Genomic DNA, 54,149 nt, shown 5'->3' with positions numbered 1-54,149 from the left:
CGTCGGCGAGCGGCGCGAGCAGCCGGAGCACCAGGTCGCGGATGCGCGGCCGCCAGTGTGCGAGGGCGCGGGCCGACATCGCCTTGCTCAGCGGTTCGCGCAGCGCGGTGTGCGCGGGCGGGTCGCTGGCGGCCATCATCAGGCCGCCGGCCGGGTCGGCGGAGCCGAGGACGGAGAGCAGCGTGCCGCGCTCCGAGGTGTAGCGGGTGTGGTCGCGCAGCACGTCGTTGACGTCGCGGTAGGTGGTCACGGACCAGAAGGAGCGGCCGTCGGGCAGGGTCTGCCGGTGGACGGGGGCCCGCTCGCGCATGGCGTGCCAGACGGTGTGCGGGTCCCCCGAGGCGTACAGCTCGGGATCGGCGAGGTCGACGGTGTCCAGCGCGATGTCCGCGGGGTCCGCGGGGCGGCCGGTCCTCATGACGTCATCTGTCCCAACTCCTCTATCACTTCGGCGAGTTCGGCGACGGTGGGGTTCTCGTAGAAGGACCGTGCGGTGACGAACACGCGGTGGACCCGGCCGATCTCCTCGGTGATCGCGGCGGCGACCAGGGAGTGCCCTCCCAGGTCGAAGAAGTCGTCGTCCACCCCGACGGTGTCGATCTCCAGCAGGTCGCCCCACAGCTGGGCCAGCCACTGCTCCAGTTCGCTGCCGGGCAGCCGCAGCGGCGCGTCGACCGCGGGTCTGGAGCGCTCCTCGCGCGCGGCGAGGGCACGCCGGTCGACCTTGCCGGACGGGCCGAGCGGCAGCTCGTCCAGCTGGACGAGGGCACCGGGCACCAGGTGGGCGGGCAGCCGTTCGGCGAGCTCCCTGCGCAGGCCCGGCAGGTAGAGCGGCTGGTCCGCCGTCAGATGGGCGACCAGGGCGCGCTCCCCGGTCGGACGGGTCCGGGCGACGACCGCGGCGTCCCCGACGCCGGGCAGTGCGCGCAGCGCCGCCTCCACCTCGCCGGGCTCCACCCGGAATCCGCGGATCTTGACCTGGTCGTCCACGCGTCCGTGGAACTCCAGGAGCCCGTCCGGGCGCCGCAGGGCCAGGTCGCCGGTGCGGTACAGGCGGGCGCCCGGGGCGGGCGAGAAGGGGTCGGGGACGAACCGCTCGGCCGTGGCGGCCGGCCGGCCGAGGTAGCCGTGGGCGACACGGGTGCCGCCCGCGTACAGCTCCCCCACGGTGCCGTCGGGCACCGGTCGCAGCCGCTCGTCGAGCAGGTGCACCTCGGTCCCGGGGACCGGGCGACCGATCGGGACGGGGCCGGGAGAGACCGGTCCGGTCACGGCGTGGCAGCAGGTGAAGGTGGTGTTCTCGGTCGGGCCGTACCCGTTCACCAGCGTCATCCCGGGGAAGGCCGCGAGCATCGCGTCCAGGTGCCGGGCGGAGAGGACGTCGCCGCCCGCGAGCAGCCTGCGGACCGACGCCAGCCGGGGGTCGGGCCGCTGCGCGACGAGGTGGAACAGGCCGGCGGTCAGCCACATGGCGGTGACCCCCTCCGCCTCGACCACCTCGGCGAGCCGTTCCGGGGTCACCTCCCCGTCCGGGAAGACCGCCAGCCGCGCGCCGTTGAGCAGGGGCGCCCACAGTTCCAGCGTCGAGGCGTCGAAGGCGGCGGGTGCCAGGTGCAGCACGACGTCCCCGGGGCCGACCGGCAGCACGTCGCTGTCCCGCACCAGGCGCAGCACCGCGGCGTGCGGCACCAGCACGCCCTTGGGCTCGCCGGTGCTGCCCGAGGTGTAGGCGAGGTAGGCCGGGTCCCGGCCGTCGCCCGGTGGGGGCGGCGGCGACGCGGGGGCGGTGCCGAGCGGGTCGGGGGCGTCGGAGGCGTCGTCGGTGTCGACGGTGTCGACGGTGTCGACGGTGTCGACGGTGTCGGGAGTATCGGGGGCACCGGGAACGTCGAGGGTGTCGACGTACACCGGCTTGACCTCGGCGAGGAGTTCGGCGGGTGCCTCGGGCCGGGTGACCAGCAGCGCGGCGCCGCAGTCCCGCAGCAGCGCGGCCGCCCGGGCGGCGGGTTCGCCCGGGTCCAGTGCCACGTGGAAGCCGCCGGTCTTCAGCACCGCGAGCAGGGCGACGACCAGCGCCGTCGAGCGTTCCAGCCGGACGGCCACCGGCCGGCCCGGCCCGGCGCCGAGGTCGCGGAGCCGGGCGGCGAGCGCGTCGGCCGCGGCGTCCAGCCGGGCGTACGTCAGGACGGTGCCGGCGCAGCTGAGCGCCGGTGCCCGGGGGGTCGCGCGGGCCTGGGCCGTGAAGCGGGCGTGCACGGTGGCCGGGTGGTCGCCACGGGTCGTGGAGGCCTGGTGCCGGTTCATGCGCTGTCCCTTCCTCGTGGGTCGGAGACGGGGGTGCCGGGGTGGGTGAGCGCGGTCCAGGTGGCGGTCGCGCTGGCGAGGAGTCGCGCCGAGGTGTCGTAGAGGGCGCTGTCGACGCGGAGCAGCCGGCCGCCGACGGTGCCGCGGCGGGCGACCACGACGCACGGTTCGCCGGTGCGCGGCGCGCGCAGGACGACGGCGGTCATCCGGGTGAGCAGCCGGGGCCGGGCGACCGGGTCGTCGGTCCAGCCGCCGGGGCAGTCGAGTGCGCTCCACAGGAGTTCGGCGGGGACCGGGGCGCCGTCGACCGCGTCCTCGGCGGCCGGTCGCCAGGGGCTGGCCACGGTGCCGGGCCGTCCCTCCACCGGTCCGGGGGCCAGTCCCAGACCGTCCCGGGCGGGTCGGCGGTCCCCGCAGGCGAAGCAGGTGGGGAACGGGTGGCCGGTACCTCCCGGGAAGCGGTCGGCGGCGGCGCGGGCGGCGGCCGGGTCCACGGCGGGTGGCGGATCGGCGGGGGTGCTGCCGGGTGCCACGGTGGCCAGCAGCCGGGTGCCGTGGGTCACCGTCGAACGCCGGGGTCCGGGGACGAAGGTGAGCGGCTCGTCCAGCGGGACGGGTGCGGCGAGGGTGACGGTGGCGACGGCGCCCTGGTGGGCGGCCGCGAGTGCGGCGAAGCGGCCGCAGACGTACCCGCCGTGCCCGCTGGCCGCCGGCCCGTTGTACCGGGGCGGTATCCGCAGGGTCCGTCGCTCAGCCAACGCCGGACCCCTCCCGCTCGGCGACGGCCGCGTCCACGGCGGCGGCGAAGCCCGCCAGGGTCGGCGCGTCGAAGATCGTCCGGGTCGGCAGCCGGACCCGGAACCCGGCCCGGACGCGGGCGATGAGTCTCATGGCGAGCAGGGACTGCCCGCCGAGTGACAGGAAGTCGGAGTCGCGCCCGACGCGTTCGACCCGGAGCAGGTCCTGCCAGATCAGGGCGACGGCCCGTTCGGTCTCGGTGTGCGGGGCCCGGTGCGGCGGTCCGCCGGGGGCGGTGGCGCCGTCCCGGGCGGACCGCCGGGCCAGTTCCAGGCGGTCGATCTTGCCGCTGGTCAGCCGGGGCAGGGCCGGGTGGCGCCGGTAGCCGTCGGGGAGGGCGGCGGAGACCAGGCGGTCGGCGAGGAAGCGGCGCAGCGCGGCGTCGTCGGGCGACCGGTCGCCGGTCACCAGGTGGGCCACGAGCCGCACGCCGCCGTGCGGCCGGTCCTGGACGGCGACCACGGCGGCCTGGTCGACGTCGGGGTGCAGCAGCAGGGCGTGTTCGACGTCGGAGGGTTCCACCCGGACGCCGCGGATCTTCACCTGCTGGTCGACCCGTCCGAGGAATTCGAACACCCCGTCCGGCCGTCGGCGCACCAGGTCGCCGGTCCGGTAGAGCCTGCCGCCGGGGGCGCCGTGCGGGTCGGGGACGAACCGGGTGGCGGTCGCGGCGGCGGCCCCCGCGTACCCCCAGCCGACACTGGTGCCGCCGATCAGCAGTTCGCCCGGGGTGCCGGGCGGGACGGGCGCTCCGGCGTCGTCGGCGATCACGGCGTGCACGCCGTCGATGGGGCGGCCGATGGGGACGGCGTCCAGTGTCTCGTCCCCGGGGCCGATCTCGTGGGTGAGGACGTCGATGCAGGTCTCGGTGGGACCGTACTGGTTGAAGATCCGCGCGCCCGTCAGGTCCAGGACGTGGCGGACCAGGTCCCCGGGCAGCCGCTCGCCCCCGATCAGCAGGTAGCGCAGTGCCGCCAGGGCGGGGCCGCCGCCCTCGGCGGTGAACTCCCGCAGCAGGGAGGGGACGGAGTGCATCACGGTGACCCGGTGACGGTCGAACCGGGCCGCCAGTTCACGGGGTTCGGCTTCGGTGCCGTCGGGGGCGACGTACAGGGTGGCGCCGAAGCAGAGGGGCGCGAGCAGGAGCCAGAACGAGCAGTCGAAGACGAGCGACCCCCAGTGGGCCACGGTGTCGCCGGGGCCGATGGGATAGCAGCTCTGTGCCCAGAGGAAACGATTCTGCAAAGCGCTGTGCGGCACTTGGACCGGCTTCGGCCGCCCCGAGGAGCCGGAGGTGTGGAGCACGTAGGCGAGGTCCGCCGGCCCCGGACCGGGCGGCGGTGGCGGTGGCGGACCGGACGGCACCCCGTCCGCCGACAGCAGGTCGTCCAGACGCAGCGCGCCGGGGACGAGCTCGGCTCCCGCGGTGTCGGCGAGGACGGCGGCGGGCGCCAGCCGCGCCACGTTCTCGCGGACGGCCGCGGCGGCCTGGCGCACGTCGAAGGGCGCCACGGCGGCCCCCGCGCCGAGGATGCCGACCAGGGCCAGCACCTGCTCCACCGACCGGGTGGAGCACAGCGCCACGGTGTCCCCCGGCCGCACGCCCGCGGCGTGCAGCGCCCGCGCGAAGCGGGCGGCCGCAGTGGCCACCTCCGCGCGGGTGAACCGACGGATCCCGTCGGTCAGGGCCACCTCGTCGGGCCGGTCCGCATTCGCCCCGGCCATCAGGTCCCACACCGTCGTGTCAGGTCTCACGCTGTTGCCTGCGCAGGACGACGAGAACTCCGTGAAATCACCATGACCCCCGTTTCGGGAAGGTGCGGCGGAAAGGAGGAGAAGGAATGTGTCAGGTTGCCGACGCGGTGGATCCGGCGGAATGCGCCGGATCTGTCGCAGTGCTCTCGGTGGGGCCGGAATTCGGCGCACGCAGGTTCCGCACGGCCGGGGACATCAGGACGAGGAAATTGGCGGCGATCTGCCAGCCGACACCGACGGCCAGCACCAGACCGATGCTGGTCGCCTCGGCCAGCGGACCGGCGAGGGCGAGCCCGACCGGTCCGATCGAATAGGCACCGAGGGTCACGTACGACATCACCCTGGACAGGCTGTCCGCCGGGACGTGCTGCTGGATCGTCGTCATCCAGAGGCTGTTGAACACCGCGCTCGACACACCGGCGGCGAGGGCCGCGGCGCACACCGCCCACAGCGGCGCCCGGACCGCCAGGGCCGCCGACGGCGCCGCCCACAGGAAGGTGACCAGGGTGGTCACCACCAGCGGACGGGACGGCCGCCGGCCGAGCAGCACCAGGCCGCCGAGCAGGGAGCCCCCGCCGAACGTGCCGACGATCAGGCCCCAGGCCTCGGGCCCGCCGTAGCTGCGGTCAGCCGAGACGGGGCCGAGCACCAGGTAGGGCGCCCACACGATCAGGTTGAACAGGGTGAACTGGAGCGTGACGGTCCACAGCCAGGTGTGGGCCGAGAAGGTCCGCCAGCCGGCCCGCAGTTCGGCCGGCAGGGAACGTCCGCCGAGGCCCGGCGCCCGGTCGCCGATCCGCAGCAGGAGCAGGGCGCCGATGCTGACCAGGTAGCTGAGGGCGTCCACCAGCAGCACGGCGGCCGCCGAGGTGACCGCGACCATCACGCCCGCGACGGCCGGCCCGCCCACCGCCGCCGCGGACTGGGCCATCCCCAGCAGCGCGTTGGCCTCGGGCAGCCGGTCCTTCGAGGCGATCTGCGGGACCAGACCGTCGAACGAGGGCCGGAACAGGGCCTCGCCCAGCCCGCCGCAGGCGGCGAGGGCGAGCACCGTCCACAGCGGCACCGGGCCGGCCAGGAACAGCACCGCCAGCGTGCCCTGGCTGAGGGCGCGGACGGCGTCGGCGGTCAGCATCACCAGCCGCCGCGGCAGCCGGTCACCGAGGACGCCGCCACCCAGCAGGAACAGCACCATCGGAACGATGCGGGCGGCGAGCACGAGGCTCAGGTCGGTGGGGGACCCACCGTTGTGCAGAACTGCGAAGGAGAGCGCGACGGACGCCATGGACGTGCCGAGGTTGGACGTGACGTGACCGACGAAGAAGACCGAGAAATCACGTTCACGGAAAACCGCGAAACGCTCCCGTGATCTCATCACCGACCGGTCCCGGCCACCACGGGAAATGAATTCTCCGGCGCAGCTGCACGCGCTGACACGAAATCCCCCTTCGCGCGACGGACAAGCAACTTCCGGAACATCGTGAGCTTAGGCACCGCCGGCAACCGAAGTCAATCATGATCAGCGCGGCGGGCAGAGTCGGAATGGGCTGTTCTTCGCATCTTCCTTGGAATCAGGGGGAAGGTCCCGCCTTCTTTCGGCCACGGCGGTTCCCGCCATTCCGTTTTCCGCCGGCCGGCCCGCCGTCCCCGGGGCCGTTCTGAGCTGGCCGGGAACCATCGGGCCGGTGCGATCCATGGGACGGAAGGGGCCGGGCGGGCGCATCGGCACCGACGAGGCCCCGGGGCGGCGAGGCGAGAGTGTCCGGATCGCGCCCCTCGTCGGCAGCCGGGGCCGCCGGCGCGGCCGCCGAGAGCGGGTGCCCGGGACTCGGCGCCCTACCCGGAGGACCGTCCGACGAGCCGTCAATCCGTCCGCGCGCAGGACGGATCCGCAACCCGGGCACGACTCCGCGTCGGGGCGGTGCACAGGACCGTGCTCCCGGGGCCGTACGGCTCTCCCTCCGCGTGCACGTCAAGCAGCGGCCCGCCCCGGGGTCCCAACTTCCCCGGCGGACAGCGGCGTTAACGGCCGGCGCGGCCGTCGGACGGTGGGTGGCAGCTCTTGAGCGGACGTGGTGGTGGTGCTTCACTGTGCGGATGAGCGGCGAGGCGGAGATGACGGAGCGGTTCGGTGCGAGGCTCAGCAGGCACCGGGTGGACACCGGGGCGCGCTGGCAGAACACCGGGTGGGCACTGGTCGTGGCCGTGCCCACCGGCTGGCTCGGGCTGTGGGCCCTGCTCAGCGCGGACGACGGCCGCCCGGGCGGCGGACGGGCGATCGGCGTGGTGATCGGCCTGTCCCTGGGCGCGCTGTACGTCGCCGTGACGCAGGCGTGGCGCGCGGTGCGGGGCGGGTCGGACGAGTACTTCGAGGTCCGCGAGCACGGCCTCGTCCACGGCTCACGCCGGGGCGCGACGGGCTGGGAGTGGAGCCGGGTGGTGTCGATCACGATGCCCGGCAGCCCGAGGATCCACGGCCTCGCCCGCCGGCTGGGAAACGACTACCGCTGCCGCCTCGCCCTCGACGACGGCACCCGCCTGCACATCGACGGGCACGCCGCGGGGGCCTCCGGCCTGGGCCGCGCGGTGGTGGAGCACTGTCCCGGCGCGCGCCGGCTGCAGGGGGACGAGTGGCAGGAACGGGCGGGCGGCTGGTTCCTCGCCGGGGCGGCGGTGTTCCTGGCGGTGGGCGTCGCACTGGTCGCCTACTTCGTGGGCCACGCCGACGAGGACGCACAGAACGTCAGTGAGGGCATGACCATCGCAGTCGGGCTGGGCCTGCCCGTGTGCCTGATCGGCGTTATCACCTGCGTCGTGCTGTACGCCCGCTACCGGATGTACCGTCCGCGCTGACCCCCGACCCGCAGCCTGACCATCCCGACCCGCGCTCCTGACCGCCGCCCGGCCCGCCTGCCGCCCGTCGCCGGCCCGCAAGCGCCGGTCCGTCAGGAGCGAGTACGGCCCTCGGCGCCGGCGGTGTCCCGCTCACGGGTGACCGCCCTGCGGGCCAGCAGGAGGGACAGCGCCGTGACGCCGGCCCACAGCGGTCCCATGAGGACATGCAGGAGCCCCAGCCAGGCGACATCGCTCCAGCGGTACAGCGCCACCTGCCCGGCCAGGCTCGCGGAGCTCACCAGCGCGATCACCACGGTCGACACCGCGTAGAAGCGGTGCAGTACGCGGTGGGAGCGCCATCCGGGCGGGCCGCCCACCACCCTGTTCGCGACCAGGCCGGCCAGGGGGCGGTCGGCCGCGAGGGACAGCAGGCAGGCCGCCGTCGCCGCGGCCGGGACGGCCATCGGGAGCAGGAAGAACCCCCGTGCCTGACCCGTCCAGAGGGCCACGCCGGCGCACGCCGTGGCCAGCAGGGCGCCGAGGACCGCGTGCGGCACGTACTGCCGGGCCCGCAGCCGCCACCCGAGGAGCACGACGGCGGTCACCGCCGCGGCGACGGAAGCGGCGCGCGGGCCGCCGGTCCCGTTCGCGGCCAGGAACACCAGGGTGGGGCTTCCCGCCACCGCCGCGGCCGTGGCCGCCGTCCTGGCACGCGGTGGGGTCGTCACGCCGGCCCGGCTTCGTCGTCGCGGCGGCGTCGGCCGGTGACTTTCGAGGACGGCAGGCGACCTGCCCTGGAGGTCCCGGTGAGCGTGTCACCGTCGACGGTGACGCTGAAGGTCAGGTCGAGACGAACGGGCCGGGTGACGGACTGCTTCCAGGTCAGCCGGTCACCGTCGAGGACGATGTCCCGGAGCGGCAGGACCTCGCCCCCACCTCGGGCGGTGCCGACCAACTCCCCCTCGTGCGAGCGAAGTTCGACGACGGGTCGGACGCGCCCGATGGGCGTGGCGATGGTCAGCTCCCAAACGCCCTGGACTCGGGTGGACATGGAATGCCCCTTTCTCACTGGTCGGGTGCGCACAGCTGCGGAGCGTTCAGAGGACGGCGGGCGCGGGACCGCCGGGGCGCCAGGTGGTGCCGCGCCGCTCGTGGGCGAACAACTCCTCGACGGCGTGGGCGATCCGCGGGCCCACCTCGCGTTCCAGCAGGTACAGGCCGAGGTCGAGTCCGGAGGTGACCCCGGCGGCCGTGACCAGGTCGCCGTCGTCGACCACGCGGGCGCGCACGGCGTGGACACCGGTCGCGTCGAGGAGGTCCAGGCCCAGGTGGTGGGTGGTCGCGTGGCGGTCCTGGAGCAGGCCGGCCATGGCCAGGACGAGCGCGCCGCCGCAGACCGTCGCCACGGTGACCCGCGCGTCCTCCATGGCGGCCTTGAGCAGCGCCGGCAGTTCGGTGTCCAGCGTACGTGCCAGCCGGGCCACAACGGTGTCCTGCCGCTGCGCGTCGTCATCGGGGTCCGCGCCGTCGTCGGGATCGCCGAGGCGCCCGGAAGCGCCGGGCACGAGGACGACACCGGGACGACACGGGTCGAGGAGGCCCGTGGTGCGCAGCGACAGGCCGCCGGTTCCGCTGACCACCTCCCGCGGGCCCTCCGCGCTGACCAGCTCCACGCCGACCGCGCCCCCGGAGGCGGTTGCGCCGGCGTGGAGGACTTCGAACGGTGCGATGGCGTCGAGCGGGTCGAATCCGTCGAACAGCACGATCTGGACGTGCACCTGAGCGCCTTTCATCGGGCGGGAAGCCGGTGGTCACCGGCTTCGCCTCGATGCTAGGAGCGGGTGAACACGGCGCAGAGGGGCCCGAGTGACACATTCCGACGGGATCTCGCCAGGGGCGCGCGCCGCCGCCCGGAGCTGCTCCCCGACCGCGCCCGGGCACCGCGTCGGTGCGGCGGCCGCGTGCCCGTCAGCCGCGCTCGCGGCTGCGGAAGGCGGCGCGGTAGCTGTGGGGAGTGGTCCCGGCAACCCGCTTGAAGCGCTCGCGGAAGGCGGTCGGGGAACCGAACCCGGCCTGGCCCGCTATCCGCTCGACGGTGTGGTCGGTGTTCTCCAGCAGGAACTGCGCCCGCCGGATCCGCGCCCGCAGCAGCCACTGCAGCGGCGTGGTGCCGGTCTGTTCCCGGAACCTCCGGCTGAAGGTGCGCCCGCTCATGCCGCTGCGCCGGGCCATGAGGTCGAGCGTCAGCTCCTCGTCGAGGTGGTCCTCCAGCCAGGCGAGCACCGGTTCGAGCGTGGAGCCGCGCGGGACCGGCGGCTGGGGATGGACGATGAACTGTGCCTGGCCCCCTTCGCGTTCCAGTGGGGCGACGGCCAGCCGGGCCGCATCGGCGGCCACCGCGGAGCCGAAGTCGCGGCGGACCATGTGCAGGCACAGGTCGAGACCTGCCGAGGCGCCTGCGGAGGTGAGCAGTTGCCCGTTGTCGACGTAGAGGACGTCGGGGCGCACCTCGACGGCAGGGAAGCGCCGGGCCAGTTCGGCGGCGGCGACCCAGTGGGTGGTCGCCGTCAGTCCGTCGAGCAGTCCGGTCAGGGCGAGGTCGAAGGCGCCGGCGCAGATCGAGGCGATCCTGGTGCCCCGGGCCGCCGCTGCGCGCAGCGCCTCCAGCACCTCCCCGTCCGGCGCGGGCGCGTCCTGGGCACGGCCGGGAACGATCACGGTGTCGGCGTCGGCCAGCCCCTCCAGACCCCAGGGGGCGGTGATCACGAATCCCGCGGCCGGGATCTGCGCCCCGGGTCCGCACACGCGGACCCGGTAGGGGTGGCGGCCGTCCGGCAGCCGGGCCCGGGTGAACACCTCCAGGGGCGTGGCGAGGTCGAACGGGATGACCTGGTCGAGTGCCAGGACCGCGACGGTGTGCACGACGACTCCTCAACTACGGACGGGGCCACGACGGTTCCCCTTGTTCTGCGGTGCGCGACGGCGTGGTCAAAGGATCGGCCGGATCAGGGCCGAGGGGAACCGGATAATCATTGGATCTGCGCGAGCGGTCCATGTTTTCGTGGCGGAGCGCCGGAACTCCCGGCATTTCCCCGACTTCTGAGAGACAGTCCCATGCGCTCCACCACCAACGCCCGCGTCGCCGTCGTCGGCGCCGGCCTCGGGGGCCTCACCTGTGCCCGCGTGCTGCACCGTCACGGCCGGTCGGTCACCGTCTTCGAACGCGAGGACTCCCCCGACGCCCGCCCCCAGGGCGGTAGCCTCGACATCCATTCCGCCACCGGGCAGGCGGCCCTGCGAGCGGCGGGTCTGCTCGACGGGTTCCGTGCTCTGGCCCGCCCGGAAAGCCAGGAGTGGCGCATCCTCGACCCCGCCACCGCCGCTGTCCTCCCCGTCCCGGGACCGCCCCGCCACGACGACGACAGCCCCGAGATCGACCGGGGCCGACTGCGCTCCCTCCTCCTGGACTCCCTCCCGGAGGGCACCGTCCGCTGGGGCCGCGCCGTGACCGCCGTCAGCCCGCTCGGGGACGGCACCTGGCGACTGCGGTTCGAGGACGGGAGCACGGAGGAGGCCGACCTGGTGATCGGCGCCGACGGTGCCTGGTCACGCGTCCGCCCGTCGGTGTCCGGGGCCACGCCCGCCTACAGCGGCGTCACCTTCATCGAGACCGGCTTCGCCGACTGCGACACCCGCCACCCGGAGCTGGCCGCGCTGGTCGGCGACGGCACCATGCTGGCGACCGCCGGCGGCCGGGCCCTGCTGGCCCAGCGCAACGGCGAAGGCCACGTCCGCGTCTACATCGCCTTCCGCGCCCCGCAGGACTGGCAGGTGGCGGCGGGTGTGTCGCTCGACGACGTCGAAGCCGTACGCGCGTACCTGGTGGACCTGCTCGACGGCTGGGCCGGGAGCCTGCTCGACTTCGTACGCCACAGCGAGGGCGGATTCATCGCCCGGCCCGTGTTCGTCCTGCCCGTCCCGCACACCTGGGAGCAGGTGCCCGGCATCACCCTGCTGGGCGACGCCGCGCACCTGATGCCGCCCGTGGGCCTCGGCGCGAACCTCGCGATGCTGGACGGCAGCGACCTGGCCCACGCCCTCCTCGCCGGGACGAGTGTCGAGGACGCGGTCCGGGCCTACGAGAGCACCATGCTTCCCCGCTCGGCCCAGGCCGCCCAGGACTGCGCCGAGGCACTGGAGGACATCCTCGCGCCGGGGGCTGCCTGATCGGTCGGCGGTACACGGCCATGCCACCGGACGACGATCGGCCGAGGTGAACCGGCGGAACCGCGCACGGGTGTCCAGACGGCGGTCGGCGGGATGATCGATCCGGGACGGAGCGGAGGGCTGACGGCGCACCGTGCGTGCTAGAACCTTCGACGGCGGTGAACGCTCACCCGCGGCCACCGCCGTCAGCACCGTGCATCCACCGGCCGCTCCTCCACCGAAGGGGAACCATGTCCGTCGCACGAACCGCACGTTCCGTCAGGTCCGCCCTGCTCGCGGCCCTCGCCGCGCTGGCGCTGCTGCTCCCGGGCGCGGCCGCCACCACGCCGGCCTCCGCCGCCACGGCCACCATCACCGGTCTGGACGGCGTCTGGGCCTGTGACGTCCCGGCCGGCTACGTCTACGACCAGGTGTCCATGAACCGCAGCTGCAGCGGCGGCGGCTCGTGGAACTCGCCGCAGTTCCACCTGCGCACGCCCGTCGACGGGCTGACCGCGTGCACCAGCACGCCGGCCTTCGTCTACGACTCCATCTCCTGGGGCTACGCGTGCAGCCAGCAGTCCGGCGTGATCTCCAACGCCTACCACCTGCGCACCCCGTACGACGGCCTGACCGCCTGTGTGGGCACGCCCGCCTTCACCTACGACTTCGTCGGCCGCAGCACCTCCTGCAGCCTGTCGTACGGAAGCGGCGTACCCTCCACCACCTTCCACCTCCGCACGCCGGTCAACGGCATGTGGGCGTGCGACGTCCCCCGCGGCTGGACCTACAGCGCCACCACCTCGAACCTGGACTGCGCCTCCGTCCAAGGCGTGCCGACCACCAAGTTCCTCCTGGTCGGCTGAGTCCGCGCGGAACCCCGTGGAACGGGTGGGCGCCCCGGCTGCGGCCGGGGCGCCCACCCTCCCGCCCCGCTGTGGACGGCTGCTCCGCGAACGGGGGTTACCAGCCGGGCCAGGGGAGGTTCCAGCCGCCGAGGCCGTTGTCGGGAGCGACGGTCTTCTCCTTGGTGTTCACGACCGTGACGACGTCGCCGATCAGCGAGCTGTTGAAGAAGGACCCCGCGGGGGACGTGTCGCTGCCACCCTCCACGTCCTTGAGCGAGACGCAGCCGTGGCTCGTGTTGGCCTTGCCGAACGGGTCGCCCTTGTACCAGTAGTTCCCGTGGAGGTAGGTGCCGCTCCTCGTCAGCCGCATCGCGTGCGGGGCGGCGGGGATGTCGTACTCGTCGCCCAGGCCGACGGTCTGGGAGTTCATGTGGGTCACCTTCTCCTTGGACATGATGACCATGGTCCCGCCCCAGGAGGGGTGCTTGTCGTCGCCGAGGGTGGCGGGCACGGTGGTGGACTTGCCGTCCCGCACGATCGTCATCCGGTGCGTGGCGGCGTCCGCGGTGGAGACCTGGGACCGGCCGATGGTGAACGGTTCGTCCTTGTCGATGTCGCCCCACACACCGGGGGCGACCTCGACGTTCTTCAGCCGGTAGTGGATGGTGACCTTGGTGTTCGGCTTCCAGTAGTCCGCCGGGCGGAAGTCGAGCCTGTCGTCGCCGAACCAGTGGCCCTTCACCTCCGTCCCGTTGTCCGTCTCGAAGGTGATGGCCTTGGCGACGGCGTCCTTGTTCACGATCCCGCTGCTGAAGTCCACCTTGACGATCATGCCCACGCCGTAGGTCTGGCCGTCGGCGATGTTGTCGTTCGTGGACACCTTCTTGCCGGGCGAAGCGGTGGTGAAGGCGCTGGTGGCCGCGGCGACCAGGCCCTCGGGGTCCTTCGCCTGGGCGTTCACCGTGTACGCCGCGCCGGGGGCGAGCGCGGCGGCGGGCTTCCAGCCGGTGCCGTCCGCCGTGATCGAGCCCTGGACGGGCTTGCCGTCCTTGTCGGTCACGTCGACGGCGGTGAGCTTGCCGTGGGACACCGACACCTGGAGCGCGGTCGGTGCGACTCCCCGGGCCCCGTCCTTCGGCTCCACGTCCAGCACGGCGGCCGACGTCCTCGGCGCGGCCGTGGCCGCCGTCCCGCCGGGGGCGCCGGACGTGGCGGAGGCGGCGGAGGTGGCGGGGCCGGCGGCGCCGGCGCCCTTGTCCTTGCCGTCGCCGTCGCCGCAGGCCGCGGACATCAGCAGGACCCCGCCCACCGCCAGTGCCACCGCACCGCGGTGGAATCGGTCGTTGGCGCGTATCGCGGCCCGGGCCGCCCGAACAGTGCTCACAGTTGTTCCCTTCAGGTGTTCGGCGTCAGCTTGTGCGCCGGTTCGTCCCAGCCGCAACGGTGGACCGGCGATCTGGGACGCGGGGACGCCTCTACCCTGTTTGAGCTGGGAAGACGTAACCTTCCTGGGACGCGCCGTCAGGGGCTCGGGACGGCGCGGCCGGTGCTGCCGGCGACCTCGGGGGAAGCGCGGGGCGGTCTGCGGCGTGCGCGGTTCGCGAGCGGGTGGAGGATCAGTGTCAGAGGGGACCGGGGAGTTGGGGGAGGCGCAGGAGATCGGACGGCTGCTCCAGGAACTGAAGAGCCGTTCGGGTCTCAGTTACGGCGCGCTGGCGAAGCGGCTGCACGTGAGCACGTCGGCGTTGCACCGCTACTGCACCGGCGACGTGATGCCGGTGGAATTCGATCCGCTGGAGCGCCTCGCGCGGTTGTGCCGGGCGACACCGGAGGAGCGCGCCGAGCTCTACCGGCTGTGGATCGCCGCCCACACGACGCGGGGGAACCGGCAGACGTCCGCACCCGCGCCCGCGCCGAAGGCCCCGCCGGCATCGGAAGCGGAAGCGGCACCGGTTCCGGCTCCGGGCCCGGTTCCCGAACCGGACCCGGAGCCGGAACCGGAACCGGACCCGGAGCCGGTCGCGGGAATCGTCGTGGAGGAGGACGGGGCGGCCGCCCCCGCGAGCGCCCCCGCGAGCGCCCCCGCCGTGCCGTCCTGGCGGGGCGTACGCCGGGGCGTACTCGCCGGCGTGACGGCCGCCGCGGTGCTCGCCACCCTCGGGGCCGTCGCCACCGGGCTCAAGCCCCACGCCGGTGGCGACCCCGCGTCCGCCCCGGCCCCGGCGGCGGGCGCCGGACCGACCGGCGCCGTGGACCGGGGTGCGAGCGCCCCGATCACCGTCACGGTCCGCCCGGACGGCCGGGACGCCGAGTGCGACCAGTACGTGGTCGACCGCCCGCCGTCGGAAGTCCCCCGCCCGCCCGCGGTGGCGGACGTCCCCGGCTGGGCGGCCGAGACCGGCGCGGTCGTCGGCCACTACCAGTCGATCGAGCTCACCGTCCAGGGCACCGGCAGCGAGACCGTCGTGCTGACCGCGCTCAACGTCCGCATCGCCCGGATCGCGGCCCCGCTGGCCTGGAACGCCTACTCCATGGGCGAGGGCTGCGGCGGCGGAGTCGACCTCCACTCGTTCGACCTCGACCTGGACTCGGCCCGCCCCCGGCCGGTCGTGACCGACGGCAGCACCGGCCTGCCGGTCAAGGTGAGCGAGCGGGATCCGGAGGTCATCGAGGTCACCGCCGTGACCACCTCCCACGACGTCAGCTGGTACCTGGAGCTGGAGTGGTCCAGCGGCAACCGGACGGGCACCCTGCCGATCGGCGTCCGTGACGGCGTGCCGTTCCGCATCAGCGCGGTCAAGGGCCGGCCGCTGTTCAGCTATCCGGTCGGCGGGAAGGCCTGGGAGCCGAGCCCCTTCCAGAAGTGACGGGACGACCTCGCCGACGTCAACGACGCGGGCTCGCCCGTCAGCCGGACGAACGAACGGTCCGGAGCCCGTAGCGAGAACGGTCAGGCGCTGTGGCCGGTGCGGGTGAGCATGGCGGCGAGGTGCCGGATCGCGGCTTCGGCGTCGGCGAGTTCGTCACCGGCGGGCAGAACGGCCCCGAAGGTGCGGTCGTCGGGAGCGTCCAGGGCGCGCCAGTGGAGAACCGGTGCGAGGTGGCTGCTGGCGTCGGCGAGGAACCAGGCGAGGGGGCCGTGGGTACGGGCGACGGTCACGGCGACGGCCGCGAGGGCCTCGCGCAGCGCGGCGAGCCGCTCGATCCTCGGCAGCGCCTCGTGTGCCCCGGCGGGGCCGACGGCGTCCGCCAGGGCCGCGGCGGTCTGCCGGACCAGGTCCGAGTCGGCGGGGCGGAGCTCCCACACCCCGTCGCCGAGCTGGAGTTCCGCCTCGTGAACGACCTGAGCGACCGCTTCGAACATGCCCATGACGGTGAGCCTATCCGGGCACGGTCCGAAGGCGGCGCCCGGCAGGCGGGGCGGTCGGGGGCGGGACCGTCGCTGTCCCCTACGCGCCACCGCGGACGGCCCACACCGTCCGGGTCCGGGATCATCGCTGCCCCCCTTCCGGCCCGCCTCGGCCGGATCCGTGTAGGGGCGAGCGCGGGGGGTAGGAGCGGGGCGTACCGGGTTCCGCCACCGCGGCGGACCGGATGCCCGTCGGCTGTCGCCGCACTGTCCCCCGCCCGTCCGCGCGGGTTCGATGCCCCGGCCCACCTCTGACGGTGGAGCCTTCGGTGGGCTTGGCTTGGAGCAGTGCCGTGACCACGTACCACTACCGCGCAGACGTGCATGCGGAGCCGGACCTGAGGATCGAGACCAGTCGCGTGGGCAACGCCGTGGTGTGCTCGCTGGCCGGTGACCTGCACATGGACAACGAGGAGCTGGTCCGCGACGCCCTGGCCCGGGCGCTCGACCAGGCGCCGAACCTGCTCGCCGTGGAGATGTCCGCCGTCACCCTGCTCACCCTCAGCGGTCTGAACGCCCTGCTCACCGCCCGCCGCCGGGCGAACACCAGAAGGGTGTCTCTGGTTCTGGCGGCACCCGGCCCGACGGCGCGGCGCCTTCTGCGGATCACCGGGACCGATCTCGTCCTCCCCGTCTACCCGTCCCTGGAACGGGCGGTGCGCCACCGGAGACCGTCACCCACGGTGTAAGTCGCCTCCGGCCGGGCACACGTCTGGGTCGGACCCCGACCCGGATTCCTGTACGGACGTTCTCATGCCCACACCACTGGCCGCCCCGGCCTTCCGCGACCGGCTGGACTTCCCGACGGGCAGCGCACGGTGCGCGCGCCGCGGCCTCGCGTTCATCCGGACGACGATGGCGCTCTGGCGGACCGATGCCGACAGCAGGGCCGTCGACGACGCGCTGCTGGTGACGGCCGAACTGCTCTCCAACGCCGCCCACCACGCCGGCGGCCCCCTCGCCCTGGACGTACGGCTCGACCCCGACCGCCGGACCCTGCGGATCGCCGTCACCGACGCCCTGTCCGCCCCACCCCGGATCGCGGCTTCACGCCCGGCGGATCAACCCCACGGCCGCGGCCTGCGCATCATCGACCGGCTCGCCACCGCCTGGGGCACCTCCCCCGCCGGAGCGGGCAAGACCGTCTGGGCCGAGCTCAGACTTCCCCCGGCCGACAACCACCAGCCGCCCCGGGCGTGAGCGGCCACCGTCGGGTCGCTACGCGGGGCCCGGGGGCAGGTGGACGGTCATGATCAGCTGGCAGGTGCCGGTGCCCGTGCCGCGGTAGGCGTGGGGGTGGGCCCCGGCGGCCACCTCCTCGGGCATACCCGGACCTTCGGTCGCTTCAGTCGCTGCTCCCGCGACCACGACCACGGGTGCGGCCGTTCCGCGCACAACCGGCTGGTCCCCCTGAACGCCTCGGCTCCGACTGAGAACACGACCGCGCGCGACCTGTCGGCCACCCGCCGAGCACGACATGCGTCCTCGCCGTCGCCGCGCCTAGCCGCTCCTGCCGGCCGCCGCCGATTCAGTGGCGTCGGCTCCGCGCGTCGCCCCGGCGATGTACGCGGGGTACACCCCGGGGCCAACGGCCTGGGGGCAGAGGTGACTCCCGCCGGCCGACGCGACGGGTCATGGTCCGTTCCTAGATTCGTGGCCATGATGAATGCGCCGATGATCGACGTCCGCGAGGCGACGAAGACATACGATGACGGGCCGCCCGCGCCGGCCGGGGTGACCTTGTCCGTGGCGTCCGGTGATCGTGTGGCGACCCTCGGCCATTCCGGCAGTGGGAAGTCCGCGCTGCTGAACCGGATCGCCGGGTTCTTCCAGTTCTTCGACCTGCTCGACGATCTGACCGTGTCGGACAACGTCATGATTCCGGCACCGGCTGGGATCGGCGAGGCGAAGCGCCGGCCCGTCGAGCTGCTCGGCTCGCTGGGCATCGGGCGCCATGTCAAGGCCCATCCGCAGCGGCTGTCCGGTGGACAGCGGCAGCGGGCGGCGGTGGCCAGGGCCCTGATGAACAAGCCGGCGTTGCTGCCGGCCGACGAGCCCACCGGCGCGAAGGCCGCGGCCGCTTCGACGTTCCCGCTGCTGCTTCGCCGGGCGGCCACGGTCCTCACCGTGCTCGGGCTGGCGATGATTCCCTGGCTGGTCTTCCTGCACACCGGGCTGTCGGCCACCGCTCAGGCCTCGCACTGGGCCTGGACGTGGACGGGTCTGGACAGCTTTGAGGCGCTCGGCCTGCTCTCCACCGGACTGCTCCTCAGGCGCGGCGACGGCCGGGCCTGCCTGACCTCCGCCGCGACCTCGGCCGTGCTGCTGGTCGACGCGTGGCTCGACACCATGACGGCTGCCCCGGGTTCGGACTTCAAGCTGGCGGTGCTGATGGCGGTCTTCGCCGAGTTGCCGCTGGCGGTGGCCTGCGGGGTTCTCGCGACCAGGACCTTCCCTCGGCCGGGCCGCTGAGCGGAAGAGCTCGTGACGTGATCGGCGCTTGCGATCCGGTCCGTTTCGGGAAGTCCCCGGCCTGCTGCAACGGCGGTCCACGGGCAGTTCGTTCGGCCCGCTCGGGTCGACTGCCGACGAAGTCGGCGCGCCGGCGCAAGCAGATTGCACACCAACACAACTGATGGACCATCAGTGACACTTCGATGGCCACATGGGATGTTCCGGGAGGAACTATGAGGAATTCGCGGGCATTGATCGGCGCGGGCGCTGCCGCCGCCGTCGCCACCTGGTGGTTCACCGACTCCGCGCCGTACCCGTACTCTCAGCGCTGGCTGCTCGACCTGCCGCTGCCGTTCCTGACTCTGAAGCGCCTGGACCATGTGCTGCAAGCCCGGGAGGGCGAGAGGATCCTGGAGATCGGCCCCGGAACCGGCCTGCAGTCGCTGCACGTCGCACCGCAGCTGGGCCCGGACGGCCGGCTGGACATCGTGGACATCCAGCAGGAGATGCTCGACCACGTGGGCCGCCGGGCCAAGGAACAGGGCGTCGACAACATCGTGCCGAGCTGCACCGACGCACATGAACTTCCTTTTGCGGATGGCTCGTTCGATGCGGCTTACCTGGTGACGGCGCTGGGCGAGATCCCGGATCCGGCGCGTACGCTGGCCGAGCTGCGCCGGGTGCTGAAGCCGTTCGGGCGGCTGGTGGTCGGCGAGTTCTTCGACCGGCATCAGATCCGGCCGTCCTCGCTGATCAGCCTGGCGGAGGGAGCCGGGCTGCGGGTTGCCCGGCTGTACGGTCCGCCGTTCGCGTACTACGCCGTGCTGCGTCCGATCGACGCCTGACACCGCTCGGGCGGTTCCCGCCCGGCCGAACCGTAGACCGAACGACCGTAGCCGTAGCCGTAGCCGTAGCCGCAGCGGCTCACACCGAGATCGTCCAGGATCCGGGGGCGGGGCGCGCTACCGGCGGAGCGCGGAGATCAGGCCGCCGGGCCCTTCCTCGCGTTGGGGCGGGGTGGTGACGGGGCGGCCGTAGGCGGCGGCGCGTTCGCGGATGGTGTGGGAGCTGGCGTCCCAGCCGTGGCCGGCCAGCCAGTGGACCGGGTCGTCGGGCATCTCCGAGACCCACAGGGAGGCCGCCGAGCCCGGTGCGGCGTCCGTGGCGAACCGCTCGATGACACCGCGCGAGCCCAGCGTCAGCCCCATCCGGCTGCCCGGCGCCGACTGCGCGCCGATCCGGGCGAGCAGCAGTTCCACCGCGTCCTCGGGCAGGTAGATCAGCAGTCCTTCGGCGATCCACGCGGTCGGCACCGACGGGTCGTGCCCGGCGGCGGCCAGCGCGGCCGGCCAGTCCTCGCGCAGGTCGACCGGGACGGTGATCCGCTCGCAGCGTGCGACGGCCCGTTCCTGGCGCAGCACCGAGGCCTTGAAGTCCAGTGGCGCGGCGGTGTCGACCTCGAACACCCGGGTGCCCTCGGGCCAGTCCATCCGGAAGGCCCGGCTGTCCATGCCGGCGCCGAGCAGCACGACCTGCCGGACCCCGGCCGCGCAGGCCTGCTGCAGCAGGTCGTCGAGGAACTTCGTCCTGATGACGATGGAGAACGACACGGCCAGCCGCCGGCGGCGCGCGGCCTCGTCGTCGGGCAGCTGCGGCGAGGAGGGCCACAGACCGCCGGCGGCGGCGAAGGCCCGTGCCAGTGGGTCGTGGAACAGCGCGTTCTCGCGCTCGGTCTCCAGCGCCCGCACCCTGGCCACTCCCACCGCCGTGGCCCACACACCCGACGGCTGCACCCGCTCCTGCTCATCAGTCACCGCGTCAGCCTAGGCGACCGGCTGTAAGGGCCCGATGAGGGGAGGTGCGTGCGCGGCCCTCGGCACGGTCCTCAGGCGAGGCCGCGGCGCCTAAGCCGCCCGGCAGCGGCAGCGGCAGCGGGTCACTGGCACCGCTGAAGGGCCAGGCGGTACACGGTGGTGATCCTGCCGTCCGTCGAGTCCATCTCCATGAAGCTGGTGGCGCTCGGGCTCGACGTGCCCTGGTCGACCTGCAGTTCGGTGGTGATGTCGAGGCTGCGCTCCTCCCCGCAGGGGGCGAAGACCAGGGCGGCGACGGGCACGGTGTCGGTCGTCCGCCAGTTGTTGTTGAACGGGCCCTTGAAGTGGTGGTTCGAGGTGGTGGTGCGGGGGTCGCCCTGGAAGCGGTAACCGGCCCGCTGGGTCGCGGACGCGCCCGGCGCGAGCGACGCGAAGCCGCTGTAGCCGGCGGACACGACCGCGTAGGTGTAGCCGCCGGGAGCGTGCACGCGCAGGCTGAGCCGACAGTCCTTCCGTGCGTCGGTCGGGGACGTCCCGGGCCCGATCTGGGCGAGGTAGTTGCTGTAGGTGACGGTGAAGGCGGTGCCGTCGGGGGAGACGGCCACGGCCGACGTCCCGGCCGGGCAGCCGGTGCCGTTGGCCGTCACGCTGTCGATGACGATCCGGTCCTGCGGCGGGGGCGGCGGCAGCGGCAGGCTTTCGGCGAAGGCCGGTGAGCCGAACAGTGACGTGGCGACACTCGTCGCGGCCAGCACGCGGAGCAGCATGGGCTTCCCTTCCATCGTCCACGGATCCGGGCCAGGCGTTCGCTGTGCGCGCCCGGGCCCCGGATTTCACCTGGGCATCGCACCACACGCCGGGCCGTCGGAGCACAGAACGTGACGGCACAGTCGCTCGAACGGCCCGTCGGGAGTGGAGTTCCCGTCCACCCGCCCAACTCGGCGGGGCATGGCCCTCATCGCCGGGCGCGGGCGCCGGGCGGCTCGACCAGGCGGTCGCCGTAGAGCCGGGTGCCGGCCTGCTTGACGTGCCGCAGCACGGGTGAGACCTCCATGCTCTGCAGTCCGGCGAGGGAGCCGATGCGCTCCGAGGTGAACTCGAACAGTTCGTCGAGGTCCCGGCAGTGGGCGACGGCGTGGAGGTTCCAGGGCCCGGAGATGGCCGCGGCGAAGGCGATCTCGGGTTCCCGCGCGAGCGCGCGGCCCGCGCTCTTCACCGCCGACGGGTGCACGCGCAGCCACAGGTTCGCGCGGGCGTGGTAGCCCAGGGCCGCCGCGGCGATCTCGACGTCGATGTGCACGGCGCGGTGCCGGATGAGGGTGTCGAGGCGTCGGGAGACGCGCCCGGGGGTGAGGCCGGCGGCGGTGGCGAGGTCGACGAGACCGGCGCGGCCGTCCGCGGCGAGCGCGTCGAGCAGCTTCTCGTCCTCGGCGGTGAGGCGCAGCGGTTCGCGGGCGACGACCGGGGACTCGCTGAACGGGGGCCCGTCGCTGCCCAGCGCCGCTTCCTCCTCGGGGGTCAGGGTGCCCTGCAGGGCGGACCAGTAGTGGCCGCGGCCACCGAGGAACTGACGGAGCATCGCGAAGGCGTTGATGTCGATCACCGCGGCCGTCCGGGGCAGCCGCTGTCCCAGGAGGTCCTCGCGCTGCTCCCGCGTCCGGGACTGCGTGGCGCAGATGATCTCGCAGCCCGCCGCGCTCAGGGCCACCCAGTTGACGTCGTCGCGTTCGGCGAGCGCGTCGGCGATCGCCGAACCGCTGCCGGGGCGGCAGCGCAGTCGCACCAGCCACCTGCTCTGCCCCAGGGCGCCCGGGTTGACCACGCCGGCGACGCGGATGACTCCGTCGGCGCGCAGTCGGCGGTACCGGCGGTTGACGGCGCCCTCGGTCAGGCCGAGGGCGGAGGCGATCGCGGCGAACGAGGCCCGCGGGGCGATCTGCAGGGCCCGGATGATTCGCACATCGTCGGGGTGCAGCGCAGCGGATTCCGCCATCGGGGCCCTCACCATGGCGGCAATCCTACAAACCGGCGCCCGTGGCTCGCCCGCGGTGCGGTACGGACGGAACACTCGGGGCAACGCGACGCGACGCGACGCGACTCGACGCGACGCAACTCGACGCGACGCAACTCGACGCGACGCGACGCAACTCGACGCGATCCGACGCGACGCGACCCGACGCAACTCGACGCGCCCCGACGCCGGAAGAACGGAGATGACGCCGGATGTCATCGACTGCCACCGAACAGCACCCCCCGACGGCCCTCATCGTCGGAGCCTCGCGCGGCCTCGGCCACGCGATGGCGGCGGAGCTCCTCGACCGGGGATGGCACGTCGTCGGCACGGTCCGCGACACCACCGCCCGAACGCCGCTGCACGACCTCGCGGACCGCGCCGACGGACGGGTGACCGTCGAACACCTGGACATCAACGACTCCGGCCGCCTCCCCCGGCTGCGCGAACGCCTGGCGCACCGCCGGCTCGACGTCCTCTTCGTCAACGCGGGCACCACCAACGACCAGCGGACGCCCATCGGCGCGGTCACCACGGCCGACTTCGTCGACGTGATGGTCACCAACGCGCTCAGCCCGATGCGCGTCATCGAGGCCCTGGAAGACCTGGTGCCCCCGGCGGGACTCATCGGGGCGATGTCCTCCGGCCAGGGCAGCATCACGAACAACACCGCCGGCGGCCGCGAGGTCTACCGGGCGAGCAAAGCCGCCCTGAACATGCTCCTGCGGAGCTTCGCCGCCCGGCAGGGCGAGACCCGGCGCTCCTTCGTCCTGCTGGCACCGGGCTGGATCCGCACCGCCCTCGGCGGGCCGGACGCGCCGTTCACCATCGAGGAGACCGTCCCCCTCCTGGTCGATGTCCTGCTCTCCCGCCTCGGCACCCCCGGTCTCGCCTACCTGGACCGCTTCGGCCGGACCATCCCCTGGTAGACCACGGTGGAGCGCGAGCGCGACCCCGCCGAACCCGAGGCGCGCCACGGCTGAACCCGGCCGGAACGACCACCCCGCGGCGCGTCGGCCCCGAGGCGCTGCCCCTCGCTCCCGCCCGATGTCGGCGGGAGCGACGACAATCCGCCCGTGACGAACGACGCCGCCCGCCCTCCCGAGGCCCTGCCCGGTCCCGCCGAAGTTCTCGCCCGGACGCCCTGGAGCGGTCTGCGGCATGCGATGGGACCGGCAGCGGATGTGCCCGTGAACCTGGCCGCGCTGCTGGACCCGGACCGGCAGCGGCGCACCGGCGCCCTCGCCTTCCTGAGCCACGTGGTGCACCACCAGAACACGCTGTACGAGGCGACGGCGCCCGCCGCGGTGTACGTGGCCGGGATCCTGTCCGACTCGCGCACCACGCGGCCGATCGACCTGGGACGTCATGACCCGGCGGGGCCGATGCGGGCCGCGCTCCTGCGATGGCTCGGTTCGGTGGCGACCGAGGCCGGCGACTCAGCCGCGGAGGCGTCCCGTCGGCACGGGTTCCCGCCCGAGGAGTATCCGCCCTTCGTCGAGACGAACCGGTTGCTGCCGCAGCTGTTCGGCGCCGTCCGCGCCTGCCTGCGGGATCCGGACGTGACGGTCCGGGAGGCCGCCGTCGCCGCGTGCGTCCCCCTCGTCGACGACGCGCGCCTGCGGGGGCACCGGGAGGAGCTGATCCCCTTGGTCCGGGAGGTTCTCGGAGCGAGCGCCTCCTGCCAGTACCGGGAGCAGGCGATCGACGCCTTGGAGGAGTGGGGCGAGGACACCGCCGGCATCGTCGGCCGGGATCCCTGGGCGTTCATCGACGCCGACGTCACCCCTTGCTCCCCCGGGCCGGCTCGGACCCCCGGCGGATCGGCCGATCAGCCGCCGTTCTAACAGCTCAGCGGTGGGCCCGAGCACGAAGCGCAAGGGCCCGCCGACCGCGGAGACCGTCAACGACCTGGTGGCGAGGGACGCGGAAGCGCCCGGTCCCCCGCTCGGCTGAGCGGGGGGACCGGGCGCTTCCGGCGACGGACGTCCGTCAGGTGGACGGGCGTCCGTCAGGTCACGGAGATCAGACGGTGACCCGTTCGGTCCGCTCCGCCTCGACGGCGGCGTCGGCGGCGATCGCCTCGGTGGCCCGGGTGTTCTCCCGGGGCGTGGGGAGGACGGCCATGATCACGGCGGAGATCACGATGGTCGCCGCCCAGGCCAGGCCGTACTTGCCGACCGGGGTGCCGGACAGCGGCCCGGCGAACCAGTCGCACTTGGTGAAGGCGAGCCCGAACAGCAGCGCCAGGACCCAGGAGACCATCGCCTGCCAGCAGAAACCGCCCACGTACCAGTAGCGGCTGCCCTTGCCGGTGTCCATCAGCGCGGCCGCGTCGTAGCGCACGGCGCGCGTGCGGCGGCGGAACATGTCCACCGCGTAGACGCCGATCCAGGCCGAGAAGGAGACGGCGAGCAGGATCAGGAAGGTGATGAAGGAGCCGAGGAAGCTCTTGGCGACCAGCATCAGCATCAGGCCGCCGACCAGCGAGATCACGGCGTTGATGCTGACGGCCATGGCGCGCGGCAGCTTGACGCCCATGGTCTGCGCGGTGAAGCCGGCCGAGTACATGGAGAGGCTGTTGATCAGCAGCATGCCGACGATCGCGGTCAGCAGGTAGGGCACGGCCAGCCAGGTCGGCAGCAGGTCGCCGAGGAAGGAGACCGGGTCGGCGGCCTGGGCCAGACCGGGCGAGGCCACCGCCATCACGGCGCCCATCAGCACCATCGGCACCATCACCAGGCCGGCGCCGGAGACCGTCACTCCGACGATCTTGCGGCCGGAGGCGGCGTGCGGCAGGTAGCGGGCGAAGTCCGGGCCGGTGGGGACCCAGCTGATGCCGCCGGCGGCGATGGTGCCGATGCCGGCGATCATCATGGCGGTGGTGCCCGCGGGCTTGGCGAAGACCTCGCTCCAGCGCATGGTCGCGACCAGGTAGCCCAGCACCAGGATGCTGAAGACGCCGAAGAGGTACGTCGACCAGGTGTTGCAGACGTTCAGCGCCTTGCGGCCCATGCCGGATACCAGGAAGGTGCAGGCGACGAAGGCGAAGAGCGTGACCACGATCAGCACGGTGTTGCTCTTGATGCCGAAGAGCAGGTCGAGCACGGTCAGCACGGCGTAGGCACCGGTGACCGCGTTGATCGTCTCCCAGCCGAAGCGGGCGATCCAGAGGATCGCGCCCGGGAAGAGGTTGCCCCGCACCCCGAAGGTGGCCCGCGAGAGGGTCGCGCCCGGCGCCCCGCCCCACTTGCCGGAGACCGACAGCACGCCGACCAGGCCGAACGAGACGAGCGCGGCACACGCCGCGACGATCAGGACCTGCCAGAAGTTCAGCTGGTTGAACACCACCAGGGCGGCGCCCATGGTGAGCAGCAGGACGCTGATGTTCGCCGCGACCCAGGTCGGGAAGAGCTCGCGGACTCTGCCCCGGCGCTCGTGGTCTGGGACGGGTTCGATACCGCGGGTCTCTATCGCACCGTCGGTGACGGCGGCGGACGTGTTGTCCATGAGGGTGGCTCCGTGCGTGTGAAGCGGGAGAAAATTCGGGCAAATGACGTATATGCGGAACTCTTCGCGCGTAGCGCGGGAGTTGAGTCATCCTACTTTGTTCAAGATGTGTCCTGATTGATGCGGTTACCGCTATCGGCGGCGGGGCCTTTCGCTGATATGGCCGGGGCGCCTTTCCCCCGGCCGCCGGACGGCCCCCTGGCCCCTGGCCCCCTGGCCCCCGGTACGCCGGCGGCTGATGCCGGAGACCCGCCGCCCCGTCCGGCCCGCACCGCCGACGGCCGCGACATCCGTCGAGCCCGCCGGGCCGCTTCACCGCGGGCGTGAACTGGGCGCGCACCCGCTGCTGCCGTCACTGCGCCCCGCCGCATCGGACGGCGGGGCGCAGCGATGGGGCTCAGCGGTGTCGGCGCGGCGGTGCCGGCACAGCGGTGGGACGCGCAGCGATGGCGGCTCAGCCGCGGGTCCTGCAGGCGGGCTCGTGCCAGGTGGTGCGCACCACCGTGCCGCCCGGGGTGAGGTGTTCGCTGGACCAGGTCCGGCAGCAGCCGCTGCCGCCCGGCCGGGCCGGAGCCGTTGGCCGGGCGGCAACACGGGCCGGAGCAGCGGCGGTGAAGGCGTCCGGGCGGCGGCTGCGGCGGTGGCGCCGGGTGGAAGTCGTCATGCCGAAGGCTCTGCCCACCGGACGCCGGCGCCGAACCCGGCCGCCACCCGTTCGGCCCAACGCGGCGCGTTCACACCTGATGCCGGCCTGGAGTTGGAGGTTTTCCGCGGCCGGGTCGGCAACTCAGCAGCCGGTGGCGTTGTAGTTCCAGAAGGCGGCCCTGGTCTGCGGCCCGGCGATCCCGTCGGGGGTTCCGGCGTTGAAGCCGACGGCGTTCAGGAACTTCTGCAGCGCGGTGATCGTGTTGGGCCCGGGGTCGCCGTCGACCGTACCGGCGTTGTAGCCCCAGGCGTTCAGCATCCGCTGCGCCGCCGCCCAGCTGTTGGAACCCAACTGGCCGTCGACGGTACCGGCGTTGAAGCCCCAGGCGTTCAGGCAGCTCTGCCAGTTCTTGGCCCGGTCGGTGCTCAGGCCGAGGTTGTTCACCGCGAGGACGGTGACGCGCGGGCTGCTGACCGCGGGCTTCGCGGCCTGCTGGGGGGCCGCGACGCTCGCGCCCGCGCCCGCGAGGCTTCCGGCGGCGATCCCGACGACGGCGGCCGCGGTGACGAATGCCCTTGCCAAGGAAGATCGCATGGGTTCCTCTCTCCTGACGGATTCTGGAGGGCTCTGGCGCGAACGCCGTGCCGGCTGCCCGCCCGGCCGCCGCCCGGCTGTCCGTGCCATGCCAAGTCTGGCCTGGACCGGGCAGCCGAAGACAGTACGAATCCGGACTGTCGCCGCCTGGCGCCCGATTCGAGCCAGGTGGCAGGCGCCCGGTCCGCCTGACCCGCAGACCGATGATGGTGTGGCGCTGTCATGAGTGCCCCCGTGGCGTGCGACAGCGGGCCGTACGGGAGGCGTTCGCCGGGCACGGCCGGGGGGCGCGGCAATGTTCGGCACGTGAGGCGTCCACTCCCCCACCGCGGTCTCAACCCGTCAGAACCGCCAGAGAATCGAGCTCGCGGCCGATCGCCTCACGCAGGGGGCCGTGCTCCGGTCCGAGCGCGCTCGCCGGATCTCGCCAGTTCTCCACGGGGTACAGCCACACCGGGCGACGGACGAGGTCCGCGGGCTCCCACTCGAACCGCGGCCACACGTGCGCGTGGAGGTAGCCGTCGGTGTTGCCGAGGATCTCCAGGTTCACCCGCCGGAACTGCGGGTCCGCACGCCGGCAGACCCGTTCCACCGCCTCGCCCAGCCGGTCCATGTCCGCCAGGAAGGCCGTGCGCCTGCCCCTCGGGAGATCGGACAGGCGCTGCACACCGGGCTCGTCCGTCAACAGGACCGAGTACCCCGGCAGGAACTGCACGTCGCCGATCACCGCGAACCCGGCGTCAAGTCGGCGCAGCACGGTGGGGTTCCTGCCCTTCAGGGCGCTGCCGATCCGGTCGTCCCGCCAGTCGTCCACCATGACAGCGCAGCCTACCGGCCGTTCCGCGCGCCTGGCGGGATCGGGCCGTTCGCGAACGGCTCACTGCTGGTCAGGGCCCGGGGCGTCCGGCAGGGGCGGCGGCCGTCCGGCATGCGCTCGCCGCTGGCCTGCCGCCCCGGCGGCGGGCCCGGGCCTGCAGCCCCGGCGTCGCGGAGGGTGGCGGCCGGCCTCGGGTTCAGCGAGCCCGGCTCCCGGCCGGGTGTCGAACTGCGCTGACCGCCGCGGCCGCTGACGCCGTCGCAGGGCAATGCGTCGGACCGGCATATGACGGCTCCGGCCTGTACTCCGACCATGTCGAGCATGCTGGACCTTGCCATCCTCGGGTTCCTGTACGAGGAGCCGCTGCACGGCTACGAACTGCGGACCCGGATCGCCCGGCTGTCAGGGCACGTCAGGGCGGTCAGCCACGGCACGCTGTACCCGACCATCAAGCGGCTGGAGACGGCCGGGCTGCTGACCCGTGAGACGCAGCCCGGCGCGGTGGCCGCCCCCGGCACGTGCTCAGCCTCACCGGGGCCGGCCGGAACGAACTGCTGCGCAACCTGCGGGAGCCCGCCGAACCGTTCCTCACCGACGAGAACCGCTGGTTCGTGCTCCTCGCCTTCCTGCGCCACCTGCCCGACCCCGCCGCCCAGGCGGCCGTGCTGCGCCGTCGCCTCGCCTTCCTCGACGAACCCAGCAGCTACTTCCACGACGGCGACACCCCGCTCAGGGCCGACGACGTCGACGACCCCTTCCGCAAGGGCGTGCTGCTGATCGCCCGGGCCACCTCGCGCACCGAACTGGACTGGCTCCGGACCACGCTCGACGACCTGACAGCAGCAACCGCCGCGGCCGACAGCGGACCGGAGGCCGGGCAGGCGGTCCACGGCTGACGCCGATCGGCGCGCGGTCGCGGGCCGCGTCGAGCACGGCGGGCGGTACGGATCAGCCACAGGCGCATCCGGCAGTGGCTGCGGCCGGCTCGACCGGCTGCTCGGCGCCGCTGGTGCAGCAGGTGCCGGGGGCGCCGTCGGCGCTCCTGCCGAAGGTGTCGGCGTCGGCCTTGACGACGTAGATCTCCCAGGGCTCCTTGCCGGGGCCGTGAACCCAGACCTTGTCCTGGAGGGCGTAGCAGCAGGAGGTGTCGCTCTCCTCGAAGGTGGCGAGGCCGGCGTCCTTGAGGCGGGTGGCGGCGGCGGTGACCTGCTCGGTGCTCTCGACCTCGACGCCGAGGTGGTCCAGGCGGGTGGCCTCGCCGTCCGCGCCCTCGATGAGGACGAGCTTGAGCGGCGGGGTGGCGACGGCGAAGTTCGCGTAGCCGGGGCGGCGCTTGGCGGGTCCGGTGCCGAGCAGCTCGGAGTAGAAGGCGACGGAGCCTTCGAGGTCGGCGACGCGCAGGGCGAGCTGGACGCGGGACATGGCGGTCTCCCAGGATCCGGGGCCTTGATTCGACAGTTGTCGATATGGCCGAGGTTGGCACCCGCATAGATGGCTGTCAACATAGACGCATGTCGAATCTGGAACTGCCGGTGCTCGGCCAGGACGACGCGGCCGCCTGCTGCTCGCCGATGGTCCGCGAGCCGCTGGGCGAGGACGCCGCCGTCGACGTGGCCAGGATGTTCAAGGCGCTCTCGGACCCGGTCCGCCTGCGGCTGCTCTCGCTGATCGCCTCGCACGAGGGCGGGGAGGCCTGCGTCTGCGACCTGACCGGCCCGTTCGACGTGTCCCAGCCGACGATCTCCCACCACCTCAAGGTCCTGCGCGAGGCCGGGCTGGTCGGCTCCGAGCGCCGCGGGACCTGGGTCTACTACTGGGTGCTGCCCGCCGCGCTCGCCAAGCTGTCCACCCTGCTCCAGGCCCCCGCCGGGGAGTCCGGATGACCGCGACGGCCCCGCTCCGCCGCCGGGCCGCCGTCGAGCCGCCGTCGAGTTCGTCGGGACCGGCGCGCTGGTCGCCGTCGTGGTCGACTCCGGCGTCCAGGCCGTCAGGCTCTCCCAGGACGTCGGCGTGCAGCTGCCGGCCGACTCGCTGGCGACCGTGTTAGGCCTCGGCGTGCTGATCCTGCTGCTCGGCCCCGTCTCCGGCGCCCACTTCAACCCGGCCGTGACCCTGGCCGCCTGGTGGACCGGCCGCCGCGGCGGCGGGGGACCCGGGCTGCGGGAGGTCGCGGCCTACGTCCCGGCGAAGCGTCCGCTGACCGCGCCACCCCACTGACCGCGCCGTTCCGTTGACCGCGCCGTCCCCTTGCCGCCCTGAAGATCGAGGATCCCGTCCGTGAGCACTTCCGCCGTCCCCTCAGTGCTGTTCGTCTGTGTGCACAACGCCGGCCGGTCCCAGATGGCCGCCGCCTTCCTCACCCGCCTCGGCGGCGACCGGGTCCAGGTCCGCTCCGCCGGCTCCGCCCCGGCCGGGACCGTGAACCCGGCGGTCGTCGAAGCCCTGGCCGAGGTGGGGATCGACATCTCAGCCGAGATCCCGAAGGTCCTCACCGTCGAGGCGGTCCAGGCCTCCGACGTGGTGATCACCATGGGCTGCGGCGACGCCTGCCCGTACTTCCCCGGCAAGACCTACCTCGACTGGAAGCTGGACGACCCGGCGGGCCAGGGCGTCGACGCCGTCCGCCCGATCCGCGACCGGATCGAGCAGCGCATCCGCGGCCTGCTCACCGACCTCGGCATCGAGCCCCGGGCATTCGGGACCACCACTCCCGAATAAGGGCCTTCGACGCCGGCCACCCCTCCGGCCCACCCCTCCGGCCCACCCCTCCGACCCGCCCGGCCGACAGCGACCGGGCGGGCCGAGTCGTCGGGTGGGCCCGGCCGTGTCGGGCGGTCGTCCATTTTGCCTGAACCACCGCGCGGGGTACTCCTACGACTTCGCGGTGGCCAACGTCCTCGGCGCCCTGGCGCCCGGCTTCACCGTGCTGATGGGCGCCCGCACCCTCGCGGCGCTCACCCACAGCACCTTCGCGGCCGCCTGCATCATGCTGGCGCTGCGGCTCTCGCCGCCCGACCGCCGGGCCTCCGCCATCGCCTGGGTGGCGGGCGGCCTCGACCTGGCCACCGTGCTCGGCGGCCCGAGCGGCACCGTGATCGGCCAACACCGGGGCTGGCGGGCCACCTTCTGGACGGTCGCGGGCGCCGCCGTCGTCGGCGCGGTGGCGATCTCGCTGCTGGCCCCGGCCGGTCTCGGCGGCGGGCAGCGGGTGTCGGTGGCCGCCGAGTTCAAGGTCCTCGGCCGACCCCAGGTGCTGTGGGCGCTGGGCGTCACGGCGGCGTCCCGGACCGGCTGGTTCCTGCTCTACAGCTACATCACCCCGCTGCTGCGCGACCTCACCGGCCTCGGCGGGTCCATGGTGGCCGGCATGCTGTTCGTCTTCGGCTTCGGAGGGTTCCTCGGCAACGCGCTGGGCGGCCGGCTCGCCGACCGGTCGCTGCGCGGCACGATCGCCGGGACGCTGGCCGTCCTGGCGGTGATGCTGCTGCTGATCGGCGCGGGCGCCCGGCACGCCTGGCCGACCGGCGTCACCGTACTGCTCGTCGGCGCGGCCTCCGGGGCCCTCGTGCCGCCGTTGCAGGCCTGGGCGCTGGGCGCCGCCGGCGGCGGGTCCACGCTCGTCCTGGCCGCCAACGCCTCGGCCTTCAACCTGGGGAACGCGGCCGGCTCCTGGGCCGGTTCGTGGCTGCTCGGCGGCGGTACGGCCGTCAACGTCCTGGGGTACGTCGGCGCGGGGATCGTGCTCCTGTCGCTGGTCGGCGCGGTCGTGGCGCTGCGGAAGCGTTAGGCCGGTGCCGGTGCGGGTGGTGCGGATGCCGCTGCCGGTGCGGGTTCCGCTGCCGGCACCGGTGCCGGTGCCGGTGGCGGTACGGGTTCTGATGCCGACGCCGGCGCTGACACTGACGCTGACGCCAGGGAGAACCGGATCTTGGCGCGGCTCCGGGCCCCCGCACGGCGGTAGAAGCGGATGGCGTCGGTGTTCCAGTCCGGCGTCTGCCACTGGAGTTCCGCCGCACCCAGCACCGCCGCCGCGTCCCGGACGGCGGTGAGCAGCGCGCGCCCCCAGCCCTCGCCCCGGTGGGCTTCGCTGACGAACAGGCAGTCGAGGTGGACGTGGTCGGCGGCCTGCCAGGTGGAGAACTCGCGGGAGTAGCTGGCGTAGCCGATCAGTTCGCCGCCGCGCTCGACCACGAGGCACCAGGCCCGCGGGTGGGCCGAGAACAGCAGGGGCTCCAGGCGGGCGGCGAGGTCGGCGGGCACGGGTTCGGCGCGTTCGAAGGCCGCGTGGGCGGCGCACAGCAGGGCGACCGCCGGCAGGTCGGCCGCGGTGGCCGGGCGGATCGCGCCGCCCGGCCGGACGGTGTCGGTCAGCATGCGCAGGTGATGCCCGAGCGCGGGGCGGTCAGGTCGTCGACGGGGCGCTGGTCGGTGCCGGCGGCGGTCTCGTAGGCGAAGCCCTCGCGCACCCAGTACTCGAAGCCGCCGAGCATCTCCTTGACTTGGTAGCCGAGGCGCGCGAAGGCCAGCGCCCCGCGGGTCGCGCCGTTGCAGCCGGGGCCCCAGCAGTAGGTGACCACGGTCAGGGACGGGTCGATCAGCTGCGGCGCCAGTTCGGCGATCCGCGCGGTGGGGATGTGGAGGGCGCCGGGGATGCGGCCCTGGTCCCAGGCGGCCTCGCCGCGGGTGTCGACCACCACGATGCCGGGCACGCCGGACGCCAGGTCGGCGTGCACGTCGGAGACGTCCGCCTCGAAGGCAAGCCTGGCGGCGTAGTGGGCGGCGGCCTCGGCCGGGTCGGCGGCGGGCACGCTCAGGACGGCGCTGGTGGTCTCGGCGGGCGTGGCGGTGGCAGACATCGGGGGAATCCTCTGTTCTCGCTGGTCAGAGCGGGTGTCGGTGGGCCGTACCGGGCCTTCCCGGTCGGCGATGGCTCCATCCTCCGGCCCCGGGGGCCCGCCCGACGAGTGGCGCCAACGCCTTGGGTCGCCAAGATCCCGCCAACCGGCGTCGGCGCCCGCTGCGGACAGATGCCGGTGTGAGGATCGCACCGCGACTGGTGGCCACCGGTCCCGGACCGGATGCGCGACACCCGGGCCCTCCTCGGCCCCTCCGGCCCCGTACCACGGCTTCTCCGCGCAGCCGGGGGCGAGTCTTCCGGTCCCCTGGGCTCTCACCGTCCCGACACCGGTGCCAGCGCTCGCCTGAGGCGCTCCAGCCACTCCTCGGCCGTACCCCGCACCTGCGGGTGGTTCGCGCGGAAGTCCTCCCAGTCCACGGGCCGCAGGGCCACCGCGTCCAGGTGCAGGGCGTCCGCGGGCGTCGCCGTGTTGCCCCGCTCGTGACGGAACACCTTGCGCAGCAACTGTTCGGAAAGCTTCGTGCCCTCGGCCTCGGCGAGGAGCACGGCGTCGTAGAGGTCCTTGGCCCGCGCCCGGCCGTCGCCGGCGGAGTCGGCGTGCAGCCACAGCAGCTTCCAGGCGAGCGACAGTTCACGGCCAGCCGTGCGAACGACGGTCGGTCCGGTGCCGTCGCCGCGGGGTACCGCCGTCCACACGGGCGGTTCGGGGAGCCACTCGTCGCGGGCGAAGTCCACCGTCACCTGGCCGGCTGGGAGTCCTTCCGCCGTCCACGGGATGAGGAGGCGGATGCCCGGGGTGTCGTATTCCGAGTAGGTCCAGGTGCCGTCCTTGCGGGCGGCGTCCGCGTCGAGCACCAGTCCCGGCGCGACCGTCGGCCGCTCCCGCACCAGGTCGAGCAGGACTTCGTGCGGTGGGCAGGACTCCGGCTCCGCCTCGGGCACCCAGTGCAGCCCTTCCGGCGGTACCGCCACCGGCCGCAGGCCCCCGGTGTCGAACTCCTCGAACGTCCAGATCTCGTACCTGCCGGCCCCGTCGGCCGCCTCCGGCCACTGCTGGACGGCCGCCAGGTCCTCCACGTACGGGTACGGGTGCCCGTGATCGACCGGGACCAGCGGGGGCCGGGGGACGATCCAGTCGAGGTCCGCCGGCTCCCGCGCACCGGCCCCCACCCACGCCTGCATCACCATGCTGCCCCGCAGCACCAGGTACTCCCCCAAAGGGGACCCGGCGGCGAGAGCCAGCAGGTGGTCGAGCACCGCCCGGTGCGCGACGCGCCGACGTTCGCCGTCCACGGCGGAATCCCTCACGACCGCTCCCCACCTGTCCGTCCGCTTGCCGGTGGCCGACCGTACCGGCGGCCACTGACAGCGACGGCGGGGCGGGACGGCGTCCGGCGTCCGGCGTCCTGTGTCAGGCGTCAGGCGCCGTCGTTGAGGCCGCGGTCGGGGGCGGACATGTCCCCGGTGCGGGGTGTGCCGTCGGCGAGGCCGTAGCGGAGGTGGACGGTGCCGGTGGGGCTGGCGGCCGGGGGCTGGAGGAGGGTGAGGTTGGTGGGGACGGCGCCCGCGTCGAAGACCTTCTTGCCGACGCCGAGCATGATCGGGTGCAGCCAGAGGTCGAGGCGGTCGAAGAGCTTCTCCCGCAGGAGGGTCTGCACCAGGTTGAGGCTGCCGACGACCTTCACGTTCCGGTGCCGCTCCCGGACGTCGCGCACCGCTGCGGCCAGGTCCGGGCCGAGCTGGGTGGAGCCGGCCCAGGAGAGGTCCGCCCGGCCGCGGGAGGCCACGTACTTCGGGACGCTGTTGAAGAGCTCGGCGATCTCGCCCTCCTTCTGGTGCGGCCAGTAGGAGGCGAAGAGGTCGTACGTCCGTCGGCCGAGCAGGAGGGCGTCGGTGCCCTCGTACGCGGCGGCGATCTGCGCCCCGGTGACCTCGTGTACCAGCGGCGCCTGCCAGCCGCCGAACGGGAACCCCTCCGGGTCCTCGTCGGGGCCGCCGGGCGCCTGCCCGACGAGGTCGAGGGTTGCGAACAGCTCGATGTGGATCAGGCCCATGCTCTTGCTCCCGGTCAGTCGGTTCTCTCGGTCGGAATACCAGTGCGCCGCTGTGTCATGACGGTCCTTCACCTGTCCGGCGGCGCGGTCGCGGCTCGGCGTTGACGCGGCTCGGGCCGGCGAGCCCGGCGGTCCGTCCGTACGGGGCTCCCGGCGGTCCCGGTGGCGGCCCCAGCGGCGGCCCCAGTGACGGCCCCGGCGGCGGCCGGCGTGTCGGGGGTCATGCGGGTCGGCTTGCCTTCCCGTCCAGCCAGAGGGTGTCGGAGGCGTCGCGGTGCGAGCCCGTGGTGCCGACGTGCTTGACGTCGATCTTCGCGCCGTGCTTGAAGACGTGGACGAGGGCCATGCCGTGCCCCCGGCCCAGCTCGTAGTCCTCCTTCAGCCAAGCGAGGATCACGCCCGCCTTCGTCGACGGGTCGTCGAAGCCGCGCTCCTCGGCGAGCGCGATGAACTCGCGCGGGGTCAGACCGGTCTTGGTCTCGATGGTGTCCAGGTACGCCTGAAAGGACATGTGCCCTCTCCCTCTCGTGTCTCGTGTCGGTGTTCTGGGAGGTAGACCGGGACCGGGAGGAAAACTCATCGCTCGACGGAAAAAATCTTTCGAGCGGAACTCAGGCGGGGCTTACGGCGGGCTCCCGGCAGGGTTCCGACGGGCTCCCGGCGGGCTTCGCCACGGGCTTCGGACGGGCTGACGCGGTGGCTCGGGCGGTGTGAGGAACCACTGGAGCGGTGCGGGGGTGAGCAGCGGCCGCAGGACGGGGGCGCTCTGCCCGTACCGCTCGTACAGGGGGTGAGGGCGGCGCGACGTCGGTGGCGGTGTCACCAGGAGACGGCGTCGTCCATCGACTGCTGCCAGTAGGTGACCTTGAGGGAGTCGTCGACGTAGAGGCCCTTGGCGGGCAGCGACGGGTGGGCGCCCGTGCCGACGCTCTCGTTGCCGGAGGGGCCGTGGAAGTAGACGGCCAGCGAGGTGGCCGTGTAGCCGTTCGAGCCGTCGGTGCCGTCGGTGGAGGACAGGTTGACGGAGGCGTAGCCGGACTCGCCGGGCTTGAGGGTGACGACGGCCTGCGGCTTCGACTCGGTGATGACCGGGGGCTCGGACTGGGCCTCGCCGAACCGGACGGCCGGGTAGCCGTAGAGGTAGCAGGGGCCGGAGCCGGTGTTGGTGACCGTGAGCAGCATGTGGTTCACGGGGCGGTTCAGCGGCGCGGCGGTGGTCTTGGTGTTGGAGCCCTCGCAGGTGCTCGGCTTGGCGGGGGCCGGCGCGGCGGCTGACGGGGCCTTCGGGGAGGGCGTGTTCGGGACGGGCTTCGCACCGGTGGCGGCGGGAGCCGAGGCCTTGCCGGTGGCGGCGGAGGAAGGCGATGCGGGGGCAGTCACGGACGCGGCGGCCGACGCGGCGGAGGACGCGGCGGCCTTGAGCGTCGGGCCGGCGGTCGTCGCGATGTCCCCGTGGTCGTCGTCGTTGTTGCACGCGGTCGTCGAGAAGGCGGCGAGCACGACGCCCGCGGCGACGGTGACCAGACGGGTGCGGGAGGTACGGGAGGTGCGAGAGGTACGGACGGACATGTGGTCGGGCCCCTTTCGGCATGCGTTCAGTTCGCCCTGGCGGTGCGGCGATCGGATGACCGAAGCCTGCGGAGCGATCCGTCCCAGGCGCTACAGCCGACGGCACGCTGGATAGGGTGGAACGGCGAACCGGCCCCTGACCTGCGGGGGTGGAACGGGCCTGGAACGCTGGAACGGGACACCGGGGATTCGGAGGGGACGGGTGTCGGAGGGGACGGCGGCCGCGGAGTCAGAGGAGTTCGCGCGGCTGCTACGGGAACTCAAGACCCGCTCGGGCCTGAGCTACGGAACGCTGGCCAAGCGGCTGCACACGAGCTCGTCGACGCTGCACCGCTACTGCAACGGCACGGTGCTGCCGCACGAGTACGCGGCGGCGGAGCGTTTCGCGCGGGCGTGCCGTGCGACGCCGGAGGAGCTCGTGGAGCTGCACCGGAGCTGGATCCTGGCGGATGCGGCCCGGGGGCGGCGGGCCGAGCGTGGTGCCGAGCGGGCGGAACCGGCCGAGCGGGCTGAACGGGCGGAACCGGCCGGGCGGGCTGAGCGGGCGGGGCCGACCAAGCCAGCCGAGCGGGCGGAACCGGCCGAGCCGGCCGCGGAGCCTCCGGTCGTTCCCGCCATCCCGGTTGAGCCCCCTGCGGGAGACGAGGGCAGGGCGCCGGCCGTCGAAGTGGCGACGGAGCCCGCGCCGCCGCAGTGGCGGAGCCGTGGCGCGTTGATCGCCTGCGCCGCGGCCGTCGCCCTGCTGGGCGCCGCCGTCGTCGTCGCGCATCCCATGATCTGGGGTGACAGGAACGGTACGGCCGGTGCCACGGCCGCGACGACGGCGGCGACGGGCGCGGCGGCCGGACCGGAACCGTCCCGGTCCCCCACCGTGACCGCCACCGCCACCGCCACCGCGACGCCGACACCGTCGACCATCGCCACGGCGTCGTCCCCGAGCCCGGGTCCCAGCGCGACCCCGTCCGCCGACACGCCCGCGCCGCTCACCGTCGCCACCCGCCCGTACGTCTACAGCGACCCGTGCAGCCAGCACTTCCTCGTCAACAGCGCGCCCGCCCAGGTCGGGCCGCCCGCCGGCGAGCGCGACGCCCCGCGCTGGGCCGCCGCCTACGGCGCGGTCTCCTCCGGCGAGCAGGAGGTCGCCCTCACCGTGCAGGGCACCGGTCCCGACACCGTCGTCCTCCAGGCACTGCACGTACGGGTGACGGCCAAGGGCGCGCCGCTCGCCTGGAACGACTACTCGATGGGCGTCGGCTGCGGCGGCGGGGTCGGGACCAAGTCCTTCGACATCGACCTCGACCGGGGCAGTCCCGTCATCACCGTCAAGAACGGCCAGCGCGACTTCCCGTACAAGGTCAGCGAGTCCGACCCCGAGGTCTTCTACATCACCGCCCACACCAAGGCCCACGACGTCCGGTGGGACCTCACGCTGGACTGGTCCAGCGGCAACCGCCACGGCACCCTCGCGATCGACAACAAGGGCACCCCGTTCCGCACCAGCGCCAACGTCAACCGCCCCGGCTACGACTACCCGCTGGGCAACAACGAGTGGATCCAGCGGGAGGGCGGCTGAGAAGCGGCCGAAGCCCTGCCTCACCTGAGGCTGGCAGCGCTTGGGGCGGAGAAGTCGGTGGCACGCGGACCGCCGATGAGGAACGATCACGAGGTGCACGGCCGCGGCCCCAGCCTGTAATGCCGTGCTGACATCGGATCGACGCTCGGCTCTGCGCCTTCCAGGCCGGGCCGGAGAGGACGCGTGTGTCGCTCGCTCTTGAAGATCGCCTGGCCGTCATCGAGCTGCTCTCGTTGCACGGTCACCTCGTCGACGACGGAAGCCTCGACCGCCTGGACGAGTTGTTCACCGCCGATGTGGTCTACGACCTCACCGACTTCGGCCAGGAGCCGCTGTCCGGGCTCGCGGCCGTCCGGGAAGCGGCATGGGCACTCGGAGCGGCCAACCCCGTCGCGCACCACGTCACCAACGTCGTCGTCACCGCATCGGCGGACGGCCGGGTCGAGGTCCGCTCCAAGGGGCTGGGCGTCAAGGCGGACGGCTCCTGCGGTTCCGTCACCTACGACGACACCGTCGTACGCACCGCCGACGGCTGGCGGATCAGCCATCGCAGGATCTCGGCCCGCCGGACTCCCCTGGGCGGGATGACGAAGCCCGGCTGACCGGACGACGGCAGCGGCCCTCCCGGGCGCGGGACGCAGTTGGAGAGCGGCCCGCGCACGACCAGGCCGGACACCGTCTGCCGCGAGGCCGGCCGGCGGCCGTCCGCCCGCCCTCGACGCCGAGACGTAAAAGCAGCGCAACACGGTCGAGCGATTCATCCGGGCCCGGCGTCAGGCCGCTGTCAGCGGTGGACCACCCGATGCGCGTCCGCCGGCCACGAGCCCGTGCCCACGATGTGCTCCACGAGTCTGAATGCTTCACCGATGGGCACGGTGTCCTGGTCCGGGTACTCGTCATGCTGTCCGTCGGACAGGACGAACCCATCGCTCGACCCCTCGGATCCGGGGTCCACAGCATGTTCGCCAGGATCACCCTCCTCTTCGAGCAGCATCACCATCGCGCGCTCGGTGTTCGTCACGAAGGACAGCAACCGGCCGGACGAACTGATCAGCCAGGTCTCAAGCTGCCCGCTGCCGATCCTCAAGCGGAGAACGTCCAGCACCACCTCGGCCGACACAGGGGCAGGGCTGTCGTCACTGATCACCCAGGTCTCGATCACGAGCACGACGATCTCACGGATGGTCTAAGACGTCGTTTCTTTTGGTGGTTCCTGGTGCCTGAGGTGTCTCGGATACTTCTGGGGTGCTGTTGACATGGATCGCCGAGGTAGCGGACGAGCCGCTGGTGCTGGAGCCGACTGACCGGCAGGTGGAGTGGGAGACCAACACCTGGTGGCTGGGTGCAGAGGATGAGGACAAGCGGGCCTTGTCCGTATCGGAGGTGGTCGCAGCCTTTGAGCGGACCGTCGAAGGCATTCGACTCCGCATCCGCGAGACGGGCTTCGCAGGGGTGGCGACGTTCTACGTGTGGCACGACGAGCAGGCTGGGCAGCTCCGGTGCTCAACCGGGTCGGTGGCTGCAGACGAACTGCCCTTTGGCGGTGCCTACGTACCTTCCGGCGATCTCGGTGCTGTGATCGAGGGCTTCCTGAGTGACCGGGAGCCGGGCATCGTTGCCTGGTCGGATCTTGAGGAGGTGCACGATCAGTCTGAGCAGAGCGTGCCCGAAGTGGAGGCCGCACCTTTTCCCGTGTGGGTTTGCAGCGTCGGACCGGTCTCACGCTGACCGGTCCCGCCAGCTGGCGCGGCCCAGGCGGCGGTCGCAGATCAGGTGGATCGCATCCGCGCCCTCGAAGGGGGCCACTGACCCCGGGTTCGGCGATCCCGAACGGTGGCGGGACCGGGAAGTAGGCCCGCTGGAAGTCGGTGATGGCCTCCTGCTGCTCCTGCAGGGCGAGGAGAAGTCCGGCGGCGAGGTCCTCGGGCTGTCGGTCGCGAAGTAGCTGGGTCGTTGATCCGACCTTCGGCTCAGCGGGAGGTCGCGTGGGCCGCAGTGGACAGTCAGGGTGACCGGTGCGAGGTAGGTGGCGGCCCGGAAGGTCGAGCGGACCGGCCGTGCCGCTCAGCGGCGAACCTCTCAGCGGTGGCGGCGGTCCACCTGGCTGCGGTGCGGCCGGCGCCCAGCCCGCCACCGATCACCCGCCGAGCTGGTCACGGGGGCTTGGGAGACACCCGTCGGTGTGGGTTCGGCACACCGGTGATCGATCACACTGTCGAGGTCTGCTAGCTTTTCCGGCTTGCGGGCGGAGCTGGAGTCGATCAACAGCATCGGCCGGATCGCGGCGGGCAGGTACGACAAAGTGACGAATCAGGAGAGCGGATGAGCAGTTCACCGCAGGGCAACCGCGGGCTGGGCATCGCGGTCGCCGCCCTGGCGCTGTCCCTGACCGCCTGCTCATCCGGCACGAGCACGTCCGGCACAGGAACGTCCGACGCCAGGGCAACCGAGCAGCTCGTACCGCCCGAGCAGGCCCTCCGGCGGATGGACGTGCTGCTCGACGAGTCGCTGGCCGAGGTCCGGCCGGCCCTGCGGTACTGGGACGACAACCCCGACGCGGTCGAGCAGTTCGCCAAGGGACTCGACGAGCACTCCCTCGGCTACGCGGACGCCAACCGCCGACGCCACATCACCACCAGGATCTCGCCGGCCAAGTACGACACCCTGCTGGACATGGTCGAACGCAGTTGGAGGGCCAAGGGGTACACCGTCACCCGGACCGCCTCCACCCCGCCCGCCAGCGTCGCCACCGCTCCGAACGGCGCGGGCGTCGGCATCACCGTCCACTCCTCCGGAACCATCGACATCGCGGCTCACGTCTCCCCCGTTCCCGTGATCCACGGCGCCTTCGGAACCCCCACCCCCGTTCCGACCATGCCCAACGGCAACCCCGACGTCGTTCCCAAGTACGACGACCCCTTCTGGTCCGCATGACCGGCGGTCACGGCATCGGCACGCGGGCCTGAACCGTCCTTCGATCAGATCCCCGTACGATCCAACACCGGACCGAAGGCGGAGCGACCTCTTCCGGGTCCGCCACCACGAGCAGCCGTCGGCGGCCGTGCTCGGGCTGGGGCTCCAACACCCGGCGCCGGACGGCGGGGGACGGTGCGTCCGTCGTCGTGCGTACCGGCGGCGTCGACCGTGACGAGGAGGTCTTGAGCGGCGTAGGCCGTGTCTGACAAATGGTCTCCGGGAGCAACAGGGGCGGTAGGTGGCAGCTCCTGGCGTGGGTAGACCATCAGTGGTGCTGTCCATAGGCTCAGGGCATGTCCAACGAGTGGTCCTTCCCTGACGACCTCATTCAGCTTCGACGCGAGTACAACGCTGCCAGGCGGTCGATGTGGGCGGATGCGATGGAGAAACCTGAGCCTCGCCGTGCACAACTGGAGCTCCGGGAGCGCATCTCGATCCATCCCTTCTGGGAGGCCGTTCCCGAAGAGCGGAGGCACGTCGCCCACCGGGCGCTCGAACAGGCCAGTCTCTACCCCAAGCCTTGACCCTCCGGCAGCCGAGAGATGCCCCGGCGCCGCAGCAGGGCCCTACCGCTCAGGGAGATCACGCCACGGCGCCCCGGTCCGCAGCCGCCACAACACACCGTTGACCACCTGCCGGTGATCACGCCACGGACGACCGCGTCCGTCCACCTGCGGCAACAGGGGACCTATCCGCTTCCACGCCGCATCCGTCAACTCGCCTCGACCTGCCACGAGATCAACTATCAGACAGATCTTAGGACTCCTGACAAAAATGGTGGGCTTGACCTGGTCAGAGGATGGTGTCGTGCACGAGGTCGCCGGGTAGCGGGACGCGGGCAGCCGCGTAATGGCATGCGACAAACCCGGTGACGTCGGCGAACTTCCCCGGGATACTGGTCGCCCATGGATGAGGTCAAAGTCGTCGTCGCCCATTCCGAGCGCGCGACTCTGCGCGTCGGCGACGTGTTCCTGAAGGTGGACGCCGATCAGGCGCGCATCGACGTCGAGGTCGAGGCTATGTCCCTCGCGCCGGTCCCGACCCCGGAGGTCCTGTGGCGCAAGGCGCCCGTCCTCGCGATCGCCGCACTCCCGGGGACGGCGCTCGGCCGTCTCGGTGAGCCGTCAACCGCGTCGCCGGCGGCGTGGGCCGCGGCGGGCGCCGCCGTCCGGAAGCTGCACGAAGCACCGTTGCCGCCCTGGGCCGGTCGGCGCCGCCGGAGTCCCGACGAGTGGGTGGCGGAACTCGACGGCGAGTGCGACTTGCTGGTGACGAACGGCGTCCTGCCCGCCGACCTGGTCACCCGCAACCGCCAGGTCGCCGAGGCCGCGCTCCGGCCGTGGATTCCGGCGTTCACGCACGGCGACCTGCAGATCGATCACGTCTTCGTCGACGGCGACGAGGTCACGGGCATCATCGACTGGTCCGAGGCGGGCCGGGGTGATGCCCTGTTCGACCTCGCCACCTTGACGCTCGGACACGAGGAGCACCTCGACGACGTCATCGCCGGTTATGGCACCGATGTCGACCTCGACGTGATCCACGCCTGGTGGTCGTTGCGAAGCCTGCTGGGGGTTCGCTGGCTGGTCGAGCACGGCTTCGACCCCTTCGCGCCGGGCTGTGAGGTCGACGTGCTGAAATCCCGGATGTGAGGCTGTGAGGGCCGGACTGGCCACGCATGCGTTCTGACGCATCGAGCAGGCCATCCCTGGAGCGCATCGCTTGTGCGTTCCTCACCTCTGGGTCGGTGGGTCGCGGCGGATCTCACGGTCGGGCGGCAGAGTGAAGTCGCCCCGGGACTCCTGACCGCGCGTCGCTGACTCCCGGGAGCTGGCCATCACTGCAGGCCTGGTCTACTGCAGGTTTACTGACGTCATTTGTGTTCAGGGCTCGAAGCGGGATGAGCGCGAAGTCCTCCGGCTCCTTGATCCGAGAGAACGGAGGGCCTGTCCCCCGGTCCAGCCGTTGCAGTTCTCGAAGCCCGTCTCCTTGCGCGCTCGGAAAGCCGTTGCTTGGGCCGAGCAGGGCAGGCCGGGACCGACTGCCGGCGACCTACAACGCACCCACGGCATCACGACTTCCACGGCTGCTACTCGGTCGGCGACGACACCCTGCGGGGCGTGAACCGCCGCCGCAAGGGCACCGCGAACACCCTGGCCGCGCTGAAGTCGATCCGGGCCGCCCGGACGGACGGCGCCCCGGTCCACGTGATCCTGGACAACCTCTCCGCCCACAACGGCAAGAAGATCTTGCGCTGGGCGAAGGACAACAACGTCCACCTGTGCTTCACCCCGACCAACGCGTCCTGGGCGAACCCGATCGAACGCACTTCGGACCGCTGCGGCGGTTCACGCCGGCGAACTCGAACCATCCGAACCACACGGTCCAGACCCGCGAACTGCACCGCTACCTGCGCTGGAGCAACGCCAACGCCCGCCACCCCGAGGTGCCGGCCGCCCAGCGCCGGGAACGTACCCGCACCCGCATCCGCATCCGCAGCGAGAAACTCCTCCGCTGGGGCGGCAGACCCGCTCTCGCCGCGTGATCAGGCGACCGAGCGCGGAGCGTCACATCTTCACACCCCGGGCGATCCGATACAGCACATTCCGACGCAGTGGCCCCTCGGGCGCGGCGGGGTCGTCGAAGTCGCCAGCGGGATCCCGGGTCATGCCGATCCGGCGCATGACCGCCTGGGAGCGGAGGTTGGTGGCTGTCGTTACCGCCAGGATTTCGGGGAGTCCAAGGTCCTCAAGGCCGAAGGCCAGGCCCGCCACGGCGGCCTCGGTAGCGTAGCCGTGGCCCCAGGCTGAACGAGCAAGCCTCCAACCGATCTCCACCCCCGTGAACGGCATGCCGTCATCCACCTGGTCCAGGCCCGCGAAGCCGATGAACTTGCCCGTAGCCAGCACTTCGATCGCCCACCACCCGTAGCCTCGCTCGTCGAACTCGGTCTGGAACCGTGCCACGGAGGCATCGCTCTGTTCACGGGTCAGCAGGTCACCCAGGTGCTCCCGGACCTCGGGATCGGCATTCATCGCCGCCCACGGTTCAAGGTCAGAGTCCTGCCATCGACGGAGGATGAGGCGATCGGTACGCAATTCAGTCATGTTGCCAAGCCAACGTGGGCCGCGGTCCCAAGGCAATCCATTTTCCTCCGGGCTGTTACTGCCCAGCAGACACGCCCCCAGGGAAGCGAGGCGGGGCCACCGAACCGGTGAACCTTCGCGGTCACAGCACTAGGACACTCGCTACAGCTCGGGCATCGAACATCGGCACCGGGCAAAACCCGCATCCACATCCGCATCCGAACCGGTTCGGCCGGTGGCCTTGGCAGCATCGCTGGTTCGAGCACGAGTGGTCACGAAGAGTCCGGCCGTGGCCAGGCCGGGAGCCCGGGGGGTCTGGCGGACCAGGTGCCTTGAGACGGTGAGGGGTTCAGCTACTCCCCCATGCCAGAGCTACCCGACTCCGGGGCTGGAATTTTCCGCGGAAAATCGGAGCCACGAATGACCTGTCGGGCCCTGCCTACGAGCCCTGCGGGCTACCGATCCGCAGGAGGTTGCCGCTGCGGTCGACCAGCGCGAACTCCCGCATCCGGTAGTCGGTGTCGACCACCGGTGTCAGGCGGCTACCGGTGGCCGGGGACGTGGGGATGCCCGTCCGGGCCCAGTCGCGGTGCAGTGCGTCCGCGTCCCGCACCTGGAGGTAGCAGCTGCCGGCGGTGGCCAGTGGGTCCACTGCGGGGTCGTGACGGAAGTGGAGTTCCACGGTGCCGCGGACGACGATCAGGTAGCCGTCCGGCTCGTCCCAGCGACCGCGGGGCTCGAAGCCGAGGCGGCCGTAGAACTCCTGTGTCTCGTCCAGGTCCCGGCTCGGGAGGATCGGGACTGCGTACTCATCCATGGCGCCGCCTCAAGGGAGTGTCGTGCGAGCCGTGTCGGATCCGGCCGCAACCTTCTGGTGCCCGGGCGGCGGGTCCGGCGCACGGCCCGGGTCGGGAAATTTTCCGCGGAAAATCGGTGGGGCCCTGCTGGCTCGACCTCGGAGCGGTCATGAGCTCCGACGGCTGAGGCTGCCCGGAGCCTCGCGGTGGTCTTCGGCGGGCCAGCGCCCTTCTATGTGCAGTTGGATGAGCGCGGCGTGGGACAGCGGGCTGGTGGGATCGGTGACGTCTCCGTTGGTGGTGTAGTCCAGGAGCACGACATCGTCCTTGGTCCTGAGCTGCTCGACCAGGTCGGCGACCCGGTGCTCAAGGATCCACCGGTAGGCCGGCAGGTAGATCCGGCGCCGAGCGGCTTCGTAGGACAGCAGCCGGTCGCCGTCCAGCCCGGTTCGATGGCCACGGACGGGACCGTACCGGCGAACCGTCCGCTTCAGACCCTTCATCGTGGTGACTCCGAGCTTCGCGGGGTCGACGTCGGAATCGCCGAAGACCTTGAGGGCCTGCCAGATCCCCTCCACGGACTGGCTGGTCACGCCGTCGGAGAAGGGAACCGGAATACCGCCGTGCGGGTAGAACGGGCTGAGCCGTACCCACGGCTCCGCTGCCTTGGACGTCACGTCGATGATCTCGGCACCGGGGAAGGCCGCGGCCAACGACGCCATCGCGCGGCGGCGGCTGGCAATACGGATCGACACTGAGGCCCCCTAGTTGATGGCAACAACCACCGAGCATCCCCTATGCCACTGACAATCCGACGTCCGTGGAACCGGTGAGCGCTGGCGGCGCGGGCGACGTCGGCATCAGCCAGGGGCACGGCTCCCGCCTCTGCTCCCCCTTCTGGCTCCCCCTCCTGGGTCGCCGTCAGGCTCGACCCACCGGATGGCCACACGAACCGGGCTTGGTTCAGGGTTCATCCTGCGCGCCCCTCACCAGTTCCACGGAACTCCTCCCGCCCCAGAGAGGACGGCGATCGCACGAGCCACCGCCGTACTGATCACCGGACCACGTCCGCCGCGGCACGGCCCCGACCGCCCGACCGGCTGGGTACCGGCACCAGCACCTCTCCTCCCCCGCGCCTGCGGGGGTCAGGTGCTGAACTCGTACGTGGAGAGCTCCTGTGCCCCGAGGGGCGCAGTGGGTGTGCATGCACGAGGTTCGGGCCGCGCGCGGAGGTGCTCACCACGCCCCGATGATCCCCAGGGCTCGTTCCGTGACCTGCGCGGGGTCGAGGTGAGTGGTGTCGATGACCTCGGCCTCGGTGGTGAGCCACCGGGCGTAGGCGTCGGCGTAGACCGATGCCTTCCTGCGGCGGAAGACGCGGACCTTCTCGCTGCGCCCTTCGTCGCCCGGGTACTCGACGCTGTTCTCGATGCGAGCGCTGATCGTGTCGGAATCGGCGTGGAGCAAGAGGTGTACCAGCGGGATGGCGGCGGAGCGGATGCGGTCGTGGATCTCGCTCGCGTAGGAGTGGTTCAGGAGAGTCATCGGGACGACGACCGGCTGACCTTCGTTCTCCTCCTGAATGCGGACGACGAACTCGGCGACGAGGGAGCGCCAGGCCGGGAAGTCCTGGAAGTCCTCGCGCTTGCCGGGGAAGGTCTCGCGCAGGATGTAGCCGACCGTCTCCGGGTCGAACAGGACCGACTCGGGCAGGTGCCGACGAAGGGCTGTCGCCAAGGTGGTCTTGCCACCGCCGAAGGGGCCGTTGATCCAGTAGACGGTCACGGGCGATCTCGCTTTCGTCGGAGTTCTCCCGGCGAACGCCTCGAACCCACCGGGGGTTACGGAGACGCGGACGGGCCTCCGACAGCACGACAGCACGATGGCACACCGCGGTCGGTGGACGGCTCCGCCGCCGAGCTGTCCACCGGTCGTCGTGGAGCCGCGAAATTTTCCGCGGAAAATCCGAGCCTGTCAACGGACGGCCCCCGGGCCTGCAGCCGGCCCCGGTCAGAAATTTTCCGCGGAAAATCGGTCGGTCGCAGGAACGGTCACTGACGCTCACGTCGGAACCGGCAACCACTACAAGCCTGGACGGTTGGCGAACGGGTACTCGCCCGCGACGTTGAACACCCTGGCGCAGCGTGCGCATTCGGCGTCACCGCAGAGACGGGTGGTCCCGCCGACGAGCGTCTCCTGCCCGGCCCGGACAAGGGTCTCGCGCATCCATCGGCCAATCCCCGAGAACTCCTCGGAGGACAGCAGCCGTGGGTCGTACCGGTCGACGTCCCCCGGGTTTCCAGTCCCGGATCGCCGAGTAGCGCCTGTAGTCACCGATGGCGATCGTCACCTCGGGCGGCTAGGAGCTGTTGTGGAAGTGCTGGTCACGGCCACCCGAGTGCGTCGAAAGCCTCTTCGACGGTCGTTGGCTGGAGTTCTGCGAACGGCTCGTGCTGATGCTTGTCAGTGGTCGTGGTTAGGGTGACGATCATGAGTCTGGCAGCAGTAATGATCACGATGGATTGTGCGGAACCGCAGGAGCTGGCCCAGTGGTGGGCCACTGCATTGGGAGGCGAGATCGTCCAGGACCACGGCGACTTCGTCATCGTCAGAGCGCAGCCTCTGGCACTGGGTTTCCAGCGCGTGGCCGAAGAGCGGCGGGGCAAGAACCGTGTACACGTCGACTTCGCCGCTGCGCCCGGCACGGGCCTGGCTGCGGAGGTGGAGCGGCTGGTCGCTCTGGGTGCGAGCGTCGTCGGCGAGCACACTATTCCGGGCCTCACCTGGACTGTGCTGCGGGACCCGGCCGGCAACGAGTTCTGCGTCCACTAGGGTCCTGTTGCGACAGTGGATCTTGTTTGTCGGTGATCACGTCCTGTGGGACGTGGGGATCTGACGAACGGCCAGTGGGCCCGGCTTGAGCCTCTGCTGCCGCGAGGCATCAAGCCGGGCCGTCCGCGGGTGTGGACGCGGCGGCAGTTGATAGACGGCATAGGCGGCGGACGCGGACCGGTGCTCCCTGGCGGGTCGTGCACGAACTTTATGGGCCGTGGGACCGGGTCTATGACCTGTTTCAGCGGTGGCAGCGGGACGGTGACTGGGCGAGGATCCTCACCCAGCTCCAGGCCGAGGCGGACGCGAAGGGCCTGATCACCTGGGACGTCAACGTCAATTCCACCGTCTGCCGAGCCCACCAGCACGCCGCTGGAGCGGCAAAGGGGACCTCCAGAAGGAACCGCCCGGCGGGATCTTCGTCGAGCCGACCGACCACGGCCTCGGGCGCTCGCGCGGCGAACTGACCAGCAAAATCCACCTCACGGTCGAGCAAGGGCAGAAGCCCTTGTCCGTGATGATCACGGCCGGACAGCGGGCGACTCCCCGCAGTTCGAGCCGTCCTGGAAGCCATCCGGGTTCCCCGGCTGGGGGCCGGCAGGCCGCGCAAGCGCCCGAACCGGGGGCGGGCCGATAAGGCGGGCCGGACGGGGTTGGGCTACTCCGGTAAACCTCTGACGTGAGGTATGCACAGGGCGGCAGGCTGTCCGACGCTGGGAGGGCCGCGAGGGAATAGGTGCGGCTGCAGGCCGTCGGACGCTTCAAGAGCGGCCAGAGGAACCGCGAGAGCGCCGACGCGTCACGGGTGAGCGATCGATCCGTGGAGCGATGGTGCCGGGCCTGGCCGGAGCAAGGCGAAGCCGAGGTGCTCGAAGGGCCGGACCCGATCTCACCAGCCCAACAGGTTGGGCAATGCATCGATGTACGGTGCGTCTTCGGGCTCTTCCTCGGCAATGCGACCGAGCACGCGCCTGAACTCCTGGCGCTCCTCTTCGTTCATCGAGCTCAGGTCCGATGCGATGTTCTCAAGCCCTTGAGAAGCAACATCGCGATCGATCTCATCGGCCGATGAATGGTCGAGCAACATAATGGCTGAGAGCACTGCCCTCGCAAGGTGGTCTTCAATCACTACTTCGCCTGCCTTGTGACGATGGTCGTAACTCGATTTAGGTGACGTCGGGACGCTGCCCAGTGGGCTGGTGACGGTCCCTGCTCCCGCACAGACCTAACCGAACAGGTCGTCGGAGAAGCCTGCGGCTGGCAGCAGCGCATCCTCGGTCATCCACAGCGACACCGTGTCAACCGCGAGCGCTCTGTCGATGAAGCAGCCGCTCGGGATCTCCAGCAGATCGTCGAAGCGAACCCTCTGCCGGGTGCGCTCCGGGCCTCGCGGGCCTCGCGTCACGGTCTGGAAGAACTCGTCGTCGGTGTGGACGATGGCCCAGCGCGTTGGACCGATGGCGATGCTGAACGAGTTCTCCGGGATGTCGGCGCCCCGCCACAGCGAGACGCCAGCCAGACAATCGGCCCCCTCCGCGCGGTAGACCTGCGCGGCCCGGTCAGCGTGCGCGACGACCTCGGCGACGTCTGCGAGGTGGCAGCCGATCTCCACCTGGTCGGTCGGCTGCCAGTACCTGAGGTAGAAGGCACCTGCGGTCCCTTGCTCGGTCATATCACTTCCGTTCAAGGCTCGGCCTTCCCGAGCAACGGACGGGCTTCGGGCGTGCGATGCCATTGGAGCACGGGTCTGCGCAGGTGCAACCGGGGGATCAGGCGTCCGCCTGTCAGCAACGGGTGAAACGAGGGCCACGGACGGCGGATCAAGAAGCCTCTGGGTCCAGTCCACCCCATCGACACGCGATCGCCAGGGGGCGGCTGGGGTGACTCCGCTTCGGCGATCTGCTCGCGCCACTCCCCCACGTCGCCCCGGCGCGCTCCCTCCCCAGCAACCCTTCGCCAACCCGGCTGATCCCCATCTCCACCACCGAGCGATCGTTGGAACCAGCTCGGGCAGCTGAGACCGTCGCCCAATTTTCCGCGGAAAATTCGAAGGCTCTATTAGAGAGTCCGGCGAGACCGCGAGGGAGTGGTCAGTGGTGCCGCACGCCCCGTACGCAGAGCCGAACCAGTGGTCCCGAATCTCTGCGGGGAGGACGACCCCGGATCCGATGTGCGCGGGGTCGAGGACAGACCTCGCCCGCGTGCCGCTGCCGGCCAGCGGCTGAAACTCCTGGATACCGCTGAACGGCCGGAGGCCCTCACCGTCCTGCCGGTATCAGAGTTCCGCCCACTCGCCGAGATCGTCCTCGCACTCGACGCGCTCCAGAAGCTCGGGAACACGATCGACGTCCCCTCAGGGGGCGGCTGCTCCGCTTTGGCGATCTGCTCGCGCCACTCCCCCACGTCACCCCGGCGCGCTCCCTCCCCAGCAACCCTTCGCCAGCCCCAGTTGGTCCCCATCTCCACCACCAGGCGATCCCAGGAACCGGCATGGACAGCCGACACCACCGCCAAATTTTCCGCGGAAAATCGAAGGCTCCACGCCACAGAGCCGCCGGGGGAGTGGTCAGTGATACCGCACGACCCGTGCCGCAGAGCCGGACCGGTGGTCCTGGATCACGAGCGAGCCCGGGCCGGGAGACGCCGAGCACAGCGGGCCGTGCAGGTCCAAGCTCCCGAACTCGGTGGGAAGGACGACGCCGGATCCGATGTGCGCCGAGTCAAGGGCAAAACTCACCCGTCTACCGCTACCCGTCGGCGGCTGAAACTCCTGGACGCCGCTGAGCGGTCGAAGGCCCTCACAGTTCTGCCGGAATCCCCGTCCGGCCCACCACAGCTCGACGGTCACCGCAGCGGACAACGCTGCGACGGCGGACAGGGACCACCACTCGCTGCCGAGCAGGGAATCGGACGGGCCGAGGGCGGGCAGGCCCAATGCTTCCGAGTCGTGGGGCTGGTCCACCGACACGGTCAGGCTACGGTCACCCGTGATGTCGATGCGGGCCTGCAGGCTGTGCGCCGGGGATACCGCGTTCGCCGGGTGGAGCAGGTCATCGCCCAGAGCGGCGAGGATGTTCGCCCCCAGTTCCAGGTCACCGGGTCCAGCCCCGAAGAACATGTGCAGGCGTTTGCGGACCAGAGCGCCGGGCTCGGGCGTCTCGATGCGGATGTCGCCGTACGGATGCTCTGCCATGGGAGCACGCCATCGGCGGAGTTGGGGAGCGGGCGGGCGGGCGATGTCGACCGCGGTTCTGCGGCTCTGGAATTTTCCGCGGAAAATCGGTCGGCCGACGACCAAGAGGTCCGGTCGATCATGTGACTGTCACCTGGTCGGATCGTTGTCCCGCGTATGGGGCGGGGTGAACGCGGTCATCTGTCGGACGCGGCGTGGGACGGTTGCGGCCGTTCCTGCCCATCAGCGATGGTCGGTGCGGGCGATGGCGCGACCGCCGCCAGATGATCGACAGGATTTTGCACCGAGTGCGGACCGAGGTCCACTGGCGCGATCTGCCGCAGATTTGATCCGCCGTCCGTGGCCCTCGTTTCACCCGTTGCCGACACTCGGCACTGTCTCCGCTGCAGCCGTCATCGTGTGGTTCCGCTCATGACCGGCCACTCGTGTTCAAGTCGAGTGTCGAGGCCCGCCCGACCGCGGCGAACAGGATGAGTGGCAGCTCCTTGTCGGCCTGGCCAATCGCCAGCGCAAGCCAACGACCGCGGTCGGGAAGCGGCCACACTTGCATGCACACGGCCTGTTGGCTGAGGTAGTCGAGCGGCTCGGGCGCCGGCTCTCCCTCGCAACCCGCACTCAGATACGGTCCGAGGTCCACGACGAACGCATGACCCCACCGCGTCGTCAGGCGTGCCGCCAGATCGTCGAGGCAGGCCTGCAGGTCGGCTTCGGCCTCAACCCAGGCCTGCCCGTCGTCGTCATCCCAGAACTCCCGACTGACCCGCAGCTCGCGCACATGATGCTCTGGTCCACCGTCCCCGGAGGCGTCGACATAGGTCACCTCCGGGAAGGGCTGCACGGCCAACGCGTCAATGGTCGAGAGATACTCTTCGGTGGTCATGGGCGCAGGTTATGGGATCGCGCAGACAACCGCCGTGGACCGTGCGCACCGACCAGTGATCGGCCGGACAGCTCCTTGGTCAGCTGGCTAGTCCGAGTTCTCCCAGACCAGCACGCCGGGACCATCGGGCGTGATGACCGGGATCCAGGCCTCGGCCGCTTCCGAGAGCCGGGACTCGTCGAGGATCAGCGACGGCGGGTAGAGATCGTCGCTGCGGCCGGAGCCGTACACCCCCAGGGAATCGACGGCGGCCCGCAGCCGGTCGAGCACCTTGGCCGACCACTCCTGGCCACGCATGCCCCACCCCTTCAGCTCGCCGACGAAGATCTCCTTCATGTCCTCGTCCAGATCCGTTCCGTAGAGCGGGACGAGGTAGCCCTCCTGCTCGTACTGGGCGCAGGCGTAGCCGCCGCACTGGTTCTGGTAGACGACGCCGGTGGGAGCCGCCACGATGACGAACATCCAGCCGCCGCCGCACCCGTCCGGGTCGAGGTAGACGTAGCGCTTCGCCGTCGTCGCGCCAGGAGGCTGGTCCGTCATCAGGTCGGTCTCCGCTGTGGGTCGGGGTGATCGGCAGCAGGGCCATCGAACCCCGAACGAAGTCCGCACGACCACTGGATTTCGGTGGGCGCCCCGCAGCAGCCAGATCGGCCCCACCGGGCTCCGGAATTTTCCGCGGAAAATCCGGCGGACCGACGCCCCGACTCGCCTGGCCGCTTCCTGATCCACAGCGCGGGCGGCTGGTCGGCGACCCGGATTCGCTCGTCCGCGCGGGCCTCGCCGCAGGCCCTCGTCCGCGCCTGGAGGTGGCCGACCCCTCCCCGACGACGTCCTGGAGACGCTGCTGACGGCCCGCAACGACGACTGGTCGGAACAGCGGCTCACCGCCGACGAGATCGAGCAGGAGCTCGCGTCATCCAGGCAGATCCCGCAGTCGTTCCGCCGCGGGATGCTCCAGCACCCGGACCCGGAGCTGCGGGCACAGTCCGCGAGCCTGTGGCTGTGGCTCACCCCCGCACAGTGCGAGGCGCTCCCGGCCCACCCGGACCCGGCGGTGTCGGAGGCGGCGCGCGAGAACAGCCGGATCCTGGATCCGGCGGCGATGGAAGCGGACCTGCCGGAACCCGATTGCCACCACCGGGCCGGGCTGCTCGTCAACTACGCCGTCTCCCGGGCCGTGGCCCGAGCGGTGCCTCGCGTAGGGGCGCGCAACCTCTGGGCGCTCGCCTCCAACCAGCACACGCCCGGCCCGGCTGCAGCCGCTCCCGCGCACCTGGCCTCAGCGCGCCGCCTCGGCCGGGCGCTCGGGCACCCGGCCGAGTGCGCACCTCCTCGACCACGCCGCCCCGGAGGTCCGCGCCCTGGCCGCCGCCGACCGCGGCCTCGCCGAGCCGCCGGTCCGGCTGCTGTCCGACCCCGACCCCGGGGTCCGTCGGGCGGCGGCCGCCAATCCGCTGCTCCGCTGGGGCTGGTGTCGTCCCTCCTCGAGGACCCGGAGCTGGCCGAGGGCGCCGCGGCCAACCCGTCGCTGCCCGTCGCTGCCCGTCGCACGGCTCCACGAGCTGCTCGACCGTGGCGGGCTGGCAGCCGCTGCTCCGTAGGGAGAAGCCGCACCAGGTCGGCTCCGGCGGGGTAGGCTGCCGACCCGTGTTCGAGTACCACGGCTGGATCAACGTCCTGGAGAGCGTCGGCGCCGATGACGAGGACATCCGCCTCGAAGAGGACCGCCTGAACGTCATCGCGGAAGGCGTTCGTCGGCGGGTCGAGGAAATCGCGAGCCCCTGCCTCCTGGACCTGCGCCGGATGAACGGCGCCTTGTTCCTCCACTTCGGGGGCCAGCCGAACCGCCGCGATCCGGAGGTCCTCGACTTCTTCCGTGAGGTCGGCCGCCACGCGTCGGCTTCGTACGGCTTGCTGCACGTGCGCGATGACGAGGACCCGGCTCACGAGAACGAGGTCTACGTCCTCCGGATGGTCCGGGGCGAGGTCAGTGAGCACGCGGAGCCGATGCTGTCGCCCTGCGTCCCCGTCCTTGAGGATCCCTTCCACGGCTGACCGGGCAGCGGACACGCCGGCGCGCCGCCACCCCCTGCGGAGAAGGGGGATGCGCGCCGGCTCAGCTGCCGTGGTGCTTCTCAGCGGTCAGTGCGGCCGCGAGTCGTGTCGCCGGGTCGTCGGCGAGCCGGTGGTGCGACCGCCCGGCCGGCCAGGTGGAGATGCCGTCGTCCGGCCAGCGCGGAACGACGTGGAAGTGCAGGTGCCGCACCGACTGCTCCGATGCCGGACCGCTCGCGTTGAGGATGTTCACGCCGGTTGCGCGCAACACGGAG

The 54,149-nt window shown here is 72.1% G+C and carries 58 protein-coding genes and 5 pseudogenes (2 of these 63 cut by a window edge); 26 read left to right on the top strand and 37 right to left on the bottom strand.

Features of this window, described 5'->3' with window-relative positions; genetic code table 11:
- The 5 genes from ACZ6Z8_RS29520 to ACZ6Z8_RS29500 form a co-directional block, all read right to left on the bottom strand.
- Positions 1-418: the start of a cytochrome P450 gene (locus tag ACZ6Z8_RS29520; protein WP_465613071.1), read on the bottom strand. The gene continues 875 nt to the left of window position 1, outside the view; 418 of the gene's 1,293 nt are visible here — the first part of the coding sequence; it begins with the start codon at positions 416-418; its stop codon lies off the left edge, out of view.
- The gene (locus tag ACZ6Z8_RS29515; RefSeq protein ID WP_465613070.1) at positions 415-2,304 is read right to left on the bottom strand and encodes a non-ribosomal peptide synthetase; all 1,890 of its coding nucleotides are present in this window, start codon (positions 2,302-2,304) and stop codon (positions 415-417) included. Before ACZ6Z8_RS29515 ends, ACZ6Z8_RS29520 begins: the two co-directional genes overlap by 4 nt.
- Entirely contained in the window at positions 2,301-3,062 is a 762-nt protein-coding gene (locus tag ACZ6Z8_RS29510; protein ID WP_465613069.1) for a hypothetical protein, read from the bottom strand. The genes ACZ6Z8_RS29515 and ACZ6Z8_RS29510 overlap by 4 nt, the downstream gene beginning before the upstream one ends.
- Positions 3,055-4,857 (bottom strand): non-ribosomal peptide synthetase, encoded by a 1,803-nt coding sequence (locus tag ACZ6Z8_RS29505; protein WP_465613068.1) that lies wholly within the window; start codon positions 4,855-4,857, stop codon positions 3,055-3,057. Before ACZ6Z8_RS29505 ends, ACZ6Z8_RS29510 begins: the two co-directional genes overlap by 8 nt.
- A gap of 91 nt (positions 4,858-4,948) precedes the next feature.
- Positions 4,949-6,232: an MFS transporter gene (locus ACZ6Z8_RS29500; RefSeq protein ID WP_465613112.1), complete on the bottom strand. Its 1,284-nt coding sequence runs from the start codon at positions 6,230-6,232 to the stop codon at positions 4,949-4,951.
- Positions 6,233-6,954: 722 nt separating this feature from the next.
- Here ACZ6Z8_RS29500 and ACZ6Z8_RS29495 point away from each other — a divergent pair.
- Positions 6,955-7,710, top strand: a complete 756-nt coding sequence (locus ACZ6Z8_RS29495) for a hypothetical protein (protein ID WP_465613067.1) — start codon at positions 6,955-6,957, stop codon at positions 7,708-7,710.
- Positions 7,711-7,802: 92 nt separating this feature from the next.
- Here ACZ6Z8_RS29495 and ACZ6Z8_RS29490 read toward each other — a convergent pair whose 3' ends face one another.
- The 4 genes from ACZ6Z8_RS29490 to ACZ6Z8_RS29475 form a co-directional block, all read right to left on the bottom strand.
- Positions 7,803-8,420: a DUF3159 domain-containing protein gene (locus ACZ6Z8_RS29490; protein ID WP_465613066.1), complete on the bottom strand. Its 618-nt coding sequence runs from the start codon at positions 8,418-8,420 to the stop codon at positions 7,803-7,805.
- Entirely contained in the window at positions 8,417-8,743 is a 327-nt protein-coding gene (locus ACZ6Z8_RS29485) for a hypothetical protein (RefSeq protein WP_465613065.1), read from the bottom strand. Before ACZ6Z8_RS29485 ends, ACZ6Z8_RS29490 begins: the two co-directional genes overlap by 4 nt.
- Positions 8,744-8,789: 46 nt before the next feature.
- Positions 8,790-9,470, bottom strand: coding sequence for a DJ-1/PfpI family protein (locus ACZ6Z8_RS29480; RefSeq protein WP_465613064.1), 681 nt, complete (start codon positions 9,468-9,470; stop codon positions 8,790-8,792).
- Positions 9,471-9,660: 190 nt separating this feature from the next.
- Complete coding sequence (locus ACZ6Z8_RS29475; protein WP_465613063.1) at positions 9,661-10,614, bottom strand: GlxA family transcriptional regulator; 954 nt, start codon at positions 10,612-10,614, stop codon at positions 9,661-9,663.
- Positions 10,615-10,806: 192 nt separating this feature from the next.
- On the opposite strand from ACZ6Z8_RS29475, the gene ACZ6Z8_RS29470 reads away from it, so the two are divergent.
- Complete coding sequence (locus ACZ6Z8_RS29470) at positions 10,807-11,919, top strand: FAD-dependent oxidoreductase (RefSeq protein ID WP_465613062.1); 1,113 nt, start codon at positions 10,807-10,809, stop codon at positions 11,917-11,919.
- A 230-nt stretch (positions 11,920-12,149) separates the two neighbouring features.
- The gene (locus ACZ6Z8_RS29465; protein ID WP_465613061.1) at positions 12,150-12,764 is read left to right on the top strand and encodes a hypothetical protein; all 615 of its coding nucleotides are present in this window, start codon (positions 12,150-12,152) and stop codon (positions 12,762-12,764) included.
- Positions 12,765-12,861: 97 nt separating this feature from the next.
- Here ACZ6Z8_RS29465 and ACZ6Z8_RS29460 read toward each other — a convergent pair whose 3' ends face one another.
- Complete coding sequence (locus tag ACZ6Z8_RS29460) at positions 12,862-14,130, bottom strand: L,D-transpeptidase (protein ID WP_465613060.1); 1,269 nt, start codon at positions 14,128-14,130, stop codon at positions 12,862-12,864.
- 235 nt (positions 14,131-14,365) lie between these two features.
- On the opposite strand from ACZ6Z8_RS29460, the gene ACZ6Z8_RS29455 reads away from it, so the two are divergent.
- Positions 14,366-15,613: a helix-turn-helix domain-containing protein gene (locus ACZ6Z8_RS29455; RefSeq protein ID WP_465613059.1), complete on the top strand. Its 1,248-nt coding sequence runs from the start codon at positions 14,366-14,368 to the stop codon at positions 15,611-15,613.
- Between the two features lie 83 nt (positions 15,614-15,696).
- Here the strand turns inward: ACZ6Z8_RS29455 and ACZ6Z8_RS29450 are convergent, their stop codons facing one another.
- Positions 15,697-16,116, bottom strand: coding sequence for a hypothetical protein (locus tag ACZ6Z8_RS29450; protein ID WP_465613058.1), 420 nt, complete (start codon positions 16,114-16,116; stop codon positions 15,697-15,699).
- Between the two features lie 332 nt (positions 16,117-16,448).
- Here ACZ6Z8_RS29450 and ACZ6Z8_RS29445 point away from each other — a divergent pair, with 332 nt between their 5' ends.
- The 4 genes from ACZ6Z8_RS29445 to ACZ6Z8_RS29430 all read left to right on the top strand — a co-directional run bounded on the left by ACZ6Z8_RS29445 (position 16,449) and on the right by ACZ6Z8_RS29430 (position 19,454).
- Entirely contained in the window at positions 16,449-16,844 is a 396-nt protein-coding gene (locus ACZ6Z8_RS29445; RefSeq protein ID WP_465613057.1) for an STAS domain-containing protein, read from the top strand.
- Positions 16,845-16,908: 64 nt separating this feature from the next.
- Positions 16,909-17,355 carry an ATP-binding protein gene (locus ACZ6Z8_RS29440; RefSeq protein WP_465613056.1) on the top strand — a complete coding sequence of 149 codons (447 nt, stop codon included), beginning with the start codon at positions 16,909-16,911 and terminating at the stop codon, positions 17,353-17,355.
- Positions 17,356-17,829: 474 nt separating this feature from the next.
- Positions 17,830-18,627, top strand: a complete 798-nt coding sequence (locus tag ACZ6Z8_RS29435) for an ATP-binding cassette domain-containing protein (protein ID WP_465613055.1) — start codon at positions 17,830-17,832, stop codon at positions 18,625-18,627.
- 215 nt (positions 18,628-18,842) lie between these two features.
- Complete coding sequence (locus ACZ6Z8_RS29430) at positions 18,843-19,454, top strand: class I SAM-dependent methyltransferase (RefSeq protein ID WP_465613054.1); 612 nt, start codon at positions 18,843-18,845, stop codon at positions 19,452-19,454.
- Positions 19,455-19,571: 117 nt separating this feature from the next.
- On the opposite strand, the gene ACZ6Z8_RS29425 is transcribed toward ACZ6Z8_RS29430, so the two are convergent.
- From ACZ6Z8_RS29425 to ACZ6Z8_RS29415, 3 genes are all read right to left on the bottom strand, one after another.
- A complete protein-coding gene (locus tag ACZ6Z8_RS29425; protein WP_465613053.1) occupies positions 19,572-20,423 on the bottom strand; it encodes a class I SAM-dependent methyltransferase in 852 nt (283 codons plus the stop codon).
- A 122-nt stretch (positions 20,424-20,545) separates the two neighbouring features.
- Entirely contained in the window at positions 20,546-21,190 is a 645-nt protein-coding gene (locus ACZ6Z8_RS29420; RefSeq protein WP_465613052.1) for a DUF4360 domain-containing protein, read from the bottom strand.
- 188 nt (positions 21,191-21,378) lie between these two features.
- Positions 21,379-22,416 (bottom strand): Lrp/AsnC family transcriptional regulator, encoded by a 1,038-nt coding sequence (locus tag ACZ6Z8_RS29415; RefSeq protein WP_465613051.1) that lies wholly within the window; start codon positions 22,414-22,416, stop codon positions 21,379-21,381.
- A gap of 230 nt (positions 22,417-22,646) precedes the next feature.
- Between ACZ6Z8_RS29415 and ACZ6Z8_RS29410 the strand changes: the two genes are divergently transcribed.
- Both ACZ6Z8_RS29410 and ACZ6Z8_RS29405 read left to right on the top strand, forming a co-directional pair.
- The gene (locus tag ACZ6Z8_RS29410) at positions 22,647-23,363 is read left to right on the top strand and encodes an SDR family oxidoreductase (protein WP_465613050.1); all 717 of its coding nucleotides are present in this window, start codon (positions 22,647-22,649) and stop codon (positions 23,361-23,363) included.
- 147 nt (positions 23,364-23,510) lie between these two features.
- Complete coding sequence (locus ACZ6Z8_RS29405; RefSeq protein ID WP_465613049.1) at positions 23,511-24,281, top strand: hypothetical protein; 771 nt, start codon at positions 23,511-23,513, stop codon at positions 24,279-24,281.
- A 178-nt stretch (positions 24,282-24,459) separates the two neighbouring features.
- On the opposite strand, the gene ACZ6Z8_RS29400 is transcribed toward ACZ6Z8_RS29405, so the two are convergent.
- The 4 genes from ACZ6Z8_RS29400 to ACZ6Z8_RS29385 form a co-directional block, all read right to left on the bottom strand.
- Positions 24,460-25,944: a purine-cytosine permease family protein gene (locus tag ACZ6Z8_RS29400; RefSeq protein WP_465613048.1), complete on the bottom strand. Its 1,485-nt coding sequence runs from the start codon at positions 25,942-25,944 to the stop codon at positions 24,460-24,462.
- Positions 25,945-26,398: 454 nt separating this feature from the next.
- Positions 26,399-26,608 (bottom strand): hypothetical protein, encoded by a 210-nt coding sequence (locus ACZ6Z8_RS29395; protein WP_465613047.1) that lies wholly within the window; start codon positions 26,606-26,608, stop codon positions 26,399-26,401.
- A gap of 123 nt (positions 26,609-26,731) precedes the next feature.
- Positions 26,732-27,184 (bottom strand): peptidoglycan-binding domain-containing protein, encoded by a 453-nt coding sequence (locus tag ACZ6Z8_RS29390; protein ID WP_465613046.1) that lies wholly within the window; start codon positions 27,182-27,184, stop codon positions 26,732-26,734.
- 334 nt (positions 27,185-27,518) lie between these two features.
- Complete coding sequence (locus ACZ6Z8_RS29385) at positions 27,519-28,001, bottom strand: diadenosine tetraphosphate hydrolase (protein WP_465613045.1); 483 nt, start codon at positions 27,999-28,001, stop codon at positions 27,519-27,521.
- A 321-nt stretch (positions 28,002-28,322) separates the two neighbouring features.
- On the opposite strand from ACZ6Z8_RS29385, the pseudogene ACZ6Z8_RS29380 reads away from it, so the two are divergent.
- A pseudogene (locus ACZ6Z8_RS29380) lies at positions 28,323-28,897 on the top strand (PadR family transcriptional regulator).
- 52 nt (positions 28,898-28,949) lie between these two features.
- On the opposite strand, the gene ACZ6Z8_RS29375 reads toward ACZ6Z8_RS29380, so the two are convergent.
- Complete coding sequence (locus ACZ6Z8_RS29375; RefSeq protein WP_465613044.1) at positions 28,950-29,423, bottom strand: ArsI/CadI family heavy metal resistance metalloenzyme; 474 nt, start codon at positions 29,421-29,423, stop codon at positions 28,950-28,952.
- A gap of 89 nt (positions 29,424-29,512) precedes the next feature.
- On the opposite strand from ACZ6Z8_RS29375, the gene ACZ6Z8_RS29370 reads away from it, so the two are divergent.
- The 4 genes and pseudogenes from ACZ6Z8_RS29370 to ACZ6Z8_RS29355 all read left to right on the top strand — a co-directional run bounded on the left by ACZ6Z8_RS29370 (position 29,513) and on the right by ACZ6Z8_RS29355 (position 31,788).
- Positions 29,513-29,884, top strand: a complete 372-nt coding sequence (locus ACZ6Z8_RS29370; RefSeq protein ID WP_465613043.1) for an ArsR/SmtB family transcription factor — start codon at positions 29,513-29,515, stop codon at positions 29,882-29,884.
- Between the two features lie 16 nt (positions 29,885-29,900).
- A pseudogene (locus ACZ6Z8_RS29365) lies at positions 29,901-30,191 on the top strand (aquaporin); the annotation flags it as partial.
- 87 nt (positions 30,192-30,278) lie between these two features.
- Positions 30,279-30,719 carry an arsenate reductase ArsC gene (locus tag ACZ6Z8_RS29360; RefSeq protein WP_465613042.1) on the top strand — a complete coding sequence of 147 codons (441 nt, stop codon included), beginning with the start codon at positions 30,279-30,281 and terminating at the stop codon, positions 30,717-30,719.
- Between the two features lie 106 nt (positions 30,720-30,825).
- Positions 30,826-31,788, top strand: coding sequence for an MFS transporter (locus ACZ6Z8_RS29355; RefSeq protein WP_465613041.1), 963 nt, complete (start codon positions 30,826-30,828; stop codon positions 31,786-31,788).
- On the opposite strand, the gene ACZ6Z8_RS29350 is transcribed toward ACZ6Z8_RS29355, so the two are convergent.
- The 6 genes from ACZ6Z8_RS29350 to ACZ6Z8_RS29325 form a co-directional block, all read right to left on the bottom strand.
- A complete protein-coding gene (locus ACZ6Z8_RS29350; protein WP_465613040.1) occupies positions 31,785-32,375 on the bottom strand; it encodes a GNAT family N-acetyltransferase in 591 nt (196 codons plus the stop codon). The two genes, ACZ6Z8_RS29355 and ACZ6Z8_RS29350, sit on opposite strands and share 4 nt — an antisense overlap.
- Positions 32,369-32,857, bottom strand: a complete 489-nt coding sequence (locus tag ACZ6Z8_RS29345) for a rhodanese-like domain-containing protein (protein ID WP_465613039.1) — start codon at positions 32,855-32,857, stop codon at positions 32,369-32,371. Before ACZ6Z8_RS29345 ends, ACZ6Z8_RS29350 begins: the two co-directional genes overlap by 7 nt.
- Before the next feature lie 314 nt (positions 32,858-33,171).
- The gene (locus ACZ6Z8_RS29340) at positions 33,172-34,167 is read right to left on the bottom strand and encodes a nucleotidyl transferase AbiEii/AbiGii toxin family protein (protein WP_465613038.1); all 996 of its coding nucleotides are present in this window, start codon (positions 34,165-34,167) and stop codon (positions 33,172-33,174) included.
- A gap of 110 nt (positions 34,168-34,277) precedes the next feature.
- Positions 34,278-34,913, bottom strand: a complete 636-nt coding sequence (locus ACZ6Z8_RS29335; RefSeq protein WP_465613037.1) for a dihydrofolate reductase family protein — start codon at positions 34,911-34,913, stop codon at positions 34,278-34,280.
- Between the two features lie 220 nt (positions 34,914-35,133).
- On the bottom strand, positions 35,134-35,424 hold the full coding sequence (locus ACZ6Z8_RS29330; protein WP_465613036.1) for a DUF4287 domain-containing protein: 291 nt from the start codon (positions 35,422-35,424) through the stop codon (positions 35,134-35,136).
- Between the two features lie 308 nt (positions 35,425-35,732).
- Positions 35,733-36,482: a DUF4232 domain-containing protein gene (locus ACZ6Z8_RS29325; RefSeq protein ID WP_465613035.1), complete on the bottom strand. Its 750-nt coding sequence runs from the start codon at positions 36,480-36,482 to the stop codon at positions 35,733-35,735.
- 202 nt (positions 36,483-36,684) lie between these two features.
- Here ACZ6Z8_RS29325 and ACZ6Z8_RS29320 point away from each other — a divergent pair, with 202 nt between their 5' ends.
- A complete protein-coding gene (locus ACZ6Z8_RS29320; protein ID WP_465613034.1) occupies positions 36,685-38,055 on the top strand; it encodes a helix-turn-helix domain-containing protein in 1,371 nt (456 codons plus the stop codon).
- 185 nt (positions 38,056-38,240) lie between these two features.
- Entirely contained in the window at positions 38,241-38,657 is a 417-nt protein-coding gene (locus ACZ6Z8_RS29315; RefSeq protein WP_465613033.1) for a nuclear transport factor 2 family protein, read from the top strand.
- Positions 38,658-38,839: 182 nt separating this feature from the next.
- Here ACZ6Z8_RS29315 and ACZ6Z8_RS29310 read toward each other — a convergent pair whose 3' ends face one another.
- Positions 38,840-39,217: a hypothetical protein gene (locus ACZ6Z8_RS29310; protein WP_465613032.1), complete on the bottom strand. Its 378-nt coding sequence runs from the start codon at positions 39,215-39,217 to the stop codon at positions 38,840-38,842.
- A gap of 83 nt (positions 39,218-39,300) precedes the next feature.
- Here ACZ6Z8_RS29310 and ACZ6Z8_RS29305 point away from each other — a divergent pair, with 83 nt between their 5' ends.
- The 3 genes from ACZ6Z8_RS29305 to ACZ6Z8_RS29295 all read left to right on the top strand — a co-directional run bounded on the left by ACZ6Z8_RS29305 (position 39,301) and on the right by ACZ6Z8_RS29295 (position 41,555).
- Positions 39,301-39,783 carry a hypothetical protein gene (locus ACZ6Z8_RS29305; protein ID WP_465613031.1) on the top strand — a complete coding sequence of 161 codons (483 nt, stop codon included), beginning with the start codon at positions 39,301-39,303 and terminating at the stop codon, positions 39,781-39,783.
- Positions 39,784-40,377: 594 nt separating this feature from the next.
- Positions 40,378-40,989 (top strand): hypothetical protein, encoded by a 612-nt coding sequence (locus ACZ6Z8_RS29300; protein ID WP_465613030.1) that lies wholly within the window; start codon positions 40,378-40,380, stop codon positions 40,987-40,989.
- Positions 40,990-41,324: 335 nt separating this feature from the next.
- Positions 41,325-41,555, top strand: coding sequence for a hypothetical protein (locus ACZ6Z8_RS29295; protein ID WP_465613029.1), 231 nt, complete (start codon positions 41,325-41,327; stop codon positions 41,553-41,555).
- 45 nt (positions 41,556-41,600) lie between these two features.
- Here the strand turns inward: ACZ6Z8_RS29295 and ACZ6Z8_RS29290 are convergent.
- A pseudogene (locus tag ACZ6Z8_RS29290) lies at positions 41,601-41,765 on the bottom strand (transposase); the annotation flags it as partial.
- A gap of 171 nt (positions 41,766-41,936) precedes the next feature.
- Here ACZ6Z8_RS29290 and ACZ6Z8_RS29285 point away from each other — a divergent pair.
- Both ACZ6Z8_RS29285 and ACZ6Z8_RS29280 read left to right on the top strand, forming a co-directional pair.
- Positions 41,937-42,683: a phosphotransferase family protein gene (locus tag ACZ6Z8_RS29285; protein ID WP_465613028.1), complete on the top strand. Its 747-nt coding sequence runs from the start codon at positions 41,937-41,939 to the stop codon at positions 42,681-42,683.
- 361 nt (positions 42,684-43,044) lie between these two features.
- Positions 43,045-43,576, top strand: a pseudogene (locus ACZ6Z8_RS29280) (transposase); the annotation flags it as partial.
- A 22-nt stretch (positions 43,577-43,598) separates the two neighbouring features.
- Here ACZ6Z8_RS29280 and ACZ6Z8_RS29275 read toward each other — a convergent pair.
- The 4 genes from ACZ6Z8_RS29275 to ACZ6Z8_RS29260 all read right to left on the bottom strand — a co-directional run bounded on the left by ACZ6Z8_RS29275 (position 43,599) and on the right by ACZ6Z8_RS29260 (position 46,699).
- Positions 43,599-44,138: a GNAT family N-acetyltransferase gene (locus ACZ6Z8_RS29275; RefSeq protein WP_465613027.1), complete on the bottom strand. Its 540-nt coding sequence runs from the start codon at positions 44,136-44,138 to the stop codon at positions 43,599-43,601.
- A 418-nt stretch (positions 44,139-44,556) separates the two neighbouring features.
- On the bottom strand, positions 44,557-44,934 hold the full coding sequence (locus tag ACZ6Z8_RS29270) for a bleomycin resistance protein (protein ID WP_465613026.1): 378 nt from the start codon (positions 44,932-44,934) through the stop codon (positions 44,557-44,559).
- Positions 44,935-45,081: 147 nt separating this feature from the next.
- On the bottom strand, positions 45,082-45,669 hold the full coding sequence (locus ACZ6Z8_RS29265; RefSeq protein WP_465613025.1) for a DUF6939 family protein: 588 nt from the start codon (positions 45,667-45,669) through the stop codon (positions 45,082-45,084).
- Positions 45,670-46,150: 481 nt separating this feature from the next.
- Complete coding sequence (locus tag ACZ6Z8_RS29260) at positions 46,151-46,699, bottom strand: P-loop nucleotide/nucleoside kinase family protein (protein ID WP_465613024.1); 549 nt, start codon at positions 46,697-46,699, stop codon at positions 46,151-46,153.
- 705 nt (positions 46,700-47,404) lie between these two features.
- Here ACZ6Z8_RS29260 and ACZ6Z8_RS29255 point away from each other — a divergent pair.
- The 3 genes and pseudogenes from ACZ6Z8_RS29255 to ACZ6Z8_RS29245 all read left to right on the top strand — a co-directional run.
- Positions 47,405-47,746: a VOC family protein gene (locus tag ACZ6Z8_RS29255; protein WP_465613023.1), complete on the top strand. Its 342-nt coding sequence runs from the start codon at positions 47,405-47,407 to the stop codon at positions 47,744-47,746.
- A 131-nt stretch (positions 47,747-47,877) separates the two neighbouring features.
- Positions 47,878-48,213, top strand: coding sequence for a transposase (locus ACZ6Z8_RS29250; protein WP_465613022.1), 336 nt, complete (start codon positions 47,878-47,880; stop codon positions 48,211-48,213).
- Positions 48,214-48,482: 269 nt separating this feature from the next.
- Positions 48,483-48,641, top strand: a pseudogene (locus ACZ6Z8_RS29245) (IS630 family transposase); the annotation flags it as partial.
- Here the strand turns inward: ACZ6Z8_RS29245 and ACZ6Z8_RS29240 are convergent.
- The 5 genes from ACZ6Z8_RS29240 to ACZ6Z8_RS29220 form a co-directional block, all read right to left on the bottom strand.
- Positions 48,636-48,875: a hypothetical protein gene (locus tag ACZ6Z8_RS29240; protein WP_465613115.1), complete on the bottom strand. Its 240-nt coding sequence runs from the start codon at positions 48,873-48,875 to the stop codon at positions 48,636-48,638. The pseudogene ACZ6Z8_RS29245 and the gene ACZ6Z8_RS29240 sit on opposite strands and share 6 nt — an antisense overlap.
- 96 nt (positions 48,876-48,971) lie before the next feature.
- Positions 48,972-49,418 carry a hypothetical protein gene (locus ACZ6Z8_RS29235; protein WP_465613021.1) on the bottom strand — a complete coding sequence of 149 codons (447 nt, stop codon included), beginning with the start codon at positions 49,416-49,418 and terminating at the stop codon, positions 48,972-48,974.
- Between the two features lie 894 nt (positions 49,419-50,312).
- Positions 50,313-50,939 carry a hypothetical protein gene (locus ACZ6Z8_RS29230; RefSeq protein ID WP_465613020.1) on the bottom strand — a complete coding sequence of 209 codons (627 nt, stop codon included), beginning with the start codon at positions 50,937-50,939 and terminating at the stop codon, positions 50,313-50,315.
- Between the two features lie 409 nt (positions 50,940-51,348).
- Complete coding sequence (locus ACZ6Z8_RS29225; RefSeq protein ID WP_465613019.1) at positions 51,349-51,819, bottom strand: hypothetical protein; 471 nt, start codon at positions 51,817-51,819, stop codon at positions 51,349-51,351.
- Between the two features lie 87 nt (positions 51,820-51,906).
- Entirely contained in the window at positions 51,907-52,359 is a 453-nt protein-coding gene (locus tag ACZ6Z8_RS29220) for a DUF6210 family protein (RefSeq protein ID WP_465613018.1), read from the bottom strand.
- Positions 52,360-53,466: 1,107 nt separating this feature from the next.
- On the opposite strand from ACZ6Z8_RS29220, the gene ACZ6Z8_RS29215 reads away from it, so the two are divergent.
- A complete protein-coding gene (locus ACZ6Z8_RS29215; protein WP_465613017.1) occupies positions 53,467-53,874 on the top strand; it encodes an Imm7 family immunity protein in 408 nt (135 codons plus the stop codon).
- A 61-nt stretch (positions 53,875-53,935) separates the two neighbouring features.
- Here ACZ6Z8_RS29215 and ACZ6Z8_RS29210 read toward each other — a convergent pair whose 3' ends face one another.
- On the bottom strand, positions 53,936-54,149 hold the 3' portion of the coding sequence (locus ACZ6Z8_RS29210; protein ID WP_465613016.1) for an HIT family protein. 212 nt of this gene lie beyond the right edge of the window; the window shows 214 of its 426 coding nt (coding positions 213-426); its start codon lies beyond the right edge, outside the window; it ends in the stop codon at positions 53,936-53,938.

It is taken from the genome of Kitasatospora sp. NPDC101108 (assembly GCF_055584725.1).
The sequence above is the reverse complement of the archived record's forward strand: the minus strand, read 5'-3'. Positions and strand labels throughout refer to the sequence as shown.

What these genes read in the sequence shown, in the direction of transcription:
- ACZ6Z8_RS29335 (WP_465613037.1), bottom strand. Translation starts at nt 34,913, where the DNA reads ATGGGCCTGATCCACATCGAGCTGTTCGCAACCCTCGACCTCGTCGGG.
- ACZ6Z8_RS29220 (WP_465613018.1), bottom strand. Translation starts at nt 52,359, where the DNA reads ATGACGGACCAGCCTCCTGGCGCGACGACGGCGAAGCGCTACGTCTAC.
- ACZ6Z8_RS29410 (WP_465613050.1), top strand. Translation starts at nt 22,647, where the DNA reads ATGTCATCGACTGCCACCGAACAGCACCCCCCGACGGCCCTCATCGTC.
- ACZ6Z8_RS29500 (WP_465613112.1), bottom strand. Translation starts at nt 6,232, where the DNA reads ATGAGATCACGGGAGCGTTTCGCGGTTTTCCGTGAACGTGATTTCTCG.
- ACZ6Z8_RS29235 (WP_465613021.1), bottom strand. Translation starts at nt 49,418, where the DNA reads ATGACCGAGCAAGGGACCGCAGGTGCCTTCTACCTCAGGTACTGGCAG.
- ACZ6Z8_RS29295 (WP_465613029.1), top strand. Translation starts at nt 41,325, where the DNA reads ATGTCCAACGAGTGGTCCTTCCCTGACGACCTCATTCAGCTTCGACGC.
- ACZ6Z8_RS29440 (WP_465613056.1), top strand. Translation starts at nt 16,909, where the DNA reads ATGCCCACACCACTGGCCGCCCCGGCCTTCCGCGACCGGCTGGACTTC.
- ACZ6Z8_RS29300 (WP_465613030.1), top strand. Translation starts at nt 40,378, where the DNA reads ATGAGCAGTTCACCGCAGGGCAACCGCGGGCTGGGCATCGCGGTCGCC.
- ACZ6Z8_RS29400 (WP_465613048.1), bottom strand. Translation starts at nt 25,944, where the DNA reads ATGGACAACACGTCCGCCGCCGTCACCGACGGTGCGATAGAGACCCGC.
- ACZ6Z8_RS29415 (WP_465613051.1), bottom strand. Translation starts at nt 22,416, where the DNA reads ATGGCGGAATCCGCTGCGCTGCACCCCGACGATGTGCGAATCATCCGG.
- ACZ6Z8_RS29255 (WP_465613023.1), top strand. Translation starts at nt 47,405, where the DNA reads ATGAGTCTGGCAGCAGTAATGATCACGATGGATTGTGCGGAACCGCAG.
- ACZ6Z8_RS29420 (WP_465613052.1), bottom strand. Translation starts at nt 21,190, where the DNA reads ATGCTGCTCCGCGTGCTGGCCGCGACGAGTGTCGCCACGTCACTGTTC.
- ACZ6Z8_RS29450 (WP_465613058.1), bottom strand. Translation starts at nt 16,116, where the DNA reads ATGGGCATGTTCGAAGCGGTCGCTCAGGTCGTTCACGAGGCGGAACTC.
- ACZ6Z8_RS29285 (WP_465613028.1), top strand. Translation starts at nt 41,937, where the DNA reads ATGGATGAGGTCAAAGTCGTCGTCGCCCATTCCGAGCGCGCGACTCTG.
- ACZ6Z8_RS29270 (WP_465613026.1), bottom strand. Translation starts at nt 44,934, where the DNA reads ATGGATGAGTACGCAGTCCCGATCCTCCCGAGCCGGGACCTGGACGAG.
- ACZ6Z8_RS29330 (WP_465613036.1), bottom strand. Translation starts at nt 35,424, where the DNA reads ATGTCCTTTCAGGCGTACCTGGACACCATCGAGACCAAGACCGGTCTG.
- ACZ6Z8_RS29370 (WP_465613043.1), top strand. Translation starts at nt 29,513, where the DNA reads ATGTCGAATCTGGAACTGCCGGTGCTCGGCCAGGACGACGCGGCCGCC.
- ACZ6Z8_RS29465 (WP_465613061.1), top strand. Translation starts at nt 12,150, where the DNA reads ATGTCCGTCGCACGAACCGCACGTTCCGTCAGGTCCGCCCTGCTCGCG.
- ACZ6Z8_RS29495 (WP_465613067.1), top strand. Translation starts at nt 6,955, where the DNA reads ATGAGCGGCGAGGCGGAGATGACGGAGCGGTTCGGTGCGAGGCTCAGC.
- ACZ6Z8_RS29515 (WP_465613070.1), bottom strand. Translation starts at nt 2,304, where the DNA reads ATGAACCGGCACCAGGCCTCCACGACCCGTGGCGACCACCCGGCCACC.
- ACZ6Z8_RS29375 (WP_465613044.1), bottom strand. Translation starts at nt 29,423, where the DNA reads ATGTCCCGCGTCCAGCTCGCCCTGCGCGTCGCCGACCTCGAAGGCTCC.
- ACZ6Z8_RS29325 (WP_465613035.1), bottom strand. Translation starts at nt 36,482, where the DNA reads ATGTCCGTCCGTACCTCTCGCACCTCCCGTACCTCCCGCACCCGTCTG.
- ACZ6Z8_RS29395 (WP_465613047.1), bottom strand. Translation starts at nt 26,608, where the DNA reads ATGACGACTTCCACCCGGCGCCACCGCCGCAGCCGCCGCCCGGACGCC.
- ACZ6Z8_RS29350 (WP_465613040.1), bottom strand. Translation starts at nt 32,375, where the DNA reads ATGCTGACCGACACCGTCCGGCCGGGCGGCGCGATCCGCCCGGCCACC.
- ACZ6Z8_RS29470 (WP_465613062.1), top strand. Translation starts at nt 10,807, where the DNA reads ATGCGCTCCACCACCAACGCCCGCGTCGCCGTCGTCGGCGCCGGCCTC.
- ACZ6Z8_RS29345 (WP_465613039.1), bottom strand. Translation starts at nt 32,857, where the DNA reads ATGTCTGCCACCGCCACGCCCGCCGAGACCACCAGCGCCGTCCTGAGC.
- ACZ6Z8_RS29225 (WP_465613019.1), bottom strand. Translation starts at nt 51,819, where the DNA reads ATGACCACCGAAGAGTATCTCTCGACCATTGACGCGTTGGCCGTGCAG.
- ACZ6Z8_RS29230 (WP_465613020.1), bottom strand. Translation starts at nt 50,939, where the DNA reads ATGGCAGAGCATCCGTACGGCGACATCCGCATCGAGACGCCCGAGCCC.
- ACZ6Z8_RS29275 (WP_465613027.1), bottom strand. Translation starts at nt 44,138, where the DNA reads ATGACTGAATTGCGTACCGATCGCCTCATCCTCCGTCGATGGCAGGAC.
- ACZ6Z8_RS29385 (WP_465613045.1), bottom strand. Translation starts at nt 28,001, where the DNA reads ATGGTGGACGACTGGCGGGACGACCGGATCGGCAGCGCCCTGAAGGGC.
- ACZ6Z8_RS29435 (WP_465613055.1), top strand. Translation starts at nt 17,830, where the DNA reads ATGATCGACGTCCGCGAGGCGACGAAGACATACGATGACGGGCCGCCC.
- ACZ6Z8_RS29430 (WP_465613054.1), top strand. Translation starts at nt 18,843, where the DNA reads ATGAGGAATTCGCGGGCATTGATCGGCGCGGGCGCTGCCGCCGCCGTC.
- ACZ6Z8_RS29390 (WP_465613046.1), bottom strand. Translation starts at nt 27,184, where the DNA reads ATGCGATCTTCCTTGGCAAGGGCATTCGTCACCGCGGCCGCCGTCGTC.
- ACZ6Z8_RS29485 (WP_465613065.1), bottom strand. Translation starts at nt 8,743, where the DNA reads ATGTCCACCCGAGTCCAGGGCGTTTGGGAGCTGACCATCGCCACGCCC.